This window comes from Novosphingobium sp. B 225 (assembly GCF_002198665.1).
GTDB lineage: Bacteria > Pseudomonadota > Alphaproteobacteria > Sphingomonadales > Sphingomonadaceae > Novosphingobium.
In genome coordinates, this window is sequence record NZ_MWLM01000058.1 from 1 (window position 1) to 47,303 (window position 47,303).

The 47,303-nt window shown below is 63.8% G+C and carries 40 protein-coding genes, 1 tRNA gene and 1 other RNA gene; 29 read left to right on the forward strand and 13 right to left on the reverse strand.

Annotated elements, in window-relative coordinates; translation table 11 throughout:
* The first annotated feature begins 104 nt into the window (after nucleotides 1-104).
* The 3 genes from sppA to tig all read left to right on the forward strand — a co-directional run bounded on the left by sppA (nucleotide 105) and on the right by tig (nucleotide 3,782).
* Nucleotides 105-1,985 carry a signal peptide peptidase SppA gene (sppA, locus tag MNBBLIKP_RS10440; RefSeq protein WP_088310200.1) on the forward strand — a complete coding sequence of 627 codons (1,881 nt, stop codon included), beginning with the start codon at nucleotides 105-107 and terminating at the stop codon, nucleotides 1,983-1,985.
* A 131-nt stretch (nucleotides 1,986-2,116) separates the two neighbouring features.
* Nucleotides 2,117-2,201 (forward strand) — tRNA-Leu (locus MNBBLIKP_RS10445).
* A 57-nt stretch (nucleotides 2,202-2,258) separates the two neighbouring features.
* Complete coding sequence (tig, locus tag MNBBLIKP_RS10450) at nucleotides 2,259-3,782, forward strand: trigger factor (protein ID WP_088310201.1); 1,524 nt, start codon at nucleotides 2,259-2,261, stop codon at nucleotides 3,780-3,782.
* A 166-nt stretch (nucleotides 3,783-3,948) separates the two neighbouring features.
* Here tig and MNBBLIKP_RS10455 read toward each other — a convergent pair whose 3' ends face one another.
* The 3 genes from MNBBLIKP_RS10455 to MNBBLIKP_RS10465 form a co-directional block, all read right to left on the reverse strand.
* On the reverse strand, nucleotides 3,949-4,137 hold the full coding sequence (locus tag MNBBLIKP_RS10455; protein ID WP_088310202.1) for a YgaP family membrane protein: 189 nt from the start codon (nucleotides 4,135-4,137) through the stop codon (nucleotides 3,949-3,951).
* Nucleotides 4,138-4,222: 85 nt separating this feature from the next.
* Nucleotides 4,223-4,810: a Crp/Fnr family transcriptional regulator gene (locus MNBBLIKP_RS10460; RefSeq protein WP_088310203.1), complete on the reverse strand. Its 588-nt coding sequence runs from the start codon at nucleotides 4,808-4,810 to the stop codon at nucleotides 4,223-4,225.
* 9 nt (nucleotides 4,811-4,819) lie between these two features.
* A complete protein-coding gene (locus MNBBLIKP_RS10465; protein ID WP_088310204.1) occupies nucleotides 4,820-6,382 on the reverse strand; it encodes a hypothetical protein in 1,563 nt (520 codons plus the stop codon).
* A 177-nt stretch (nucleotides 6,383-6,559) separates the two neighbouring features.
* Here MNBBLIKP_RS10465 and clpP point away from each other — a divergent pair, with 177 nt between their 5' ends.
* Both clpP and clpX read left to right on the forward strand, forming a co-directional pair.
* A complete protein-coding gene (clpP, locus tag MNBBLIKP_RS10470) occupies nucleotides 6,560-7,234 on the forward strand; it encodes an ATP-dependent Clp endopeptidase proteolytic subunit ClpP (protein ID WP_088310205.1) in 675 nt (224 codons plus the stop codon).
* 136 nt (nucleotides 7,235-7,370) lie between these two features.
* Nucleotides 7,371-8,627, forward strand: coding sequence for an ATP-dependent Clp protease ATP-binding subunit ClpX (gene clpX, locus MNBBLIKP_RS10475; protein ID WP_088310206.1), 1,257 nt, complete (start codon nucleotides 7,371-7,373; stop codon nucleotides 8,625-8,627).
* A gap of 153 nt (nucleotides 8,628-8,780) precedes the next feature.
* Here the strand turns inward: clpX and MNBBLIKP_RS10480 are convergent, their stop codons facing one another.
* Together MNBBLIKP_RS10480 and MNBBLIKP_RS10485 are read right to left on the reverse strand one after the other, a co-directional pair.
* The gene (locus MNBBLIKP_RS10480; RefSeq protein WP_176399736.1) at nucleotides 8,781-9,281 is read right to left on the reverse strand and encodes a DUF4440 domain-containing protein; all 501 of its coding nucleotides are present in this window, start codon (nucleotides 9,279-9,281) and stop codon (nucleotides 8,781-8,783) included.
* A 73-nt stretch (nucleotides 9,282-9,354) separates the two neighbouring features.
* Entirely contained in the window at nucleotides 9,355-10,329 is a 975-nt protein-coding gene (locus tag MNBBLIKP_RS10485) for a cation diffusion facilitator family transporter (protein WP_088310208.1), read from the reverse strand.
* A gap of 376 nt (nucleotides 10,330-10,705) precedes the next feature.
* Between MNBBLIKP_RS10485 and MNBBLIKP_RS10490 the strand changes: the two genes are divergently transcribed.
* Together MNBBLIKP_RS10490 and MNBBLIKP_RS10495 are read left to right on the forward strand one after the other, a co-directional pair.
* Nucleotides 10,706-13,465 (forward strand): TonB-dependent receptor, encoded by a 2,760-nt coding sequence (locus tag MNBBLIKP_RS10490; protein WP_088310235.1) that lies wholly within the window; start codon nucleotides 10,706-10,708, stop codon nucleotides 13,463-13,465.
* 91 nt (nucleotides 13,466-13,556) lie between these two features.
* Nucleotides 13,557-13,940 carry a hypothetical protein gene (locus tag MNBBLIKP_RS10495; protein WP_140420583.1) on the forward strand — a complete coding sequence of 128 codons (384 nt, stop codon included), beginning with the start codon at nucleotides 13,557-13,559 and terminating at the stop codon, nucleotides 13,938-13,940.
* Here the strand turns inward: MNBBLIKP_RS10495 and mtgA are convergent.
* Both mtgA and MNBBLIKP_RS10505 read right to left on the reverse strand, forming a co-directional pair.
* Nucleotides 13,931-14,656 (reverse strand): monofunctional biosynthetic peptidoglycan transglycosylase, encoded by a 726-nt coding sequence (gene mtgA / locus MNBBLIKP_RS10500; protein ID WP_088310210.1) that lies wholly within the window; start codon nucleotides 14,654-14,656, stop codon nucleotides 13,931-13,933. The two genes, MNBBLIKP_RS10495 and mtgA, sit on opposite strands and share 10 nt — an antisense overlap.
* 57 nt (nucleotides 14,657-14,713) lie before the next feature.
* Nucleotides 14,714-15,235, reverse strand: a complete 522-nt coding sequence (locus MNBBLIKP_RS10505; protein ID WP_176399738.1) for a MarR family winged helix-turn-helix transcriptional regulator — start codon at nucleotides 15,233-15,235, stop codon at nucleotides 14,714-14,716.
* Between the two features lie 339 nt (nucleotides 15,236-15,574).
* Between MNBBLIKP_RS10505 and MNBBLIKP_RS10510 the strand changes: the two genes are divergently transcribed.
* Complete coding sequence (locus tag MNBBLIKP_RS10510) at nucleotides 15,575-16,786, forward strand: hypothetical protein (protein WP_088310212.1); 1,212 nt, start codon at nucleotides 15,575-15,577, stop codon at nucleotides 16,784-16,786.
* An 18-nt stretch (nucleotides 16,787-16,804) separates the two neighbouring features.
* Here MNBBLIKP_RS10510 and rpoH read toward each other — a convergent pair whose 3' ends face one another.
* Nucleotides 16,805-17,725 (reverse strand): RNA polymerase sigma factor RpoH, encoded by a 921-nt coding sequence (gene rpoH, locus MNBBLIKP_RS10515; protein WP_088310213.1) that lies wholly within the window; start codon nucleotides 17,723-17,725, stop codon nucleotides 16,805-16,807.
* Nucleotides 17,726-17,824: 99 nt separating this feature from the next.
* Entirely contained in the window at nucleotides 17,825-18,781 is a 957-nt protein-coding gene (locus MNBBLIKP_RS10520) for an RluA family pseudouridine synthase (protein WP_088310214.1), read from the reverse strand.
* On the opposite strand from MNBBLIKP_RS10520, the gene MNBBLIKP_RS10525 reads away from it, so the two are divergent.
* From MNBBLIKP_RS10525 to rnpB, 4 genes are all read left to right on the forward strand, one after another.
* Complete coding sequence (locus MNBBLIKP_RS10525; protein WP_441339274.1) at nucleotides 18,759-19,193, forward strand: M67 family metallopeptidase; 435 nt, start codon at nucleotides 18,759-18,761, stop codon at nucleotides 19,191-19,193. The two genes, MNBBLIKP_RS10520 and MNBBLIKP_RS10525, sit on opposite strands and share 23 nt — an antisense overlap.
* A gap of 28 nt (nucleotides 19,194-19,221) precedes the next feature.
* Nucleotides 19,222-19,863 carry a histidine phosphotransferase family protein gene (locus MNBBLIKP_RS10530; RefSeq protein WP_088310215.1) on the forward strand — a complete coding sequence of 214 codons (642 nt, stop codon included), beginning with the start codon at nucleotides 19,222-19,224 and terminating at the stop codon, nucleotides 19,861-19,863.
* 79 nt (nucleotides 19,864-19,942) lie between these two features.
* Entirely contained in the window at nucleotides 19,943-20,578 is a 636-nt protein-coding gene (locus tag MNBBLIKP_RS10535) for an N-acetylmuramoyl-L-alanine amidase (protein WP_088310237.1), read from the forward strand.
* Between the two features lie 112 nt (nucleotides 20,579-20,690).
* An RNA gene (gene rnpB, locus MNBBLIKP_RS10540) (RNase P RNA component class A) lies at nucleotides 20,691-21,126 on the forward strand.
* A gap of 58 nt (nucleotides 21,127-21,184) precedes the next feature.
* Here the strand turns inward: rnpB and accC are convergent.
* From accC to MNBBLIKP_RS10560, 4 genes are all read right to left on the reverse strand, one after another.
* Nucleotides 21,185-22,534, reverse strand: coding sequence for an acetyl-CoA carboxylase biotin carboxylase subunit (gene accC, locus MNBBLIKP_RS10545; protein WP_088310216.1), 1,350 nt, complete (start codon nucleotides 22,532-22,534; stop codon nucleotides 21,185-21,187).
* A gap of 13 nt (nucleotides 22,535-22,547) precedes the next feature.
* Complete coding sequence (gene accB / locus MNBBLIKP_RS10550) at nucleotides 22,548-23,030, reverse strand: acetyl-CoA carboxylase biotin carboxyl carrier protein (RefSeq protein WP_088310217.1); 483 nt, start codon at nucleotides 23,028-23,030, stop codon at nucleotides 22,548-22,550.
* 123 nt (nucleotides 23,031-23,153) lie between these two features.
* A complete protein-coding gene (locus MNBBLIKP_RS10555; RefSeq protein WP_140420584.1) occupies nucleotides 23,154-23,393 on the reverse strand; it encodes a hypothetical protein in 240 nt (79 codons plus the stop codon).
* A 165-nt stretch (nucleotides 23,394-23,558) separates the two neighbouring features.
* The gene (locus MNBBLIKP_RS10560) at nucleotides 23,559-23,972 is read right to left on the reverse strand and encodes a holin family protein (RefSeq protein WP_088310219.1); all 414 of its coding nucleotides are present in this window, start codon (nucleotides 23,970-23,972) and stop codon (nucleotides 23,559-23,561) included.
* A gap of 115 nt (nucleotides 23,973-24,087) precedes the next feature.
* Here MNBBLIKP_RS10560 and MNBBLIKP_RS10565 point away from each other — a divergent pair, with 115 nt between their 5' ends.
* The 17 genes from MNBBLIKP_RS10565 to MNBBLIKP_RS10645 all read left to right on the forward strand — a co-directional run.
* Nucleotides 24,088-24,864: an enoyl-CoA hydratase-related protein gene (locus MNBBLIKP_RS10565; protein ID WP_088310220.1), complete on the forward strand. Its 777-nt coding sequence runs from the start codon at nucleotides 24,088-24,090 to the stop codon at nucleotides 24,862-24,864.
* 440 nt (nucleotides 24,865-25,304) lie between these two features.
* A complete protein-coding gene (locus MNBBLIKP_RS10570; protein ID WP_088310221.1) occupies nucleotides 25,305-27,716 on the forward strand; it encodes a phage tail sheath family protein in 2,412 nt (803 codons plus the stop codon).
* A gap of 26 nt (nucleotides 27,717-27,742) precedes the next feature.
* On the forward strand, nucleotides 27,743-28,249 hold the full coding sequence (locus tag MNBBLIKP_RS10575; protein WP_088310222.1) for a phage tail protein: 507 nt from the start codon (nucleotides 27,743-27,745) through the stop codon (nucleotides 28,247-28,249).
* Between the two features lie 30 nt (nucleotides 28,250-28,279).
* Nucleotides 28,280-29,041, forward strand: a complete 762-nt coding sequence (locus MNBBLIKP_RS10580; RefSeq protein WP_088310223.1) for a hypothetical protein — start codon at nucleotides 28,280-28,282, stop codon at nucleotides 29,039-29,041.
* Nucleotides 29,038-30,036 carry a hypothetical protein gene (locus MNBBLIKP_RS10585; protein ID WP_140420585.1) on the forward strand — a complete coding sequence of 333 codons (999 nt, stop codon included), beginning with the start codon at nucleotides 29,038-29,040 and terminating at the stop codon, nucleotides 30,034-30,036. Before MNBBLIKP_RS10580 ends, MNBBLIKP_RS10585 begins: the two co-directional genes overlap by 4 nt.
* Nucleotides 30,037-30,039: 3 nt before the next feature.
* Entirely contained in the window at nucleotides 30,040-31,416 is a 1,377-nt protein-coding gene (locus tag MNBBLIKP_RS10590; RefSeq protein WP_088310225.1) for a Pvc16 family protein, read from the forward strand.
* Complete coding sequence (locus MNBBLIKP_RS10595) at nucleotides 31,398-33,347, forward strand: ATP-binding protein (protein ID WP_140420586.1); 1,950 nt, start codon at nucleotides 31,398-31,400, stop codon at nucleotides 33,345-33,347. Before MNBBLIKP_RS10590 ends, MNBBLIKP_RS10595 begins: the two co-directional genes overlap by 19 nt.
* Nucleotides 33,340-34,038, forward strand: coding sequence for a hypothetical protein (locus MNBBLIKP_RS10600; RefSeq protein ID WP_140420587.1), 699 nt, complete (start codon nucleotides 33,340-33,342; stop codon nucleotides 34,036-34,038). Before MNBBLIKP_RS10595 ends, MNBBLIKP_RS10600 begins: the two co-directional genes overlap by 8 nt.
* A 10-nt stretch (nucleotides 34,039-34,048) precedes the next feature.
* Nucleotides 34,049-34,333, forward strand: coding sequence for a hypothetical protein (locus MNBBLIKP_RS10605; protein ID WP_088310228.1), 285 nt, complete (start codon nucleotides 34,049-34,051; stop codon nucleotides 34,331-34,333).
* A complete protein-coding gene (locus MNBBLIKP_RS10610) occupies nucleotides 34,333-35,499 on the forward strand; it encodes a hypothetical protein (protein ID WP_088310229.1) in 1,167 nt (388 codons plus the stop codon). The genes MNBBLIKP_RS10605 and MNBBLIKP_RS10610 overlap by 1 nt, the downstream gene beginning before the upstream one ends.
* Complete coding sequence (locus tag MNBBLIKP_RS10615; protein WP_217896678.1) at nucleotides 35,496-36,026, forward strand: phage baseplate assembly protein V; 531 nt, start codon at nucleotides 35,496-35,498, stop codon at nucleotides 36,024-36,026. Before MNBBLIKP_RS10610 ends, MNBBLIKP_RS10615 begins: the two co-directional genes overlap by 4 nt.
* A 17-nt stretch (nucleotides 36,027-36,043) precedes the next feature.
* Nucleotides 36,044-36,343, forward strand: coding sequence for a hypothetical protein (locus MNBBLIKP_RS10620; RefSeq protein WP_088310230.1), 300 nt, complete (start codon nucleotides 36,044-36,046; stop codon nucleotides 36,341-36,343).
* Nucleotide 36,344: 1 nt separating this feature from the next.
* Nucleotides 36,345-36,725 carry a GPW/gp25 family protein gene (locus MNBBLIKP_RS10625; protein ID WP_088310231.1) on the forward strand — a complete coding sequence of 127 codons (381 nt, stop codon included), beginning with the start codon at nucleotides 36,345-36,347 and terminating at the stop codon, nucleotides 36,723-36,725.
* On the forward strand, nucleotides 36,722-39,274 hold the full coding sequence (locus MNBBLIKP_RS10630; RefSeq protein ID WP_088310232.1) for a hypothetical protein: 2,553 nt from the start codon (nucleotides 36,722-36,724) through the stop codon (nucleotides 39,272-39,274). The genes MNBBLIKP_RS10625 and MNBBLIKP_RS10630 overlap by 4 nt, the downstream gene beginning before the upstream one ends.
* Nucleotides 39,271-41,607 (forward strand): hypothetical protein, encoded by a 2,337-nt coding sequence (locus MNBBLIKP_RS10635; protein ID WP_088310233.1) that lies wholly within the window; start codon nucleotides 39,271-39,273, stop codon nucleotides 41,605-41,607. The genes MNBBLIKP_RS10630 and MNBBLIKP_RS10635 overlap by 4 nt, the downstream gene beginning before the upstream one ends.
* Nucleotide 41,608: 1 nt before the next feature.
* Nucleotides 41,609-43,879, forward strand: coding sequence for a hypothetical protein (locus MNBBLIKP_RS10640; protein WP_088310234.1), 2,271 nt, complete (start codon nucleotides 41,609-41,611; stop codon nucleotides 43,877-43,879).
* Between the two features lie 12 nt (nucleotides 43,880-43,891).
* A partial coding sequence (locus MNBBLIKP_RS10645) for a DUF6519 domain-containing protein (protein WP_140420588.1) occupies nucleotides 43,892-47,303 on the forward strand: 3,412 nt, incomplete at its 3' end.

Consider the following 47,303-nt stretch of genomic DNA (forward strand, 5'->3'; position numbering starts at 1 on the left):
GGCAAGAGGGGCGGGAAATTCCTCCCCCGTGTCGGGGCGGAAGGTCTGGCAATCCGGTACTTGCGTGCCTATGTCCCGGTCAAACGCTAACCCAAGGAACACGCATGGCATTCGCACGCAAGGTTTGGCACCTGCTGGTCGCGATCAAGGACGGGCTGGTGCTGCTGCTGATGCTGCTGTTCTTCGCCGCGCTCTATGGCGCTCTCACCAGCCGGCCCAGCGCGGGGCTGGTGCGCGAAGGGGCCTTGCTGATCAAGCTGGACGGCAGTGTGGTGGAAGAACCCGCGGCGCAGGATCCGCTTGCCGCGCTGACATCCTCGGTCGCCCCCACCAGGGAATACCGCGCGCGGGATATGGTCCGGGCGATTTCCGCCGCGGCCAGTGATGACCGGATCAAGGCCGTGGTGCTCGATCTGTCGCGCTTTACCGGCGCGGGCAGTGTCACGCTGGGGGAACTGGGCGAGGCACTCGATCTGGTCCGCGCCGCGAAAAAACCGGTGCTGACCTGGGCGCTGGCCTATACCGATGACGGGGTGCAGCTGGCCGCCCACGCCACCGAGGTCTGGGTCGATCCGCTGGGCGGGGCCTTTGTCACCGGGCCGGGGGGCGAAAACCTCTATTACGGGCCGCTGCTCGAACGGCTAAAGATCAAGGCCCACGTTTACAAGGTCGGCACCTACAAGGATTTCGTCGAACCCTATCTGCTTGATGGCCAGTCCGAACCGGCCCGGCAGGCGCGCATCGCGCTCTATGCTTCGCTGTGGGACAACTGGAAGGCCGATGTCGCCAAGGCCCGGCCCAAGGCGCAACTGGCGCAGGTTACCGGCGATCCGGTCGGCTGGCTCAAGGCCAGCGGGGGCGATGCGGCCAAGGCTGCGCTGGCCGCCGGGCTGGTCGACAAGCTGGGTGACAGCGTGGCCTTTGGCGAACGGGTCAAGGCCGTGGCGGGAGCCGATCCGGGGGACGATTCCCCCGGTGCCTATGCTCACACGCCACCCGCCGCCCTGCTGGCCGCGCATCCCGAAAATTCCAGCGGGGATGCCGTGGCGGTGGTGACCGTGGCGGGCGATATTATTGATGGAAAGGCCGGACCGGGCATTGCCGGGGGCGAACGGATCGCGCGGCTGATCGATCAGGCCAATGCCGATGATGCCAAGGCGCTGGTGCTGCGGGTCGATTCACCCGGCGGTTCGGTGATCGCTTCGGAACAGATCCGGCTGGCAGTGGAACGGTTCAAGGCCAAGGGGCGGCCGGTCGCCGTTTCGATGGCCAACCTGGCGGCCAGCGGCGGGTACTGGGTTTCCACCCCGGCGCAGCGGATCTTTGCCCAGCCCAGCACGATCACCGGATCGATCGGGATTTTCAGCGTTATTCCCAGCTTTGAAGGGGCGCTGGCGCAGTACGGGGTCCATTCGGACGGCGTGCGCACCACGCCGCTGTCGGGCCAGCCCGATCCGTTCTCGGGCTTCACCCCAGAAGTCGATGCGATGCTGCAGGCCAATGTCGAAGCCGGGTATAACCGCTTCATCGGTCTCGTCGCCGGCGCGCGCAAGAAAAGCCCGCAGCAGATCGATGCGATTGCCCAGGGCCGGGTCTGGGATGGCGGCACTGCGCGCCAGAACGGGCTGGTCGATCAGTTCGGCGGGCTGGACGATGCGATCGGCTGGGCAGCGCAGCAGGCCAAGCTGGATAGCTGGCATCCCGCGTTCTACCGCACCGATGCCAATCCCTATGCCTCGCTGATGGAACGGCTGGGCGGGGGCGAGGATGACGGCGAGGGAGCCCCGGCGGCAGACCTTGCCGCGATCATCGCCCAGCGCCAGCAAAGCGGGCTGGCACGGATCATGGGTGATCTGCAACGCCTGCTGACCGTGCGCGGGGCGCAGGCCTATTGCCTCGATTGCCCGGTGCAGGACGGCGGCGCGGCGGCACGCGGCGACAAGGCCGGGCTGGTGCAGCTGGCACGCGAGTGGCTGGGGGTTTGAGCGGCACCCGACGCGCGCTCAAAACATTCCTTCCCTCTGCGCTTGCCCTTTCCCGCGCCTGCCACTAAGGGCCAGCGCTTGAATCCGGACTCTGCCCTCGCAAGGGGTGGGGTAGCGGGCTTCGTCGGGCCGCGGGCGTGGCGGAACTGGTAGACGCGCTGGTTTTAGGTACCAGTATCGCAAGATGTGGGGGTTCGAGTCCCTTCGCCCGCACCAGTCCCGACAAGCCTTCGTCGCCGGAGCCATTACGAACATAGAAGGCTTTTGATTGTCATGCAGATTGTCGAGACCAGCAACGAAGGTTTGAAGCGCGCCTTTTCGGTGACGATTCCGGCAAAGGATATCGCCGCGCGGATCGACGGCGAAGTCGCCCGGCTCGCGCCGCAAGTGCGCATGCCCGGCTTCCGCCCTGGCAAAGTGCCCGCCAATCTGGTCAAGAAAATGCACGGTCCCGCCGTTCACCAGGACGTGCTGAACGCTGCGATCCGCGAAGCGATGGACAAGCTGGTCCAGGATCACAAGCTGCGTCCCGCGATGCAGCCCGCCGTGACTCTGGGCGAAGGCTATGACCAGGGCCAGGACGCCGCGCTGACGGTGGAACTGGAAGTGCTGCCGGAAGTAACCGTGCCTGCGCTCGACGGGCTCAAGCTGGAAAAGCTGGTGGTTCCCGTGGCCGATGCCGAAGTTGACGAACAGGTCGCCAAGATCGCTTCGGGTTCGAAGAACTTCGTCGATGCCAAGAAGGGCAAGAAGGCCGAAAACGGCGATCAGCTGATCATCGATTTCACCGGCAAGCTGGACGGCGTGGAATTTGAAGGCGGCAGCGCGCAGGATACTGCGCTGGAACTGGGCGCCGAACGCTTCATCCCCGGCTTTGAAGAACAGCTGGTCGGCGTGAAGGCTGGTGATGAAAAGACCATCACCGTGACTTTCCCGGAAGACTATCCGGCCGAAAACCTCAAGGGTCAGGCCGCGACTTTCGACATCGTGGTCAAGGCGGTGAAGATCGCTGGTGAAACCGCGATCGACGATGATTTCGCCAAGAACCTGGGCCTCGAAAGCCTTGATCAGCTCAAGGGCCTGCTGCGCGGCCAGCTGGAACAGGAAACTGCCGGGCTGACCCGCACCCAGATGAAGCGCCAGCTGCTCGACGTGTTGGCCGCCGGTCACGATTTTGACGTGCCGCCGAGCATGGTCGAAGCCGAATTCTCGCAGATCTGGCAGCAGCTGACCCAGGAAGCCACGCGCGAGGAAGATCCCGCCGCTGCGCTCAAGGAAATCGAGGACGAGAAGGAAGACTATCGCGGTATCGCGGTGCGCCGTGTTCGCCTTGGCCTGCTGCTCTCGGAAATCGGCCAGGCCAACGGCGTGGAAGTCAGCCAGCAGGAAATGCAGATGCTGCTCCAGCAGGCTGCCCAGCAGTATCGCCCGGAAGACCGTCAGCGCTTTGTCGAATACATCCAGAGCGAACCGCTCGCCGCTGCCCAGCTGCGCGCGCCGCTCTATGAGGACAAGGTGGTCGACTTCCTGTTCGACAAGGCCGAAGTGACCGAACGCGAAGTGACCCGCGACGAGTTGCAGGCCGCGATCGAAGCGGAAGAAGGCGCCGCTCCCGCTGCTGCAAAGCCCGCCAAGAAGGCTGCGCCCAAGAAGGCGGCCAAGAAGGACGAAGCTCCGGCTGAAGCCGCCGCTGAAGCCAAGCCTGCCAAAAAGGCGGCTGCTCCCAAGGCTGAAAAGGCCGAGAAGGAAGCTGCTCCCAAGAAGGCCCCGGCCAAGAAGGCCGCCAAGAAGGACTGATCCGGTCTCAACCCCCGGAACAACCGCGCCCCCGCAGCGATGCGGGGGCGTTGTTGTTTGTGGCGTGAGCATCGAGCTCCCCCTCCTCTTCAAAGGAGGGGGCCGGGGGGGTGGTGCGGTTCTCAAGCGGCGGTGTATGCCGCCACCACCCCCAACACCGGTGCGCCTACCTGACCTTGCAGGTATTCACCCCCAGCAGCGAATAGAGCGGGCACATGCCGACCACGCCGGTCAGCAGCGGTACAACGCCGATCCAGGTCCACGGCGTGTACATGCCGCGCAGGGCCATCACGATCAGCACTATTCCCACGATCACGCGCAGTGCGCGGTCGATTGTTCCTTCATTGCGAGCCATTGTATTTCCCTCCTTGGGTGCGACATGAACCATTTCGCACGGCGAAAGGTCCGCTGTCGGTGACTTAGTCACCAAGCCGGGAAAATTATCCGGGGCTGTGCGCCAGCGCTGCCAGCCGGACGGGGTCGATCAGTTCGATATGGCCGCGCGTGATGGCAATCACCCCGTCGCGCTGAAAAGCACCCAGCTGGCGGCTGATCACCGCGCGGGCCGAGCCGATTTCGGTGGCCAGAGCTTCGTGCGTGGCATCGACCATCGTGCCGCTTCCCGCCAGCCGCAACAGCGCGCGGGCCAGACGCTCCTCGATGCTGGACAGCGCTACGTCTTCAACCAACCGCTCCAGATCGGCAAAGCGCGCGGCGACGGCGGTGAACAGCTGCTGGCGAAACGCCGCATCGCCCACCACTTTTGCCTGAAACTCGCTCGCCGGGATAACTTCCAGCTGCAGCGGGGTTTCTGCCACAGCCTCTGCACCATAAGCGCCGCCGCCCACCAGACAGCCAAAGGTTTGCAGGCACACTTCCCCCGGCCGCACCCGGTAGAGCACAATTTCACGCCCGTTTTCCGCGGTCAGCGAAACCTTGATCGTCCCGGTATGAACTACCACGAAACCCTGACATTCATCGTCAGGGCGGTAGAGCACGTGGCCTTGGGGTACCTGCATCACTGCCATGGCGGCAGGCTACCGTGCGGGGAGGGGCCCGTCCAGCGGGCGGTTGCTGGCAATCCAGCCATCGCCGATGCGGTATTGCCAGACCCGCTCCACCGCGAATCCCTGATCGCGCAGATGGGCGGCGATCTTGCTTGTGTCCCATTCCGCGCTGGTATCGTGTTCGTCCCAGAACAACGTGGGACAAGTAGCTGAAATCTTGCGCGATTGCGGCGGCTCGATCTTGATCCCATGACGCGCGGCCATCAGCGCATAGGCCTTGGCGAAGACCATGCGATTGTCCGCCGGGGGGAGCGACATGGTATAGGCGTTCCAGAACGGCGGATCGATATGCACCGGGCTGTCCGGGCAGATTCGCACGAGTTCGCCCAGCCGCTGTGCGCTGCCCTCCCACGAATTGCGCGCGGCGGTATGGGCGGCGCTCCCGGCCAGCGACCAGAGTGTCAGTGCGCTCGCCGCGAGCAGGATCATCTGGCCAAGCCAGCCCGGTATGCGCCGCAGCGCGGCGTTTGCGCCCAGTGCCGTGCCCATCGCCACCGCCGGGATCATCGCCGCCAGATAGCGTTCCATCACTACCGGGCGCAGCATGTGCAGGCCGATCAGCAGGACGGTGGCCAGCGCGATCCCCGCGCCCAGCAACAGCATGGCTTCCAGCGCCGGCGGCAGGCGGCGTTCGCGCCAGACCTGCCAGCCGAGCAAGCCGGTGCCGACAAGGGCAGCAAGGGTGATCAGCAGGTTCGCCTCGCCCGCGCGCTGCACGCCATACTCGATCGCCCAGCGCGCGGCATTGAAGCCCGCCGGGATCCAGAACCGCGCCGTGTTAGCCTCCCACAGCCGGAACTGCAGTGTGCTGACCGCCAGAAACAGAGTGCCCGCCACCAGCGCCGGGATCAGGATCTGGCCAAGCAGCGCGCGCCGCCCGCGCAGCCAGGCTGCGGCCAGAAACGGCACCAGCAGTGCCCCCAGGATCACGCTGGTCAAGATGTGCAGGTTGAAACCGATCAACAGCGTGACCCACAGCACCAGCCGCTGCCCGCGCCTGCGCAGCTCGCCTTCCAGCCAGCCGATGACGATCGCCAGCACGGTGACCGCGCCGACCAGGCTGGACAGGAAATAGGACCGCAGCTCTGCCCCGCTGCGCAGCGCGGTTTCATTCGCCGCCAGGCTTAGTGCGAAAAATGCGGCCAGTGCCCACAGCTGCGGCGACCGGCGCAGCAGGATCGCGCCGCCCGATACGGCCAGCGCCAGTCCGACCAGGTTGATCAGCCGCAAGGTCTCGATGCTTGGCGCAAGGTGTGCGCCAAGCCAGGACAGCAGGTTGAACAGTGGCGGATGGTTGTCCACCAGCCAGCTTTCGCGCAGTGATTCTCCCAGCGACCGTTCGGGCCGGCTGACGAACCAGGTGTAAAATTCATCGTACCAGGGGCCCCGGTGCAGCGCGGTCCAGACCAGCGCCGCGCCCAGACCCAGCAGCCCCAGCGCCAGTCCCAACAGGGCCGCGGGGCGCAGATCCGCGCCCCCCTCCGCAGGTCTGCGGCGCAGGCCGTCAAGCCAGGAATCGGAGTGATTCGTCATTCCCGCAAGCCTTTAACGAAATAAATGAATTGCATAGGGAATTCTGGCGAGTGTGCCATTTGGCACCGGTTGCGGGCAGGGAGGCTATAGGCCGGTTGGCATCAATCAATCGGTTAACGCCCTTGAACATCGCGCCGCCAGCGCCGACATAGGCAAACCAGCCACAAGAGGATTCCCATGCTCGACCTGTTCGGTTCATCCAATTCCCAGGGCAAGTTCACCCGCGATCCCGTTACCGGGGCGCTGATTCCGGTCGTCGTCGAACAGTCGAGCCGGGGCGAACGCAGCTTTGACATCTATTCGCGGTTGCTGCGTGAACGGATCATCTTCGTGACCGGCGAGGTTGAGGATCACATGGCTTCGGTGATCGTGGCCCAGTTGCTGTTCCTTGAAAGCGAGAATCCTAGCAAGGATATCTCGATGTACATCAACTCGCCCGGCGGCGTGGTGACGGCCGGCATGGCGATCTATGACACCATGCAATATATCCGGCCCAAGGTTTCGACCGTGTGCATCGGCCAGGCCTGCTCGATGGGCAGCTTCTTGCTTGCCGCGGGTGAGCCGGGGATGCGCGTGGCGCTGCCGCAGGCACGGATCATGATCCACCAGCCCAGCGGCGGAGCGCGCGGCATGGCCAGCGATATCGAAATTCAGGCCCGTGAAATTCTGCGGCTCAAGCAGACCATGCACGAACTTTACGCCAAGTTCACCGGCAAATCGGAAAAGGAAGTTGCCGAGGCGATGGACCGCGATACCTGGATGAGCTCGGAAGAAGCCAAGGCCTTTGGCCTGGTCGATCAGGTATTCGAAAGCCGCCCGACGGTTGACGGCGAAGAAGCCCCCAAGGCCTGACGGCTTTGGCAAATAAGTAACCCTGCGCCTTCAGCAGCGGTCAATCTGACCCTGCTATGACACGGGATTGAAGTTTGCTCTCGCCGGGGTAGAGTCCCCGGTGAGTCCCCCCAGGCGGGGGGTAACAGGAACAGGCATGACGAAACTGAGCGGATCCGACGCGAAAAGCACCCTCTACTGCAGCTTCTGCGGGAAGTCGCAGCATGAGGTGCGCAAGCTGATTGCCGGGCCAACCGTGTTCATCTGCGATGAATGCGTGGAACTGTGCAACGACATCATCCGCGAAGAAACCAAGGCGGGAATCGCCGGCAAAAAGGACGGCGGCGTCCCCAGTCCGCGCGATATCTTTGAAACGCTGAACGATTACGTGATCGGGCAAGACCGCGCCAAGCGCGTCCTCTCGGTCGCGGTTCACAACCATTACAAGCGCCTGAAGCACAGCGGCAAGGGCGGCGAGGTTGAGCTTTCAAAGAGCAACATCCTGCTTGTCGGGCCGACCGGCTGCGGCAAGACGCTGCTGGCTCAAACCCTGGCCAAGACTTTCGACGTGCCGTTCACCATGGCCGACGCCACCACTCTGACCGAAGCCGGTTACGTGGGCGAAGACGTGGAAAACATCATCCTCAAGCTGCTGCAGGCGAGCGACTACAACGTCGACAAGGCGCAGCACGGGATCGTCTATATCGACGAAATCGACAAGATCAGCCGCAAGGCCGAAAACCCCAGCATCACCCGTGACGTGTCGGGCGAAGGCGTGCAGCAGGCACTGCTCAAGCTGATGGAAGGAACCACCGCAAGCGTTCCGCCACAGGGCGGGCGCAAGCATCCGCAGCAGGAATTCCTGCAGGTTGACACCACCAACATCCTGTTCATCTGCGGCGGGGCCTTTGCGGGCCTGGAAAAGATCATTTCCGACCGCCTGCAAAAGCGTTCGATCGGGTTCGGCGCGCATGTGGCCGATCCGGACAAGCGCAAGGTGGGTGAACTGCTGCAAAAGGCTGAGCCGGAAGATCTCCTGAAGTTTGGCCTGATCCCCGAATTCGTCGGCCGCTTGCCGGTGATCGCGACGCTGGAAGACCTTGATATCGAGGCGCTGGTCAAGATCCTCAAGGAACCCAAGAACGCGCTGATCAAACAGTACGCCAAGCTGTTCGATCTGGAAGACGTGACGCTGACCTTTACCGACGACGCGCTGGAAGCGATTGCCAAGAAGGCGATCGAGCGCAAAACCGGTGCGCGCGGGCTGCGCTCGATCGTCGAAGGGCTGCTGCTTGACACCATGTTCGATATCCCGACCGAACAGGGCATCGCCGAAGTGGTGGTGGACAAGGACGTGGTCGAAGGTCGCAAGGAACCGGTGCGCGTGCTCGGCGCGAAGGAAGAAGCCGCTTAGGACGGGTAATTTCGCTCCTGTTTTCGGGCGATTGCTGGGCTCTAATGCAAAAGCAGCAAAGATCAGCGGGAAGGCACCGGGCCGTCTTCTGCTCGCCTTGAGCAGCGCTTCCCGCAAGCTCTTGGGCAGAAAAGCAGCGCCAACTGCGTCAGTTCAGTTTGCCTGGTGCAGGAATTCCTCGCCATCACGCATGATGGTCAGGTCTTTCTGGACACTGGACTTCATCCGCCAGGTGCCATCGATCAGCGTCCAGCTGTCATCCGACACAACGATCAGCGCCATTTGATGGGGCGCACCATCAGGCCCGACCCGGGTTGAATGCGTTTCGACCTTGTTTTGAACCGCTGCACTGGCGCCGGTGAACGTGGTGGACAGCACCTCGCTCTTGCGTTGGGTTCCGCCAGCACTGCCGCCGCTGAGCCGCTCAAACAGCGTGACCAGTCCGGCGGCGTCATGAGTGTCACCACGAATATCGGTCATCAGATAATCCGCCGTTACCACTTTGGCCACGGCGGCGACGTCTTTGGCCTGCATGGCTTGCGTTAGTTCGGCATAGCGAGCGTTGAACAGGGCCTTGGGATCATCCTGGGCGGGGGCAAGGGCGGGCAGGCTTGCCAAAGCCAGGGCGGCGGCAAACCAACGAATGCGTTTCATGGGAGCGCTCCTTTTATGCGCATATGAAGCATAGAGCGCCCGCCGCGTTAAGCACCAATCGATGAAGCGAGTGTCAGCGGCCGTGTGTGTGCGCGTGTTCGGTACTGTGCCCATGGGCATGCTTGCCGTGCAGCGCGCAGTCTTCTGGGCGCTGTTCGATCTGGATAGTCGCATGGTGGATGCCAAAGCGTTCTTCCAGTTCGTGCATCACGCCATGGAGAAAGGCATCGCCGGGATGCCCATCCGGCATGACAAGATGGACGGTAAAGGCGGTTTCGGTGGTGCTCATCGGCCAGATATGCAGATCGTGGACCGCGCCCACTCCGGGTTGGGCAGACAGATAGGCGCGCACCGCTGCATCGTCGATGTGGCCCGGCACCGCCAAAAGCCCCATCCGGATTGCATCGCGCAGCAGGTCCCAGCTGCCCCAGGCAAGGCCAACTGTGATCAAAAGACTGGCAACCGGATCGATCCAGTCTTCACCCGTCAGCTTGATCGCCAGCCCGGCAAAGACCACGCTGGCGCTGACCACGGCATCGGCCATCAGGTGCTGGAATGCGGCGCGCAGATTAAGATCGTTTTTGCTGCCACGCGCAAACAGCAGGGCGGACAGCAGGTTGACGGCAATGCCCGCGGCGGCAACCGCCATCATCATGCCGCTGGCCACTTCGCGTGGTTCAAACAGATGCCGCACGGTTTCGACCAGTACCGCGCCCAGCGCCACCCACAGCAGTGCGGCATTGGCAATCGCGGCCAGGATCGAAGTGCTCTTCAAGCCATAGGTATAGCGCGACGAAGCCGGGCGGGTCGCCAGGACACTCGCTCCCCAGGCCAGCAGCAGCGATAGCACATCGCCCAGGTTGTGGCCCGCATCGGCCAGCAGCGCGGTCGATCCCGAGATAAATCCGGCGGCCACTTCTGCCACGACGAACAGCGAATTGAGCACCACCGCGATGCCGAATGCCAGCCCGTGGCTGCCCGGCGCGGCATGGTGGTGGTGGCCATGCCCCGGTGTGTGTGCATGATCATGATGGTGGTGCCCGCCCATGCTGGCTCCATAGCACGGTAAGGGACGGGGTAAGCAAGCGTTGCACAAATGCCGCAGTGCAGCACAAATCGTTACCGGTGGATTTTGAGTGTTTCGGCCAAAATCGGCTAATTCGGGCGATTTGCGCACAAAAATTACGTGAATGGCCTCAATCTGGAAATCTCCTTACAGAAATGTCAGTGAGCGCGCGAAGCAGGGAAATTCCAGTCACAACTTTGCAACACTGGGCTGTTTAGCGGGCCGCGCGGCGCTTGTATGAGCGTCGCCAGTCGGCGCAAATCAGCGATTCGCTGTGCGCTTGTGCTGTATGTTTCTGGTCCTGCATTCATTGGGTCTGACCGTTTTTTGGGCCACCACAACAGGGATACATCTCGCCATGCGTTTCACTTCCGCCCTGACCACCGCCGCCAGCACTTTTGCCGTCGGCGTCGCCATGCTTCCCGCCGCTGCTTATGCGCAGTCGGCCGGTTCGGTTGACTTCGAAAAGGAAATCGTCGTCACCGGCGCCAGCAACCGGACCGTGGCCGTGGGCGGCGTTGCCGCTCCCGATGCAGCCAAGGCCAAGGCCGTGCTGACCAATGAGAACATCATGCGCGGCAATTCGGGCCAGACGGTCCTGAACGCGATCAACCAGGTTCCGGGCGTCAGCTTTCAGAACAACGACGCCTACGGTTCGTCGGGCGGCACGCTGAACATCCGCGGTTTCGATTCGACCCGCATCAGCCTGACCGTTGACGGTATCCCGCTGAACGATTCGGGCAACTACGCCGTATATTCGAACCAGCAGATCGATCCGGAAGTGATCGATGAAGTGAACGTCAATCTGGGCACCACCGATGTTGACAGCCCGACCGCCTCGGCCGTCGGCGGCACCGTGAACATCCGTTCGAAGACCCCGGATCACGATTTCGGGGTGATGCTGTCGGGTTCGGCAGGCCAGTTCAACATGATGCGCATCGCCGCCAAGATCGAAACCGGCGATCTTTCCAGCACTGGTCTGCGCGCCTGGTTCCAGGCGAGCCGCGCCACCAACGATCTGCCCTACAACCAGTACGGCAAGGTTGATAAGCAGCAGTACAACGCCAAGGTGTACCAGCCGCTGGGCGCTGGCGGCGATTTCGTTGCTCTGCGCGTTCACTACAACCAGAACCGCAACAACTTCTTTGGTTCGCTGCCGCTGCGCACCGACCTGACGCAGAGCCTGACCAATTCGGCCGTGCGCCCGGTTGGCCCGAACAGTTCCAACCGTTTCCCGCGCAATGCGGATGAACGCTACTACCTGATCAACTATCCCTGCCAGCTCGATGCTCCGCAGGCAGGCGTGGTTGACACCCCGGCTCCGGCACCGACCAACAGCGCCAGCTGCGGCACCGAATTTGACCGTCGCTACAACCCGTCGAACACCGGCAGCGTCGGGCTGCAGCTCAAGCTGCACCTCAAGGACGACCTCGTCCTGAACTTCGAGCCGAGCTATCAGTACGTCAAGGCCAATGGCGGCGGCACGGTGACCGGCAACGAAGGTCGGCGTGACATCGATCCGCGCGGCGTGAACCCGCTGCTGGCCGTTGGCACCACCAACCCGGCGCTGTCGAACTGCGGTTCGCTGAGCCCGACGGCTTCGATTGCTCCGGGCACTTATTGCACCGTCGGCTACATCGGCGGCACCCCGTTCTTCGGGCGTGACGTGAACGGCGATGGCGATGCGCTGGACACCGTCACCGTGCTGGCCCCCAGCCAGACCCAGACCCACCGCATCGGCTTCACCGCAGGTCTGCGCTGGGAAGTGAACGACGAAAACACCGTGCGCCTGGGCTACACCTATGACCGTGCCCGTCACCGCCAAACCGGTGAAGTCGGCCTGCTGCAGATGAACGGCGAACCGATTGACGTGTTCCCGGTCAACCAGGGTCAACTGGATGCAGGCGGCGCCGTGCTCGAAAAGCGCGACCGTTTGTCCTATGCGATCCTGCACAAGCTGTTCGCGGAATATCGCGGTGAATTCATGGACGGCAAGCTGGTGGTCAGCACCGGCGTGACCGCTCCGTTCTATCGCCGCAACCTCAAGCAGAACTGCTTCACCACTTCGGCTGGCGGTTTCCTTGACTGCTTCACCGAAGGCGCGGCGACCAACAACATCTACTCGGTCCTGAACCCCGCCGCAGCCCTGCCGCAGCGCCGGATCTTCAACTACAACAAGGTCCTGCCCAGCCTGGGCTTTGTCTACCACGTGACCGACCTGATCAGCACCTTCGCGAACTTCTCGCAAGGGATCTCGGTCCCGGGTACCGACAACCTCTACAACTCGTTCTTCTTCCCCGCCGCGACTGCCGGGATCAAGCCGAAGGCGGAAACCACCGAGAACTTCGATCTCGGCATGCGCTTCCGTTCGGGCAAGATGCAGGGTTCGGTCTCGGGCTTCTACAACCAGTTCCACAACCGCACGCTCAGCGCCTATGATCCGGTGCTGGACCAGAACGTCTACCGCAACCTGGGCAATGTGAAGAAGTACGGCTTTGACGGCTTCCTCTATTACCAGCCGAACGACATGTTCACCTTTGGCGTCAACGGCAGCTGGCTGAAGTCCAAGATCCGCGACAACGTGCAGGTTGGTGAAAACACCGATGGCACTCCGATCTATGCGTTGACTGCCGGCAAGCGTGAATCGGGTTCGCCGAAGTGGACCTATGGCTTCCTGGCCCGCGCCAACATGGGCCCGGTTGAACTGGGCGTGACCGGCAAGCGCACCGGCCCGCGTTATCTGTTCGATGACAACTCGGGCATGATGCAGGGCACGTTGATCCCGAACGGTGCGAAGACCAGCACGGGCGGCGCTCCGGTGCTCACCGCTGCGCAGATCGCCGGTACCGGCGCGATCTATGGCGACACGGCAGCGGCCTATTGGCAGCTCGACCTCGACGTTCGCGTCAAGCTGGACTTCATCAAGCTGGGTCAGAGCTATCTGCAGCTCAACGTCTTCAACCTGACCAACAGCTACTACGTTGGCGGTTTCGGCGGCGGGCTGAGCCAGATCGGCACCTACAACAAGACCACCGGTACGGCAGCCTATGCCAACCCCGGCTTCGTCCAGATCGGCGCCCCGCGCACGATCTCGGGTTCGGTCGTGATGAAGTTCTGATCCGGCCAGATCAGAACTCCGATAAAAGAAGGGGGCGCTCCGGCGCCCCCTTTTTATTGACCTAATATTTTCGGAGCCATGCCCAAGTCTCTTGGGAGACCTCACCGTTCAATGCTGCATGCCGATGCACAATGACGACTGGCTGGTAGCAATCAATGCGCGCCCCCGCAGGCTGGCTGGCGAAACCCTGCATCGGACAGTCCGTGCGAGCTTTGCCAACGCCAATGCGGGATCAAAGCGCAAGATCAGCAGCGCCTCCCATCGTGAACAACTGAGGCGCAAGGTGATCCAGCTGATGCGCGGTTCGACTAACGATCAGGATCGGATTCAGGCCTTGCACGTGACGTCAGGAAACGTTCTTCCGATTGTCGGGCAGGACTTTGAAAAGGTTGAACTGCGCCAACTTCCGATTGCGCCAAAGCATGATCGGCATTCGGTGCGAAAGTACAAATCGTTGCGGATAGTTCACTCATAAACGCATGCATCCAGCGCTTCGCTGCGTACCACGCCGCTGCGGGCGGCGATGGCGTTGCCGTGGCGGCGGGTGAAGCCGCTGGGCGTGTTGACCTCGCGGCGCTTGGGTGCGGGGAGGGCGGCGGCGATGCGGGCGGCCTCGATCGCGGACAGGCGCGCGGCAGAATGGTTGTAATAACGCTGTGCCCCAGCTTCGACCCCATAAGTGCCTAAGCCAGTTTCCGCGACGTTGAGGTAAACCTCCATGATCCGGCGCTTACCCCAGATATTTTCGATCAGAAAGGTGAACCACACCTCAAGCCCCTTGCGGGCATAGCGGGTCCAGCCGGTGCCCTGCCACAGGAACACGTTCTTGGCGGTCTGCTGGCTGATCGTCGATCCACCGCGCAGGCGGCTGGAACTGGCGTTGCGCTGCATCGCCTTTTCGATCGCTTCCTTGTCAAACCCGGTGTGGCTGCAGAACTTCGCATCTTCGCCCGCGATCACGGCTGAGACCATTGTGCGGTCAATCCGGCTGAGCGGGGTCCAGCTTTTGTCAAAACCGTTCGGGTCGGTCACCATGGTCAGCGTGATAGGCACCGGTACCCATTTGTAGAGCAGGGTCAGTCCGACGCTGACCATCAGGAACCAGACGATTGCACGGCCGATCCACCAGCCGAACCGATAGGCCAGACCGCTGTTGGCGCGTGGGCTGGACGGCGTGAGTAAACTTCGCATCGCGCGCAGTCTAGCGGAGGTGCATGGTGCAGGTAAAGCACCCTTGGCGACAAGGCGTCAGTCGGGCCTTGCTGCCCCGTGCAGTTTCATCAGCAGTTCCAGCAGCAGACGCCGCTCGATCGGGCTGAGTGCGGAAGTCGCCTCGGTCTCGTGCCGGGCGATGATTGCACGGGCTTCGGCCAGCTTGGCAGTGCCCAGTGGGGTCGGCCGCAGGGTGGTGGCGCGGCGGTCGGTCGGGTGGGGAACAATATCGATCATGCCGTTGCCCACCAGGCTGCGGGTGAACTGGTGGATTGTAGCGCGTTCGATTTCCAGAAAGCGGGAAAGTTCGATCTGGGTCAGGTCCGGATTAGCTTCGGCCAGCCACAGGATCGTGACTTGCTTGGCAGTTAGTCCCAGTGGCTTGAGCTGGGGTTCCAATTTGCCCACCAGCAGCGAATGACCGATCCCAAGGTGCAGCCCGACAATCCCTTCAAGGCCCGCCAGCCGCAGCGCGATCTGCTTTTGCCCCGCCGCCGCGCGGGCTGGCCGTGCCGCTGCGGCAGGCTGGATAGCTTCGGGTGTAATGGCTTGCGACACTGAGAGTTTCCTGCGGGGAAGGGAAGTTACCGCCTGATGGCGGAAATCCCGCAAAACCGCAAGCAAGGCGGCCATTTGGAAAATTGTGCAGTGAAGGCGGACAAGATTGCTGCGCCCCGCGTTGTGGCAGCGGTAGTCCTGATGGACGGGGCACCGCACCTGCAAGGAAAAGGACGTGCGAATCTGTTACAAGGGCGTGTTTGCTCGGCTTGAGCCCAAACTTGCAGGCACTGTCGGCCCCGTCGGTACTTTCGTGCTGGCGGGGCCAAGTCACGACTGGGCAAGGGAAAATTCATTGCTCTCTGCTATTTGAACCCTGCATAAAACGGGGACAGTGCAATGAATCTGGACGATCTGCGCATTCGGGCGATGGATGGGTCTGCGCTGGTGGACGGGCAGTTCGCCTTGCACGGTGATCCCGCCGTGCTGTCGCATTTCGCTATGCCGAAACTGGCGGCGGTTGGGGTAATGCTGGCCCCGCGCCAGCTGAGCAACTGGAAGTTCCTCGGATTTGATCGGGTTGTGCAAGGCGGCGATGGGCTGTGGGCGGCGACTGCGCCCGTGCTCACGCTTGATCTGGGGCAAAGCGTGCCTTCGCTCACATCATTCGGCAACTTCACCTACCTGCCGAAAGAACGGTTCGCGTTCACCCTTTCCCGCCATGGAGGGCATCGGCTGGGGTCAGTCAATGTGCCGCTCGCCAAGCCGGAACCAGACAAGCCACGCGCTGCCTATCTTCAATTCAGCCAGATCGACATGGATTTCGAACCCACTCCCGCAGGGCTGCGGATCGCTCTGACGGCGCAAGTGGCGGAGATGATCAGTCCGATCGAAGGGTTGGACGTGGCCGGACTGACCTTTGTGGGCGAAGTCCTGATTCCCGCCCTGGCGCTGCGTTTGCAGGGCCAGCCGCAGTTGCCTGGACAAGCGGAAGATCCGTCGCTGGGCGAAGTGGCGGGTGGGCGGCTGGCAACCAGCAACCTGGGCCTCGCACGATTTGGTGGCCTGGTGCTGGAAGGGCAAGTCGATTGGGGTCAGGATGGCACTGCCCGGGATCCCTATGGCCCGTTTGTGTCAGCCGGCTTCCAAGACCGTTTCATGGGCATGAGACCTGCCAACCGGGCGACGCGCTATGCCAGCGGCCTGCTTGAAGCGCACTGGCCCACCAGCGACGGGCCGTACCTGCGGATCAACCTGGGGGTTGAAGATTTCGCCCGCTTGCTGGAATTCGAAGACTGCGTTCAGCTGTCACTGCAAGGCGCAGGGGTCGGCTATATCGAAGGGCGCACCGGGCGGGATGCCTATCTGGAGGGGGACCTGCGCCAGGATATTGACTGGCTGACCCTGAAGCTGGAACGCAGCCCTCAGGGCCTGCTGATCGGTGGCAACGGCGAACTGCACGGAGGGCAGCGGGGGCAATCGGCCCGAGTTGGCAAAACGCTCGATTTCGCCATGTTTCTGCCGCGCAAGCTGATCCTGGCCACAGGGTTGAAAGTGCCGCGCTGCTGGGACGATTGGAAGCGGGATTATGCTGGCGGGGGCGTTTGGTAGAACGCCCCCGTTTCAGCGTCAGGCCGCGGTCAGCAGGCGGCGATCGTTGGCGACGCGCAGCATCGCCTTCTGCAGCTTTTCAAACGCGCGCACTTCGATCTGGCGGACGCGTTCGCGGCTGACGTTGTATTCCTGGCTTAGTTCTTCCAGCGTCTTGGGATCGTCGATCAGGCGGCGCTGGGTCAGGATGTGGCGCTCACGCTCGTTCAGGCTTTCCATGGCTTCGGCCAGCAGGGCATGGCGCAGCCCGGCCTCTTCGGCTTCGGCGACCATTTCGTCCTGGAGCGGGCCCTGGTCTTCCAGCAGGTCCTGCCACTGGCCTTCGCCCTCGTCATTGAACGAGACGTTGAGGCTGGCATCGCCGCCCATCATCATCCGGCGGTTCATGTTGACCACTTCGGTCTCTGACACGCCCAGCTTGGTGGCAATTGCCTTGACCTGATCGGGGTGCAGATCCGAATCCTCGTAAGCGTCGAGGTTCTTCTTCATCCGCCGCAGGTTGAAGAACAGCTTCTTCTGCGCCGCGGTGGTGCCCATCTTGACCAGCGACCAGCTGCGCAGGATGAATTCCTGCATCGACGCCTTGATCCACCACATCGCATAGGTGGCGAGGCGGAAGCCGCGTTCCGGTTCGAACTTCTTGACGCCCTGCATCAGGCCGATGTTGCCTTCGCTGATCAGTTCGCTGACCGGCAGGCCATAGCCGCGGTAACCCATCGCGATCTTGGCAACGAGCCGCAGGTGGCTGGTGACCAGCTGTTTGGCCGCTTCGGGATCCTGATGTTCGGCATAGCGCTTGGCGAGCATGTATTCCTGCTCAGCCGTCAGCACCGGGAACTTCTTGATCTCCGCCAGATAGCGGTTGAGGCTTTGTTCGCCGCTCAGCGTCGGCAGAGTGCCGGTGCTGCGTGCGGGGAGCTGGGATTCATTGTCCGACATACGACGTCAAAGTCCTTTCATCGTCGGCCCACCCTGATGAGACCCTATAGAGGCATCCCGGCGCGGTGGCCACATAGTTAGGTGTTGTAACAAGATAGATCAGCTTTGGTTCCTCAATTCGACCAACAGCCCCGCCATGTCGGCAGGCGGCTTGCTTTCAAAGCGCAAGACCGCCCCCGTGACGGGGTGGATGAAGCCCAGGACTGCGGCGTGCAGCGCCTGCCGGGCGAAGTGAAGCTGGGTGAGGATCGGCCGGAGCCGTGGGGGTGTGCGTCCATAGACAGGATCGCCCAGTAGCCCATGGCCGATTGACGACATATGAACGCGGACCTGGTGGGTTCGCCCGGTTTCCAGCCGGCATTCGATCAGCGCGGCGCCCGTGAAGGCTTCAACCAGCCGGTAATGCGTTACCGCGTGTTTGCCGCGCTTGTTGAGCTCGTGCAGTACCGCCATTTTCTTGCGGTCGTGATCCGATCGTCCGATTTGCCCGCGCACCGTTCCCGCAGGCGGGACAGGCACCCCGGCAACAATCGCGAAATAGGCGCGCTCGATCGTATGATCGGCAAATTGCCGGGCCAGGCCTTCGTGGGCCTTGTCGGTCTTGGCTACCACCAGCAATCCGGACGTTTCCTTGTCGATCCGGTGCACGATCCCCGGCCGAACTACCCCGCCAATCCCCGATAGCTGACCCTTGCAATGATGGAGCAAGGCGTTGACCAGCGTACCGTCCAGGTTCCCGGCCGCCGGGTGGACCACCAAACCCGCGGGCTTGTCGATCACGATCAGGTGCTCGTCCTCGAACACGATGGTCAGGGGAATGTCCTGGGCCTGCGCTTCGGCCGGAGAGGCGGCGGGCACATCGATTTCAAACGGGGTTTCGGCGGCGAGTTTGAGGCTGGCCTGCGCGGCTGGCTTTCCATTCAGCCGCACCCGGCCTTCGCCCAGCAAGGCCTTGATCCGTTCGCGCGACAGCCCGCTCGCATCGGCCAGAGCCTTGTCCAGCCGCTGGCCATCTGCGCCGGTCACGCCGGAAATGATGGAATTCCCCCCGTTCATTGCTAGCAAGATGGGCATGGACCCTGTGCTGACAAGTGGCATCTTGGCCACACTGCTGGAAGAAGCGGCAAAGGCGCATCCGCTGGAATGCTGCGGGCTGTTGCTGGGGCAGGGCGCGCGGGTGGAGGAGGCACGCCCGGCGGCCAATGTGCACCCCGATCCGGCCCGCCATTTCGAAATCGATCCCGCCGCGCTGATCGTCGCCCACCGCGCGGCGCGGGGCGGCGGGCCGCAGGTGCTGGGCTATTACCACTCCCACCCCACCGGGCTGGCAGAACCATCCGCTACCGACCGGGCCATGGCCAGCGGCGATGGCCGGATCTGGGCGATTGTCGCGGGATCCGGGGTGCAATTGTGGCGCGATGGAGCGGATGGATTTCAACCGCTTCCCCTGCGACTCGCGGCAGGGTAAGGGAAGGCAAATCGAACAGGGACCCTTGATGACCGACACTTCGCTTGATCTCGCCGCACTGCTCTGTTCGCGGCTGTGCCATGACCTGCTCAGCCCGGTGGGCGCGCTCAGCAACGGGCTGGAACTCCTCGCCGAGGAGAAAGACCCCGAAATGCGCAAGCGCTGCATGGAGCTACTGGAACAGTCGGCCCGGATCAGTGCGGACAAGCTGAAGTTCTTCCGGCTGGCCTTTGGCGCGGCGGGGGGCTTTGGCGAGCAAGTGGCGGTCGAGGAACCGCGCGCGCTGGTCGATGCGCTGGTAGCCAACAACGAACGGATCACGGTGCAGTGGGCGTTGGGGGTGGCGACTATGCCCAAGCCGGCGGTCAAGGTGCTGCTCAACCTTGCGGCGATCGGGATCGATGCGCTGATCCGGGGCGGGACGCTGGATGTCGGCGCGGAAAGCCGCGACGGGGCGAGCGAAATCGTGATCCGCGCCTCTGGCCCGCGCATCGCTTTCGATCCGGAAGTGGGCAAGGCCCTGTCGGGCGAAATGCCCACCGACGGCCTGTCCAGCCGTACCGCTCCTGCCTGGATGATAGCCCAGATCGCGGCGGGGCAGGGCGGCGGCCTGCAATATGCGCTCAGCGAGGACGCGCTGGTGATGGGCGCGGTGCTGCCGGAAGGGTGATGGGGAGGCTTTATTGACCGAACTGATCCACTTCGAAGCGCCATCGCCCAACTGGAATGAGCGCAAGCTGCCCATTTCAATGGTGGTGCTGCACTACACGGGTATGCAGAGCGCAGAGGCGGCGTTGGCGCAATTGTGCGATCCGGGCAAGGAAGTGTCCGCGCACTATCTGATCGAGGAGGACGGATCCGTCCACCGCCTGGTTCGCGAGGACCGCCGCGCCTGGCACGCCGGGCGCAGTTCCTGGCGCGGGATCACCGATATCAATTCGGCCTCGATCGGGATCGAACTGGTCAATCCCGGCCACGAATTCGGCTATCGTCCGTTCCCTGACGCCCAGATGGAGGCACTGCTGCCGCTGCTGGCCGACATGGTTCAGCGCCACGACATTCCCCGCGCCAACGTGGTCGGCCATTCCGACGTGGCGCCTGCGCGCAAGGAAGATCCGGGTGAATTGTTCGACTGGGACCTGCTCGCCGCCCACCGCCTCGCCCTCAAGACCCCGCGGGTGACCATGCCCAGCCCGTTCGAAAACGACGGTGCGTTCTTTCTGGCGCTGGAACGGTTCGGCTATGACATCTCCGATCAACCCGCCGCCATGCGCGCCTTCCAGCGCCGCTGGCGGCCGCATATCATCGACGGGCTGGTCGACGGGGAATGCTCGGCAATCCTGTTCGCGCTGCTGCTGGATAGGGACGAAGGGCGGACGCGCTAAAGACGACCCTTTCCATTTGTGCTTCGCAAAAATGGAGAGGGATTAATGGCAAGGGCGTAGCGCCCTCCGCCATCCTTGCCTCGCACCGTTCAATCCCCTACAGCCCGCCCCGCCAGGGGGCCGGGCAGCCGCGGGGTTCGCAAGAACCGCGAGGAAAGTCCGGGCTCCACGAAACATGGGTGGCGGGTAACGCCCGCCGGGCGACTTGCTTGCAGGGAAGCCCAGGGAAAGTGCCACAGAGAGCAGACCGCTCCTTCGACAAGCTCAGGATGAGCGGGTTGGTGGAGTAAGGGTGAAAGGGTGCGGTAAGAGCGCACCGGGGTCCTGGTAACAGGGCTCGCACGGCAAACCCCACCTGGAGCAAGACCGAATAGGGGCGGCGCGCCTGATCGCAAGATCAGGCTGGTGTGTTTCGCATCGACCGCCCGGGTTGGTTGCTTGAGCCGTGCAGCAATGTCCGGCCTAGAGGAATGGCTGCCAGCGAGGATACGGTCTCTTTTGGGATACCGTCCGCGCTACAGAACCCGGCTTACAGGCCCCCTGGCGTTTGACCTTCTCCATTTCGGCCAATCAGAAATGTAGAAGTGTCAGCGGAGCAGCCGAATTTTAACCGGCGCGCGTCGCCAGCCACTCTTCCAACCATTTGATCGTGTAGTCGCCGTGGATGAAATCAGGCTCGTTCATCAGCGCCTGGTGCAGCGGGATGCTGGTCTTAACGCCGCCGATTACCATTTCTTCCAGCGCGCGCTTCAGGCGCATGATGCAGCCTTCGCGGCTGCGGCCCGAAACGATCAGCTTCGCGATCATCGAATCGTAGTAAGGCGGAATCTTGTACCCGGCATAGAGCCCGCTATCGACGCGCACGTGCATGCCGCCCGCCGCGTGATAGTTCTGCACCAGACCCGGTGAGGGGGCAAAAGTCCACGGATCTTCAGCATTGATCCGGCATTCGATCGCATGGCCTTTGAATTCGATGTCTTCCTGAGCGACTGACAGAGGCTTGCCATCGGCAATCCGGATCTGCTCGCGCACCAGATCGACCCCGGTGATCGCTTCGGTAACGGGATGCTCCACCTGCAGCCGGGTGTTCATTTCGATGAAATAGAACTCGCCATTTTCCCACAGGAACTCGATCGTGCCCGCGCCGCGATAGCCCATATCGGCCATGGCTTTGGAAACGATCCCGCCCATGCGGTCCCGCTCTGCCGGGCTGATGACGGGCGAGGGAGCTTCTTCCAGCACTTTCTGGTGGCGGCGCTGCAGGCTGCAATCGCGCTCACCCAGATGGATCGCGTTGCCTTCGCCATCGCCAAACACCTGGAATTCGATGTGGCGCGGATTACCGAGGTACTTTTCGATATAGACTGTGGCGTCGCCAAACGCGGCCTTGGCCTCAGTCCCGGCCTGCGCGATCAGCGTTTCCAGCTCGTCCGGGCCGTTGCAAACTTTCATGCCCCGGCCGCCGCCACCGCTGGCAGCTTTGATAATCACCGGATAGCCGGCCGCTTCGGCAATTTGCTTGGCTTCAGCAATTTCGCTGACTGCGCCGTCCGACCCTGGGACCAGTGGCAGGCCCAGCGCACCGGCGGTGCGCTTGGCCTCAATCTTGTCACCCATGGTCCGGATGTGTTCGGGCTTGGGACCGATAAAAGTGATCCCGTGTGCTTCGACAATGTCCGCGAACTGAGCGTTTTCGGACAGGAAGCCATAACCGGGATGGATTGCATCGGCGTGGGTGATCTCCGCCGCGGAAATGATCGCAGCAACATTTAGGTAGCTGTCTTTGGCCGCCGGAGGGCCAATGCAGACAGCGTGATCGGCCAGCCGCACATGCATGGCATCGGCATCGGCGGTTGAATGAACCGCGACCGTTTCAATGCCCATTTCGTGCGCTGCGCGGTGAATGCGCAGCGCAATCTCGCCGCGGTTGGCGATCAGGATCCGGGAGATGCCCACTGGCGTGCTGTCCTTACGCGATGACGACCAGCGGCTGGTCGAATTCGACCGGCTGGGCATTGTCGACCAGGATGGCCTTTACTGTTCCGGCGCCGGGCGCTGTGATCGGGTTCATCACTTTCATCGCTTCCACGATCACCAGCGTGTCGCCGGCTTTGACCTGTTGACCCACCGAAACAAACGGAGCTGCGCCAGGTTCGGATGAGAGATAGACTGTACCGACCATGGGGGATTTGACGGCGTTGGGATCTTCCGCCGGGGCAGCTGCTTGCGCTGCAGGCGCCACGGAGGCTGGAGCGGCGAGAGGGGCGGGAGCGGCTACGGCGTGAACCGGCGCGGCGGCTGTCAGCTGGCGCGCCACTTTGATCTTGCGATCGCCGTCCTCGACCTCGATTTCGGAAAGGCCGGTTTCGGCCAGCAGCTCGGCCAGTTCGCGAACCAGCTTGCTATCGATGTTCATGCCGCCGTTCCGGCTGGCGCCCTTAACGTCGCTCATGCGCGTCCTCGTTGTTATGCATCACGCCGCCTATGCGCGGGGGCGCGATGAGAGGCAAGGGGCGAATCGGCACTTTTGCCCCGCGCAGGCCCCGGCGACCTGCGCCAGAGCGTCAGCATGCAGTCAGGATTCGGTAGGCGGCGGGGCGTTTTCGCCGGGATGTTCAGGGTTCTGGACCTGCGGATAGTCTTCACCGTCCTCGGGTGCCTCGGTGGTCACGGTCGGCGTGGGGGTAGCGACCTTGGCAGCGGCTTTTTCTGCCCGCTGCGCTGCTGCTTCGGCGCGCGAAGCGGCGGCATTGATCGCCGCGATTTTTTCCGATCCTTCGGTATCGCGGCCGGAGCAGCCAGCCAACATAGGCACGACAAGTCCGGCCGCGAACAGTGCAGCTGTGGTTCTTGCCTTCAAACCCTGTTTCAACGCCACGTTTCGGCTCCCCGGGCACGCGGATAGGTACAAGTGCGCGCCGTTCCGAAACCGAGCTATAAAGACAAAAGATTACTCGAAAATAACCAAACGTTTTACAGCCTACTTGTCGCTGCCAGCCACTTTGCCCCACTGCCGCGCGGCGGTGTAGCCAAGGTAGCCAGTGCCGAATAGCGCATAGAGCGGCTCGGGCAGGCCGGACAGGTATGCATTCATGCCCTGAGCGATGGCAATGGCCGTATCGGGCCGGAATGCGCCAATCAGGCCCATCGGCAGGGCCCACAGCAGCAAGACGTACATCACATAGAGGAAACTGGGTCTGGCGCGACTGGTCCATGGATCATGTGAATTGGCTTCGGCGACAATCGCGGAAAGTTGGGTCTGGATTTCGGCCAGAGCTTGCGAGCCCTGCAATTGCAGCAGTTCCAGTTTGGCCTTTTCGCGTGCGGCCTTGTCCGGGATCACTTTGTCGATGATCGATACGATTGGTCCGATCAGGGCATCAAGAATGGGCATTGCTAGATCCTTTGGTGTCATAGGGGCGGTCTATATAACCAAAATGGTTCGTGTAGGAAAACGCTTGCGCCTCGCCACCGACTTGGCAACGCTCGCCGCAACAGGGGAGGCAGTGATGGACAATATTCGAATCGAAATCAGCGGCGGGGTTCGTCGAATCACGCTCAATCGCCCGCAGTCGCTCAATGCGATCACACCGGACATGCATGACGAACTGGAAGCGGCCTTTAATCAGTTCGCCGCCAATGCCGATGAGTTCGTCTGTGTGGTTACGGGGGAGGGCCGCGCGTTCTGCGCCGGGACCGACTTGAAGGCTGTGGTCGCGTCAGGCGGACATCGCAGCTATCCTGATCATGGTTATGCCGGGATCGTCGAACGGTTCGATTGTCCCAAACCGATCATTGCCGCAGTCAACGGGCTGGCGCTGGGCGGCGGGTTTGAGCTGGCTCTGGCCTGCGATTTGATTCTGGCGAGTGACGAGGCAAGCTTTGGCTTGCCCGAGCCGCTGGTTGGCGCGGTGGCGCTGGGCGGCGGAGTTCACCGGCTGGCGCGGGAGATTGGGCAAAAGCAGGCGCTGGGCATGATCCTCACGTCGCGCCGGGTCCCCGCTACAGAAGGGCTGCGGCTTGGCTTCGTCAATGAAGTGGTACCTGCAAGCGAGCTAGACACAGCTGTCACGCGTTGGTGTGCGGAGATACTGGCCGCATCCCCGATGTCGATCCGCGCGTCGAAGGAAATGGTCTATCGCGGGTTGAACGAGCCGAGCCTTGCCGCAGCGCTCAGCAGTCAGGAGGCCTATCCCGCCTATCAGGCCTGGCGCGCCAGCGACGATGCCCGCGAAGGACCGCGCGCCTTTGCCGAAAAGCGCAAGCCAGTGTGGCAAGGTAAGTAGCACATTCGAAGGCCAGGCGGATGCTCGACCGATGATCAAATTCACAGGACAAGCTGATTGGTCCACCCTGCCAACTGTGTGAAAATTCGCACAACTCGTCCTGAGCAAGGATCGGTGAGTCGGGCTTGCAGTGTGCCTGAGCAATCCCATTTGCTCTGCCTTAGCGACTGAATCTATGGTTAATTTCAAGTTGCGAGTGCCCGGGCGGAGCGCTTTGCGCTCAAACAGATAGCTCGCTAACGCGCGGCCAAACCTCGGATTATAGGGATTTTTCCGTTTGCCAGCGCTCCGTAGACCTGCGTAGCATTACCCCTGTCGAACGAGTCGCGCTGGCAAGATTGCCAGGCGTGACGCTCTGATCGGAGACCTACTCCGACAGACCTCTGGGTCGCTCTTCCCGAACTCCGGCCGTGATGCCGGACTGACTGGAGTTGCGAACAATGGCGACCAATTTTACCTACCCGGGTGTCTATATTGCCGAACGGCCATCAGGCCTCCGAGCGATCCCCTCAGCGGCAACCTCTATCGCGCTGTTCATCGGTATGGCTGACCAGGGCCCGATGCGCAGTCCGGTGCGGGTACAGGGCCTGTCGGAGTTTCAGCGAGCCTTTGGGGCAACCTCGTCCGGCGAGATGGCGGACCAGGTTTCGCAGTTCTTCATCAATGGCGGCGGGGATGCCTATGTCCTGCGGATCGCCAGCGGCGATGCCCAGGCTTCGGTCCGGCTGCGCAATGAAGGCGGGTCGACAGCGGTAATGAAAGTGATCGCCCGCGATTCCGGCAAGGCGGGTAACAACCTGCGGGTCGCGGTCGACTATGCCACGTCCAGCCCCGAACGCAGTTTCAACCTGACCGCGTTTCGCAGCACGCAAAAGACCGACGGCAGCTTTGAACGCAGCGACACCGAACGGTTTGTCGACCTGTCGATGGATCCGGCCAGTTCGCGCTATTTCGTCAATCTGGTCAACGGCATCAGCAAGCTGGTCACGGTTGAGGATATGTCGGCTTCGGCCGGTACGACCCGCGGGGCTTCGATTGGCGGCGCGGTGCTGCACACCAAGGCGACGACCGGCGAAGCCGATCTGGTCGCCGCGATCAGCGGTACGGCCAATGCCTTCATGGTCAGCGTGGACAACCTGCCGCCGGTTACTGCGGTGGTCGATGTGGCGGGGATTGCCTCCACCAATGTCCTGGCCCGGATCGGGGCGGCGATCAGCACGGCGGTCGCCAGCGCCCATTCGGTGGCGGTGACGGTTTCGGCGGATATCGTCAATTTCGGCGGTGGCGGCGTGCTGTGGATCGAATCGACCAAGGGCCCGGTTGTGATCACACCTGCCGCAGCCAATGATCTGGCGGCAGCGTTGCAGCTGGGTGTGGCATCGGGCGGGCTTGAGATCGACAATTTCGCCAAGCTGCGACCGGCCCCGTCCGGGATATTCTCGATCCTGGGTTCGCAGTCCGGCACGCTCGGGGTTACCTGGCTCAGCCGACTGGACGATTTCGCCAAGGCCCTGCGCAATACGCTGACCGGGTTCCGCATTGCCGATCCGGGCTCAACCGCGCTGGCTTATGAAGGCACCTTTGCGCTCAGTGGAACGGCGGGCAATGCCCTGGTCACGGGCACGGTGACGGGCGTGCCGGGGGCGATCGGCTCGCTGGCCTATGTCCGGCAGGCGCTGGCCGAGCTGGCGGCGGCGGCCGGCGCGGCGGCAAGCGAGCGCTGGAATGTGGAAGTGCAGGGGTTGCGCCTGGCGCTGCGGCTGCGCGATGCCTTCAACCCGGCCTTCGGGACCGGCGTGACCATGACCACCGGGATCGGGCTGCCAGTTGCCGGCGGCTATAACCTTGGTGCAGCGGGCAACATGATGGCCCCCGCCGACGTTACTAACAGTGCGGCCTATCAGCTCGGTTCGGCCGGGCTGGGGTTCCAGACCAGTCATGTGGCGGGCCTGGATGGCAGCAAGCCCGGGCTGACAGAATACCAGGCCGCTTTTTCGATCGCGGAAACCGCGATTGAAATCGTCAATATGGTCGTCCTGCCGCGCGCCGATCTGCAGACCGATGTCGATCGCAAGGCGATCTGGGGCGCGGCCAGTGCCTTTGCCGCCAGTCAGCGGGCGATCCTGTTCGTCGATCCGGAATCGACCTGGACCGATATTGCGTCGGCCTCTGCCGGGGCAAGCACGATCAAGGCCGGGGTCGATACCCGCAATTCCGTGGTGTTCTGGCCGCAATTGCTGGTGCCCACAGCCACTGCCCCGGCCGGCAAGAGGATTGATCCATCCGGGTCGATGGCGGGGCTCTATGCCCGTACCGATTCCCGGTTCGGCACCTGGACGGCCCCGGCCGGCCTGGAAGCGACTCTGACCGGAGTGATCGGCGTGTCCGTGCCGATGAACGATCCGCAGAACGGGCAGATCAACCCCAAGGCGCTCAACGCGATCCGTAATTATCCATCCGGCATCACCAGCTGGGGCGCGCGGATGATGGTCGGAGCGGATGATACCGGCAACATGGACGATCGCTATGTCAACGTCCGGCGGATGATGCTGTTCATCGAGAACAGTCTTTACCGCGGGCTGCGCTTTGCCACGTTCAAGAACAATGCCGAGCCGCTGTGGGCCAGCATCCGGCTGGCGGCGGATTCGTTCATGAACGGGCTGATGCTGCAGGATGCCTTTGCATCGCGGACCAAGTCTTCGGCCTATTACGTGGTCTGCGACGAGACGAACAATCCGCCCGCCGATGTGGCGCTGGGCATCGTCAAGGTGCTGGTCGGCTTCGCGCCGAACCGTCCGGCCGAGTTCGTCGAAGTGACCGTCACCCAGATCGTTATGCAGGCCGCAGCCTGACGCGACCCTTGCGAGAGTAAGCAGCCATGACCGACAAGCTTTTCCAGGCGAATTCGACCCGGATCGATCCCTACAAGAACTTCAACTTCCGCGTCCTGTTCGGCACCGAAGTGGTGGCCGGCGTCAGCAAGGTCAGCGGTCTCAAGCAGACCATCGAAGTGGTCGAGCACCGCGATGGCGGTGACCTTTCGACCAAACGAAAATCGCCGGGTCTGGCCACGTTCGAACCGATCACGATCGAGCGGGGGCTGAGCCACAGCACCATGTTCGAGGACTGGGCGACGCTGGTCTATGCACCTACCGGGCCGGGGGACATCTCGCTCAAGGACTTTCGCCGGGACATCACGATCGAGCTCTACAACCGGCAAGGGGTGAAGGTGAAGGCCTGGCACGCCTATCGCTGCTGGGTCAGCGAATATACCGCCGCACCGGAATTCGACGCCAATGGGAACGCGATCGCGTTTGAAACGATCATCCTGCAGAACGAAGGATTTTCGCGAGATCTGGCCGTTACCGAAAAGCGCGAATTTTAAACCGAAAGGCCGGGAAACCGGGCGAATCCGATGTATCTGGTCACTCTATCACTGCCCAGCATGGCGCCGCGACAGGTCCGCATCGCCGCGCTTGACGGGATGGCAGAACTGGGCGCCGATCCGGCTGATCCGGGGGCTGCGGTGCAGTTGGTCGCCCGGCTGGGGCAAGACAATCCGGCGGGCTGGCTGGACGATCTGCCAGTGGCCCTGTTCGACCGGCTCTGCGCCCGGATCTTCGCCGCAGAGTTCGCTCAGACGATCGAATGCAAATCGACGTGTGAAAGCTGCGCAGAGCCGTTCGAATTCGGATTTGCCCTGGCCGAACTGATCGCCGCGCAGGATGCGGCGGTGGCGCAAAGCGGGTTCAGCGCGGACCGTGACGGGTTCTGGACCACGCCGCAGGGCCTGCAACTGCGCCCACCGACCCTGGCGGATCTGGCTGCCGCCCAAGACGGCGCAGACATGGCGGTGCGGCTGGTCACGGCGGGGGAGGCGGAACTTGCCGCCGTTGAAACGGTGCTGGAAGCCGCCGCTCCGCTGCTCACCCTGCCGATCGCAACTGCCTGTCCGCATTGCGCGGCAGAGCAGCAGGCCCAGTTCGACATGGCCCGCTTTCTGATCGATTCCATCGCTGCCGAACGGCCGTTCCTGATCCGCGAAACTCACCTGATCGCCAGCCGCTATGGCTGGGACCACGCCAGCATCAGCGCGCTGCCCCGGCGCGACCGGCAGGCCTATGCCGCGCTGATTGAAAGCGAGCGCAGTGCGGCGCTGAAATGGAGGGCGGGATGACCGGCTATCTCCAGCGGCTGTTTGATCGCACCGCGGCCTTGACTGGCGGCGCGCCGCAGGCGGGACAGGGGCAACCCGCGATGCGCCCCGGATCGCCACTGGCCCGGTTCGATCAACGGCTGGCCGCGCCCGAGCTGGCCGGGGATTTCACCTTCGGGATCGGCTATGAAACGGGTATCGAGGATGATGGCGCGCAGGACCGGATAGGGGATCCGTCCCCGGCGGCGCTGCGCCCCGCAATGCAGGCATTGCCGCCACTGCCCGCTGCCCCGCAATCCCGGCGCAGCCCGGCGGGTGACGCTCTGCCTGCGTTGAGACCGGTCGCACAGCCCGCCGCGCCGCCTGCGCCATTGCCGGTGAGTGAAGGTTTGCGGCCCATGCGTGCAGAACCGTCGCACCGCGCGAGTGTTCCGGATCCGGGCAACGCAGCAGAACGCGCGCCGCAACCGCTCACCCCGGCCCCGCGCACTGCCCCTGTGCAGCCGCCGGTCACGGCGCAGCCATGGGGCAGGGCCGGGCAAGCAGATCCGTCCCCCGGGCCTGAGCGCCATCGCGCCGAGCCTGCTGAGCGCCAGCATGCCCGGGTGGCCGAGGCCCGCGCCCGCCCGCAACCCGATCCGGCCAGCCCGGTCCCGCAGTCTGAAACGCTGCGCGCGCACGCCGCACCCGCCGTGCAGCCCGGCGAACCGGTAGTGGTTCCGCTCCCCTCCGTTCAGCCGGCCCGCGCTGGGATGGAGCCACCGGCCTTGCCACAAGGCGAGCCGATTGACTGGCGCGAAGTGGACCGGCGGATCGCTGCTGCGATCGAACGGCAGCAGACCGTGGGCGAGGCGCAGGCGCGCAGGCGTGAGACACCGGTCCAGGCCGATCAGGCCCTCGCCAACGAGCCGGCCCAGCGCGCTCCGGTGCTCAAGACCGCGGCCGAAGCATCAATGATCGGTCCGATCGAGCCGCCGGCGCGACCGCGTATGCTGTTCGGCGAAAGGTTGCGTTAGGCCATGGCCAGTCCCGCCAACCTCAACGACATATCGCAGGCGCTGGCCAACCTGCTGGAATTCAACGTCAAACGACTGGCGGGTAGCGCTTTGAGCGGCCTGGTAGTGTCGCGGCTTCCGCCCGAAAAGGCCGATGAATCGCAGGACACTCGGCTCAACGTCCATCTCTATCACGTCTCGCAGGACAACGATGGCGGGTCCGATCTGCCAGAAGGTCAGACCGGACTCAATCCGATTGCGACCCGGCCCATGGCGCTCAAGCTGTTCTTCGTGCTGACGGCCCATGCTACGATTACCGCGACTTTTGATGACGTCGCCAGCCAGCACGCGCTGATGGGCTGGGCGCTGAAAACGCTGCACGATTTTGGCGAGATCTTTGAAGATACCAACATCGGCGGCCAGACCCTGTTCAGTGGTGTGACGTTGGGCGGCCGACCGATCGAGATTATCATCCGCCCGATTGAACCAGAGGAATCGGTATCTTTCTGGTCCGTCGATAAGGAGCGCTCGGCGCGGCTTTCGGCCTTTCTTGAACTGCGCACATTGCTGCTGAATCCCGAGCCTCCGCAAACCACCGGGATCCCTGTGTTGCAGGTGGGGCTGGGGGTGCAGCCGGGCGGCGCGCCGGTGCTGTCGGGTTCGCAGTCCACCCTTTCGATCACCCGTCCTGCGGCGCTGGGTGGCGGCACCCTGACACTCCCGGCCAGCCCGGCTGTGGGGGTGCTACGCGCGTCCCCTGGCAGCGGCGATGCCCTGGTCAGCTTCAGCGGCGGCGGGCTGGGCGATGGCACCGATGCAGTGCTGGTGCTACGTGGTCAGGGTCTGACTGTCCCCGCTCTGATCGAACCGGCTTCCAATCCGGAATGGCGGATCGTGTTCAGCGACAGCCAACTGCAATTCGAAGTGCGGCCCACTGTCTGGGCGATCGATGCCAGCGGCGCGGGACGATGGATCGCGCTGGCACCGGGGCTGTACAGCATCGCCTTGCAGCGCCGCCGCACGGCCATGGCCGAAGATGGCACAGCCTATCCGGCGGCAGTCGAAAGCAACCGGCAGCCGCTTACCCTGGCTCCGGCGCTGGTCTCTGCCAGCCTCAAGGCCGGGCCAGATCCGCGTAACGTGGTGATCATTGTCGATGCCGGCAGCGTGCTCAATCTGGCGGGAACCGAAGCGATGCTGGGGCTGGGCGGGGATGCCTATGAACAGGCCACTGCCTTCACCGGCTCGCTCGCCAAGGATGCAGGCAAATTCGTGGCCACCGGAGCGCAGCAGGTCGAGGCCGTGCCCAAGGCGGGGCTGACCTTGCCCAGCGGCACCTATCCCTTGCGCCTGACGGTCAACGGCGCGGATTCGCCTCCGGCTTGGCTGGGGGTGCCGTGATGGCGGCGCGGCGGACTAACGGGCCGAGCGCGGCCGAAGTGGTGGTCGACATGGCCCGGCTGCGGCTGGCCCTGGCCAGCGGCGCTGCGCCAAAGGCCGATCATGCGGCGATGCGGGCCGAGCTGGACGGGCTGGAACAGATCCTGGCTGGTCCGGCTGGCAAGCTTCGCGCGCGGCTGGCGCAGATGTTCGCGCTGGAACCGGCGGAACTCGCTGCGCTGGACCTGGCCGTGGCGATCGCGGTGGAGCCCGCGCTCGGGCCGCAAGTGGGCGCTTTGCAGGGCCGGGCAGAGCGGCCGCTGGCGGGCGAGATCGCCCTGCGCCTGCTCTATGCCGCAGGGCCGGAGCCGGTTATCCGGCCGACCCGGCCGCTGGTGCGCTGGGGGCTGGTCAGGCGGGTGGACTATTCCCCCGGTGAGCCGATCTGCTGGTATGCCGATCCGGCGCTGGTTGACTACTATTTCGGGCGGATCACTTCGGGCGATATCGCCGTCTCGAAGGTGGCTGCGGTTGAACCGCTGCCCGAATGGCAAGCGCCAGAGCTGGCGCGGTCGATCGGCGCGCTGCGCAAGAGCGGTCGGCAGGTGCGGGTGGCGCTGCGTGCGGGATTGGGCAGTGGCCGCGCCAGTCTGGCCCGCTGGCTCGCGGACAAGCTGGAATTTGGACATGCACTGGCCGATGCGGATCTGATCGCGGGCGGCGATGGCCAGGCGGTCTGGCTGTCTTTGCAGCGCATGGCATTGCTGGGCGGACTGGCGCTGATCTGGCGGGGCATGCCGCCCGTTCCCGGCGGCAGTCCGGCGATGTGCGAATTGCAGTTCTTCCTGCTCGAACCTGGTGAAGTGCTGACCCCGCGCGCCGATACGGCGGATCTGCATTTCGATCTGCCGCCATTGGCCGAACAGAGCCGGGCCGGGCTGGTGCGCCGCTATCTTCCACAGCTTGAAGGCCAGCTGGACGATCTGCTGATCCGGCCCAGTCCGGCCGACCTGGCCGCAGCCGCACCGCACGGCTTTGCTCAGGTTCCTCCGTTCGCCACCTGGCTGCGCCACCGCTATGCCATGCAGGGCCGCAATGTCGGGCGGATCGAGAGCCCGCTATTCGGCTGGGATGATCTGGTTCTGGCTGAACCCGTGGTGGTCCAGCTGGAAAACTTCGCGGCCGAGGCAAAGCTGCGCGCGCGGCTGCTGGGCGATCCTGAACGGCAGCGCATGTTCCAGGGCGCGGCCCCGCTTTCGGCGCTGTTTTCGGGCCCGCCGGGGCTGGGCAAATCGATGTCGGCACAAGTGATCGCGCGGGATCTGGGGTTGGACCTGCTGGTGGTCGATGCGTCGGCGATGATCAGCAAATATATCGGTGATACGGCAAAGAATTATACCGAAGCTTTCGAACTGGCCCGCCGCCTGAATGCGCTGCTGCACTTCGAAGAGGCTGACGGGATATGCCAGACCAGGATCAAGGCCGAACAATCGAGCGAAAGCTTTCGCAACATCGATCTGGGGCACCTGTTGCAGTTGATGGAACGGTTCGAAGGGCCGGTGATCCTGTCCACAAACATGCGCGGCAATATCGATCCGGCCTTCATGCGGCGGATGCGCTATATCGTCGAATTCCGCCGCCCCGCCTGTGATGAAGCGCAGCGGCTGTGGCACGCCATGCTGGCTGCCGCCGGGGCGGACGAAGACCTGCGCGATATCTGCGCCGGCCTGCTGGCCCGCACGCATGATCTGACTCCGGCACAGATCAAGGGAGCCGTGGTCAGCGCCGCCTATCGCGCGCTAGCGGCAGGCAAGCCCATCTCCATGGCCGATGTCGAGGCCGGGGTGCGGCAGGAATTCCTGAAGGAAGGCAAGCTGGTCAGCGCGGTCAACACCGCTGGGGACGAGCCGCTTGCCCGGATATCAGCGGCGCGGAGCGGCAGTCATGGCTAAAACGGGCTTCCCAAGATCGCCGGTGGTGATGCGCGGCGCACTGGTTCAGTTGATCGAGGACCTTGGGATCATCATCCCCAATATCGTGCCTTTCCAGTACAATCCGGCCAAAGTGACGCGCGGGTTCGAAACATGGAACCCGTTTACCACCGCACCGCAGAACCAGGCGGCGCAGACCCCTCTGGTCCAGCCGTTTGATCCGCACCAGACCTATCGCTTCGATCTGGAATTCGATGCGGCGGACGATCTGGAAATGGGCAATCCCATAGCCGAACTGACCGGGGTGGCATCGCGGCTGGCAGCACTGAAAAAGCTGATCGAGCCGACCGAGGGGCTGTTTGGCGATCTGATCGCCAGCGCCGGGGCCCTGGCGGGCGATGCGATGCGCCAGGCCGAGCCGCGCAAGGTGCCGATCACCCTGCTGGTGCTGGGGCCGGGCACGATCCTGCCGGTGCGGGTGACCGAACTGTCGATCGACATTACCGAATTCACCCCGGGGCTTTACCCCCTGATGGCCAAGGCCACGGTCGCGCTGCAGGTGCTGACCCCGGACGTGTTCAAATGCACCGATACCACCGCCAGCAAGATCGCGGTGGCCGCCTTCAAACTCACCAAGCTTCAGGACGATGCGCTGGCGATTGCCAATGTGGCCAATGTCGGCACCGCCATCGCCTCGATGCTGCCGCTTTAGGGGAAATGCCATGGCCCAGTTCGATCCGAAAAGCCGCTATGTGCTTTACGCCCAGACCCGGTTTGGGACCGACCGGCGCGGACGCAGCGTGGTCTGGGTCACACCCGCGCGGGTGCCGGATCAGGTTGAGCTGGGGCTGCACCGCCGGAAGGCCGGGCACCGGCTTGACCGGTTGGCGGCCTATTATCTGGGAGATCCGATGGGCGGCTGGCGGATCAGCGCGATCAACGATGCGGTCAACCCCGATGCGATCGCCGATCTGCCGCTGGTACGGATTCCGGTGAAGGCACGCTGATGGGCCTGGGCGCTATCATCACCTGCGGCGATGGCAACGCCAAGCTTGATGACCAGCTGACCGGCTGGGTGATGGAAGTGCGTGTAGAACAGAAGCTGAGCGAGCCGACCAAAGTGGCGATCCGGTTTGAGGACGATCTGTGCGATGGCGGGCTTGAGCTTGAAAACCGCAACGAGCTGAAGGCCGGGCAGACCCTGGGCCTGTTCGTGCCGCTGGGCAGCATGCTGTCGTGCCTGTGCCGGGGGCCCATAACCCGCGTGCGCACGGCCGCGATGACCGGCGGCACCGGCAGCTGGCGCGAAGTGGTGTTCAATGACCGCCGGGTGGAGCTCGACCGGGCGGGGATTCAGGCCAACTATACCGGCAAGGAATCTGATGCCGCAACCACGATCCTGCAGGGCTATGGCTTTACCCCCGATGTCCAGGCAACGCCCAAAGACTATCCTGAAACCCAAAAGCTGCAGCAGCGCGAAAGCGATCTGGCATTCCTGAAAGGGATCGCGCGCCGCAACAACATGGAATTCTGGCTGACCTATGACGTGGTCGGCACGATTCCACCCTTTGCCGTGACCACCAATGCCAAGATCCGCAGCTCGCCGCCGCGGTCCGATACGTCGGCCACCGCGATCAGCCTGCCACCGTTGCCACCGGTCCTGGCGCCTGATCCGGGCCGTATCATCCGGATCAATCCGCCGCCAGCGGATGTGGTGTCGGTCTATCGCTTTGAAGTGCGGGTCGATTCCGAACGGCCCAACGCCGCGCGCGGCTTTGCATCGGATGCCCGATCGGGGACACAGAGCGAGCAGAGCGCGACCCCGGCTGATCCCCCGCTGGACCAGCGTGCGACCACGATCGTCGATCTGGGGGTAGGGGACCGCACCTTACTGACCAGCGCTGCGGCGACCGATCCGATGGACCAGTACCTTGCCCAGCAGGCCGAACTGACCGAGGCGGCATGGTTCGTTCAGGTCGATGCATCGGCCACGCTCGCGCAATTGGGCTTTGTGGTCGAACCGCATCAGGTGGTCGATATCCAGTATGCAGGCGACCAGCTGTCCGGACCCTATCAGGTGACCGAGACGATCCACGTCATCAACCCCGCCAACCACCTGGTCGATTTCAAACTCCGCGCCAACGGCCTGCGCAACCTGGGAGCGGCGGCATGATCGATCAGCTCGACCGGGTCGTCGAAATGCTCAACCAGCGATACTACGGCAAGTACCGCGGCGAAGTGACCGGCAATACCGACGATACGCATCGCGGCATGGTCCAGGTGAAATGCCCGTCGGTGATGGGCGAACAGGTGATGTGGGCGCTGCCGTGCACCCCCTTTGCAGGGGATCAGGTCGGTTTTTTCGCCTTGCCGCCGATCGGGGCTTCGGTCTGGATCGAATTCGAGGCGGGGAACATCAGTACCCCGATCTGGTCCGGCTGTTTCTGGAAAGACGGCGAAATCGAAGCTGCAGACGCGGTTCCGGCGATCATGTTCCTCAAGACCGCCGGAGTGACCCTGCGGATAGATGACGATGCGGGCACGATCGAGATCGAGACCAGCGGCGGCAGCAAGATCACGATCGAGGGCAGCGCGGTGAAGATCGAGGCACCCGAAGTCAGCATCGAGGCGAATGGTGGCTCGGCCAAGCTCTCGGCCAGCGGGTTCGACGCGATGAACGGCGCCTTCACGGTCGTCTAGGAAAGGGAGAAAGCATCATGGCCGCACCCGTTCTGACCACCCCCGCAGGCGCCAATGCCGGCAGCCCCGCAACGTCATCGGTTACCACCAATTCGCGGGTGCGCAGCCAGACGGGCTTTCTGGCCTTGCAGACCGATGTGCCGCAGTTCGCCGGGCCGCCGGTGACCGGGGTCTGGACGGTCGCGGCGGCGCGTACCTTTGTGCAATCGGTGCCGGTGGTGACGCAGAGCGCGGTTGGCGTAGCGGCAGTTCCGGCCCCGCCATCTTCGGTGCCGATGTCCGTAACCATGGGCGATGCCCGCGTGAAGGCGACCTGAGATGGCCAATCTTGAACGCCGCATCACCTATCCGTTCCGCATCAATCCGCTTTCCGGGCGGGTGAGCGAAGAGGCGGACTATGACAGCTACATCCGCCAGCTGATCCGCCAGGTCCTGCTGACCGCACGGGGTGAGCGGGTGTGCCGTCCGGATTTCGGGGTTGGCATTCGCCGCCAGGTGTTTGCTCCTCTGACTAACGAAACCGCGGCCATGACCCGGACCCTGATCCTCGAAGGGCTGGAACGCTGGCTGGGCCGCCTGATCAAGGTTTCCGCGATCAACGTCAGCGCCGATCTGGCGACGCTGCGGATTTCAATCGAATACCTGGTGATCTCCCGCGGGGTTCAGCGCGTGCTGAATGAGGAGTTCGCGCTGACATGACCCAGGGCACAACCCGCCGGGCGCAATTGTGCGCGCAAAGTCCCGCCGTACTGACCGGGATCGATTTCGTGCAGGTGGCCGATCCGGCAACGCAGCTGGTGCTGCGGGTGTTCTTCGTGATCGATCCCGATGCGACCGTACCTGCGCTGGTCACCAGTCCGGTTGCTCCCAATACTGCCGCCAATATGGGGGCAGGATTGGCTTCGCTTTCGGGTGAAGCAGCGCCGCAGATCGTGGCCAAACGCTGGGTTGCCGTCAGCGCAGGCGGGATCACCCGGGTCTGCGTGGAACTGACCGTCGACCGCCCCGGCGGCTTTGAACCCTACAGCCTGACCTTGACCCATCTGCCCACCGGAACGAATCCGGTGCAGCTCGATCCGTTCCATTCCTCGATCGTCTTCGATTTCAAACAGGCCTGCGAAACCGGCTTCGATTGCCGTGAAGAGCAGGACTGCGATTGCGCAGAGGAGGTCGATTTTCCGGTCGACTATCTGGCCCGCGATTTTGAAAGCCTGCGCCGGGCGCTGATGGATTTCACGGCTCAGCGCTATCCCGATTGGCGCGAGCCGATCGAGGCCGATTTTGCGACGATGCTGATCGAGGTCATGGCGGCGCTGGGCGATGACTTTTCGTGGCAGCAGGACCGCCATGATGCTGAAGCCCGGTTCGGCTCGGCCAGCCAGCGCGCCAGCCTGTTTCATCATGCGGCCCTGGCAGACTATCGCCCTGATTGCGGCGCTGCGGCCAGCGGCCCGGTGCAACTGGCAGCAAAAACGGGCGGAACGGTGCCCAAGGACGCGACCTTCTGGGCCAGCAGCGAATCCCGTCCTCCGGTTCCTTTCACGCTCGATGCCGCGCTGTGGGTCCATCCATCGTGGAACCGGCTGGCGTTCCACAATGCAGAAGGGGAAACCACCTGTCTGGTCCGCGGCGTGACCGCTTTGCTGCTTGCTGCGCCGCCGGTCATCTCGGGTGACATCAACAAGTCTGACAGGATAGCTTTCCTGACCGGGCGGCAGGCACTGATCCTGTCCGATCCGGCCGACGCGGCCGAGGGACGCAGGGCCTGGCCGGTCACGATCACCGGAGTTGATGAGTTGGTCGATCCGCTCGTCACAACCGCTGGCAACCCCACAGCGGTGCTGCGCCTGTCCTGGGCGGCGGAACAGGCGGTGCCGTTTGACCTGCCGGTCGATGGGCTGGTCATGGCACTGAACGTCGGCACCGTAACGGCAGGTGAAAAGGTGGTTGAATATGCCCGCGCCGGGGACGATGCGGATTTGCTGGCGGCTCTGGCGGGTGCCCCGGCAGAGGTCTTGTACCGGCTGAGGGAGGTGCCCCGCCTGATCGAGCGCGAAGGCCCGGTTCAGCTGGACAGTGGTGCGCGCAGCCGGATCGAACGCATCGGGCTGCATGCCAGTGAAGCCGGGGCCTTGCGCTTTCCAGGGGCGGGGCTGGCTGATCCGGTTTCGATCCGGCAGCTTACCCCCCCGGCGAGCTATCCGGTTACCCTGCCGGTCGGTCAGGATGCCCTGCTGGCTCTGTTCGGCAATGGTCCGGCGATCCCCTATGTGCCGGATCTGTTGGATGTGGACGGCGATTCCGCAGCATTTTCGCTCGAACCGGGAACCTGGCGCACGATCCGCACCCATCAACGCATGGGCGGCGATTTCCAGTTCCGCGACTATGCCGCAAATGCAGGCTGGTCGATCAAGTTCGCATTTGGCGATTTCGGGATCGGCCCGGCGGACGGATCGTTGCTGAAGATCGAATATTACACCGATCCCGGCCTCGCCGCCAATATTGCCAGCTTTGCTCTGGGCCTGACCGCCCCTGCGGCTCCGCCGCCGCCGGTATCCCTGACCACGATCATCGCCGGGGCGACCAATCCGATCGCGTTCGGCAATGCGCGGCTGGAAGAAGACGCCAACTCTATTCGCCGCAATGCCCCGCAGGCCTGGCGGCAGGATCTGCATCGCGCGGTGCGGCCAGAGGATTATTCGGCGATTGTCGAAAAGCTGGACTGGGCGCAGCGCGCCTATTCGGTCACCGCCTGGACGGGCAGTTGGTCAAGCGATTTCGTTTCGGTCGATCCGCTCCGTTCGATCGGGATCAGCCCGCAGCAAAGTGCCGAACTGGCCGGATTGATCGATTGTGTCCGCTTGGCGACCCGCGATGCCCGGATCCAGACGCCTGACTATGTCGACGTCGATCTGGACATTTCGGTCTGTGTTGCGGCGGGCTTTGACAGTTCGGCGGTGCTCAAGGCGGTCCGCCGGGCTTTGGTGCCACCCGGGTTCTTTGCGCCGGACAATTTCACTTTCGGGCAACCGCTCTATCGCTCTGCACTCGAAGCGGCGGTTCAGGCTGTGCCGGGCGTCGCGCATGTCGAAGCGATCCGGATCCGGGTGCTGGGCAAGGGTGATTGGCGCGCCTTTGCCGAACCCGTGCTGGAGGCCGGACCCAGCGAGATCATCCGCCTGCAGAACGATCCGGCGCGTTCCACGCTGGGGCTGCTGCTGGTCCGTTCGCATGGGGTGCTGGCATGACACATTATCATCCTCCCGCCTGTTGCCCCGATCCGGCCCATCCGCCGCTGCCGGATATCGCCACCGGACTGTCCAGCCTGCCGCGCGAAACCGCGCTGTTCGGGGGCTGGCGCGCGGCGATGCTGCGCGAACTGGGGAATTATCCCGCGCTCGCCGGATGGACCGCCGACAGCCAAGGCGATCTGGGCGTCATGCTGGTTGAAGCCTGGGCCTATGTGCTTGATGTCCTGAGCTTCTACGATGCACGCATTGCTGAGCGGGCCTATATCGGCACGGCCGCCGAGGCAGAGATCGCGGCAGAGATTGTCGGGCTTCTAGGCTATGTTCCGCGTCCGGCGATGGCGGCAATGGTCGATCTGGTGCTGCGCGCGGGCGGGGCAAGCGATCCCGTGGCCGTGCCGGACCGCACCCGGTTCCGCAGCGAAGCCTTTGGCAGCGAGCCGCCGCAGATGTTCGAATTGCTTGGCGCGGCGCAGATCTGGCCGCAGCGCAACCAGTGGACCTTTGCACCCTGGCGGCGGCCGGAGTTTGCGGCACCGCTGCGTTTCCATGCGGGCGGGGCCCCGTCGGTCGGGACCGTGCTGGCCCTGACCCTTGACGACGAGCCCAGCACCGCCGGGCGCGTGGCGGCGGTCGCCACCGAAGCGGCCAGCGATCAGGACCGCTATCAGCTGGTGACTTTCGAGGATGAGCATTGTCTCGATGCCCTGGAAGGCGAAGAACGCAGCGCGATCCGGACTTTCGCCATGGCCATGCGGATCGGGGTTACCCCGCTCGCACCAGCGGCGACGCCGGCAGTCAGCCAGTCTGGATCAACGCTGACCTTGCTGCTGGACTCGCTCTATTCCCAGCTCGGTTCCGGGCAACTCGCCGTGATCGAGCTGGGCAGCGCGCGCGGGGCCAGCACCTATCACGCGGTGACCATTTCCGAGCATGCGCCGCAAACGCTGACCTTGCCCACAGCGGTCAGCACTGTGAACTATAACCTAACCGTATCGAAGCTGGTGGTTACCCTGCCCGAGACGGTGGGTTCGCGTTCGGTCCATGTCCATGCGATTGCCAGGCCCCTGGGGCGCGCGACCCGCACGGCAGAGCCGGTGCGCACCCTGGCCGATATCCGCACCGATGGCGATCTGCGCCGGCCAGCTCCTCCGCTGGGCGATGCGCCAACCGGCGGGCGGTTCGTGGCGCTTGGCGCTGCTGCGCAGGGCGGGGCGCTGGACGGGCTGTTGATCGAGGATGGCGAGCATCGCAGCTTTGTGCCCGATGGCGCGGCAGCGGAATTTGCCGCGCCGCTGGTCACCCCGGTCAAGCTGTTGGGCAATGTGGTGACCGCAGTGCGCGGCGAAACGATTGCCAATGAAGTACTGGGTTCGGGCGATGCATCGCAGCCCTGGCAGCGGTTCAAACTGTCACGGCGGCCGCTGACCTGGGTCGCCGATGCCCGCGCCGCTTCGCGCCGTTCGCCGCAGATCGACTTTTATGTGGATGGGATGCGCTGGGAATGGGTGGAGAGTTTTTACGGCCAGAAGCCGGGCGCGCGGGTTTTCCTGATCGAGATGGAGGCTGATGGCACAGCCTGGGTCTGCGGCGGGGACGGCATTACCGGATCGCGCTTTCCCAGCGGGAACGGCAATCTGATTGCCACCTACCGGGCCGGTGCCGGGCTGGCCAAACCGCCTGCCGGATCGATCAAGCAGATCGTCCAGGCTGCGCCGGGCTTGCTCGGCGTGGAATCTCCGCTTGCGCCCTATGGCGGTGCCGACGCCGAAAGCGCGAGCGAGATCGCCACCTCCGCCCCCAGCGGCGCCCAGATGCTGGGGCGGGCGGTTTCCCCGGCGGATTTCCTGGCGCTGGCACGCAATTTCAACGGGATCGTCAACGCCGCGGTCACTGTGGAATGGAACGCAGAGGCGCTGCAGCCGATGGTGGTTGTGCGCTATATCGCCGACAGCGGCGATCCAGGCCCGGCGCTGGGCGCCGATCTGGAATTGCGGGTTTTGCCGGGCACGCTGATCGTGGTCGAAGCCGCGACCCGTGCGGTGGTGACTGGCTTTGACATCAGTTTGGACATCGATCCGCTGTGGGATGCGGCCTTGGTGCGCGATGTGGCCAGCAAGGCCTTGTTCGATCCCGCCACCGGCTTGCTTTCGGCGCGGCGCATGCCGATCGGCCAGCCGCTGTTCCATTCCAGCCTGAGCGCTGCGCTGCACGCCGTAGCCGGGGTGCGTTCGGTCACCTCGATCCAGTTCAACGGCAGCGAGATGCCCTTCGCCATAGATCCGGGCCGCGGGGCCTGGTTCGATCTTGCCGCAGTCGGAAGGATCGTCTGATATGGCCACCAGCATCCGCCCGATCCGCGATGAGTTCGAACGGCACTATGCCGAAAAGATCTGGGAACTGATCCCGGAAGTCTATCGCAACGAGGACGGTCTGGCCGACATGCCCGGCCAACTGCGCGCGCTGGTTGAACTGCTAGCCGGACAAGCCGCGATACAGCGGCGCAGCATCGATCGCCTGCTGGCAGACAGCCGGATCGAGGAGGCGGACGATTGGGCGGTGGCCTATATCGGCCAGCTACTGGGCACGCGGTTTGGCAATCCGCTCAACTCTGCGGGGCGGCGTGCGGATGTGCGCAACACGCTGGGCTATCGCCGCCGCGCCGGAACCGCGCGGTTGATCGAGGCTCTGGCGCGCGACATTGCCCGCTGGGATGCCCGGCTGAGCGAGGGATTCCGCAGGCTGGTTCGCTTCTCCCATGGCCTCGATCGCGATTTTGCACCGGGCCCGGTTACGGCGACTCCGCCCGGAGCTTTCGCCGATCTGCGCCGCACGCGGGTTGGCGATGTGGTGGACGGCGCGTTCGATGATCTTGCCCATTTTCCCGATTTTCGGCCGGGGCCGGGGCGCAACGGGATGTACAACATCCCGCGCGCCAACCTGTTCCTCTATCGAGTGGAGGCGCGGCGGCTGACCGATTTCGATCCGGTTCGGCTGGATGGGCGGCATTGGGTGCTCGATCCGTCTGGGCGGGGCAATGCGGCCCTGTTCCAGCCGGGTGATCGCAATCTGGACGATTGCACCGCGCCGCAGGAATGGCAGCTGCAAATACCGATCACCTGCCGCCGCCTTGGCGCGGTGCGCTATGAACTGCCGCAGAGCGAGGCTGGCAACGGAACCAACTGGTCGCGGCTGGTCGGGCGTTCGTTCGATGCGGTTGAAGATCTGCTGGCCGCCGCCGCCGATGTTGCTGCGGGCAATCTGGCCGCGTTGCCCGATGCTGCGCTCGATCCGGCCTCGATCAAGGCGCACTTGCTCGATACGGCGCTCAGCGATGGTCTGGCGTTCAGCCTGGCTCCGGGCGGGACGGCCGTTTCGCTGCACGAAATGGCCCCGGCGGGCCTGGAAAACTGGGCCGATGGCGTTACTCCCGGCAGCCATGTCCGGGCGATGGTCGATCCGGCACACGGGTTGGTACAACTGGTCAATCCGGCGAACCATCTGGGGGTGGGTCTGCTCCACTATGGCCAGTATCTGGGGCTGGGCGCAGGCACGCATGATCGCTCTGCCACCATCCCGGCCGCGACCGGTTCCACACCCACGCTGTCACCCAACTGGACCAGCCTGGCCGGAGACGTGCGGTTCGGCAACAGCCGCACCTATACCCCGACCACCACCACACCGGACAAGCTGACGGTCACCGCGACTACCCGGATCTGGGCGCTCGATCAGCGCCGTCCCTATGTTGTGCTGAGGCCCTCGGCCGGGACCAATGTGATCGAGCTGAAAGGGCAGGGCGCCGCTGGCGCACCGGACCTGCTGATCAACGGACTGTGGCTGGGGCAGATACTGTCAGGCGCGGCGCTCGCGGGCGGGCTCGCCATTCTGCGACTGACCGGGCACTGGAACCGGATCGACCTGCAACACGTCACGCTCGATCCCGGCGGAATCAAGGTGGGGCTGGCCGGGTCGGGCAGCACGCCAGCGGTAGCGGCGGGTGACCCGATCGCCCATGTCCGGCTGGAAATCGCCGGGGTGGTGGAGGAGCTCGCGATCGCCAACTCGATCATCGGCGGGCTGCACGATCCCAATCCCGCGACCACCCCGGGCCATGCCGCCTGCAGCGCGGCACGGATTTCGATCACGGATTCGATTGTCCATGGCCGCCCCGGCGAACTGGCGATCGATGTTCCCGGCGGCGTGTTCGAGATCGAGCGCAGCACCGTGCTGGGCGCTTGCCGGATGGGCCGCGCGGAAGTGTCCAATTCGCTGATCGATGGCGCGATCGAAGTGCAAGATTCGCAAGGCAGCTGTTTGCGGTTCTGCGCCTATGCCGGGGGCAGCCGGGTGCCCGGACCCTATCGCTGCGTCAGCTATCCGGGCGGCTTGCCCGCCGCGCTGTTTACCTCGCGCCGGTTCGGGGACTGGAACTATGCGATGCTCGCGCTCGATGCCCCGGCAGAGATTGCCGAAGGGGCCGAGCACGGGACCGAGATGGGCGCCTTCAACGCGGCGCTGTTCCCGATCCGCCGCAACGACCTCTACGCAAAAATCGCCGAATTTGCGCCGATTCAGGCGCTGATCGAACCCATTTTCGAGACCTGACAGGAGAGGTCCATGACCGCTGACATCACTCGCAACTTCGCGGACAGGGCCAAGCAATATGCCGGCCTGCAGCGCCAGCAAGGCCGCATCCCGACCGATGCCGAAGAAAACGCGGCTGACGAAATCGCACGGCGCAGCCACGAAACCGCCTTTGCCGAGGCGATCTGTCCGCTCGGCAGCCCGGACAGCGGGTTCAAGATCGGCGCGCTAAACCCGGCTGGACCCGATTTCGAAATCCTGGCTGGCAGCTATTACCTGGGCGGTACCCGGATCGAAAACCGCCAGACGATCAACTATTCGGAGCAGGCCAACGGCAATTGGCTGACCAAGTCCACGACGGACAAACCGGCGGCCGGAAGCAAGGTGTTTGTCTGGCTGGAAGCGAACGAGCAAACCGTCTCTGCGATCGACGATGGCGAACTGGCCGAACCTGCATTGCGCGGGCCGGATGGTGCGGCCCGCAGCCGGATGGCCTGGCGGGTGCGGCAACAGGCGGTCACCGCAAGCAGTTGTGCGGCAGCGATGCAGGAGGCGCTGGGCGCCACCCTTTCCGCAGCGCGCAATCCGCTGACCGGAGCGATCGAGCCTGCGGGCACTTTGCAGATCGGCTTTACCACCACCGGGATCGATACCGACCTGTGCAAGCCCGCAACCACGCCTGGCTACCTTGGCAACCGCAACAGCACCTACCGGGCCAAGATCACCGCCGCGGGCCGGTTTGTCTGGGGTGTGGACAATGCTTCGCAGCTATTTCGGGTGGTGATCGGATCGGACAACCAGACCCTCACTTTCCTCAATTTTCCGCGCGATGAGTATCAGCGTCCCAAGGCCGGGATGACGGTGGAATTATTGCGGCCCGATATCCTGCTGCCGAATCTGGAAAAGCCGGGTGAGGCCGATGGTCTGCTGGTTCGGGTGGCAACCAGCTATGCCGAAAAACGGATCACGGTTTCAACCGACCCGGGCATTGCCGCGATGGCCACCTGGTTGAACGCGCTGTCGGCTGACAAATTCGCCAGTCCTTCCGCGCCACGGTTTGTCTATGCGCGGATATGGAGCGGGGGCGGGGACTCCGGTTCGCCGGACCAGGCGTTTGTGGCAGGGACTGCAAAGGCCCTGGGGGCCACCGGCCTGACCGCGACGTTCAGCGGGACAGTGCTGCCGGGGACAAGCTGGACCTTCAGCGCACGTCCCGATGCGCCTGCACAGGTGCTGCCCTGGGCCATGCGCAGCGGCATGCCCGCCCATGCGCCGCGCCGCCATATAGCCCCGCTGGGGATCATCGATTTCACCGCAGGAACCGTCCACCACTGCCGCGATCAGTTCCGTCCGTTGTGGCGGGTGGAGGATTGCTGCACTTTTACCGTGGGGGACGGGGAAAGCAGTTTTGGTGATTTCCAGTCGATCGGCGCGGCGGTTGCGGCCATGCCGCCGCAGGGCGGATGCATCTGCCTGCTGCCAGGCCAACACCGCGCCAACGTGGCGCTGAACGGGCGCCGCAACATCAAGTTCACGGGCTGCGCCGGGCGAACGTTCTGGAGCGAGAGTGACAGCACCACCCCGCTGGTCACGCTGATCGATTGCAAGGACATCAGTTTTGCCGGGATCGCCATGTCGCACAGCAAGATGTGCTGCATCCTGGCGGACAAGAGCGGGTCTGCGGCGATCAGCGCCAATGTCGGCGCGCTGACGGTGGAGAACTGCACGCTGACCGTGCCCAACGGCTGGGCCCTGTCGGCCAGCCATCAGGCCGGGATCCGGGTCAGCGCCTGCAAGGTTGTTGCCGGGCCGCTGGTGCTGCGCGATTCAAGCGATCCGATCCAGTCCTTGGCGGCGGTGTTCCTGCAGGGTGAGGATTTGATCGTTGAAGACAGCTCAATCGCCGCACCCTTGCCCGCGACTGCGGCGGAACAGCTGCGCGCGATCGGCGGGCTGCATATCGGCGGTGCATCGCGCCGGGTTGTAGTAAGGGGTAACACGATCGAAAACGGGGCCGGCATGGGGATCATGCTGGGCACGGTGCATGATGTCGCGGTGACTACCACCACGCCGCTGGGCTGGGCCTTCAAGACCGGGGTCCATTACAAGGTGAGCAGCGCGGGCTGCATCATCATCACTTATCTGCCCCCGGCCGGGACCGGATCGACCACCACGATCACCAAGCATTCCGATGGCGAGATCGAGGATGTGCGGATCGGCAACAACGATATCGTCAACATGGGGTCGAACGGGATCGGAACCTATCCGCTGATCTTGATCGATGAAGACGGGACCCCGGCGGAAGACGCGGTGATCGTATCCCGTCTGGAAATCACCGAAAACCGGATCGCGGCCTGCCTGCGCTATGAACCGCCCGCGCTGGGGCCGGTGGCTTCGGTGTTCACCCCGCGCGGCGGGATCGCGCTCGGCATGACCAGCGATTGCCTGGTGCGGGCCAACCGGATCTTCAACAACGGGTTCGGCGGCGGATATGGCAGCTGCGGGCTTGGCATCGCCTATGGCGAGGATGTTCGGGTGATCGACAACCAGATCGAAGCCAACAACAGCTTCGATCCGCACCGCCTAGTCGATGGCCCCAACAGCGGGGTGGACATCGTGTTGGCGGTGGGCGGCCTGGCAACCTTTGCCGAAAGCAAGGGCGAGGTGGGCATCACCGGGATCGACAACCTGAACAATGCGATCGGCGCAATCCGCCCGCGTACGGTTGACCGGGCAGCCTTGCAGATGTCCGGCAACACCGTGTTCCAACCGTCCGGTCGGGCGCTGCGGGTGATGGGGCTGGGGCCGATCATGGTCAGTGACAACCACATGACCGGCGGCAACCCTTCGCGCCTGTTTCAACGCGGCTTTTCGGAACTCTCCAAGATCGAGCGGCTGTTCAACGGCTTTGCCCGGGATAATTTCGAACAGGCCATGCTGTTCGGGATCGTCACCTTGTTCGATCTGATCGGCGGGGATGCGGTGCAGATCGTCAACCTGGGTCCGCCCAAGGATCTGCCTGAGATGTTCTATGCCGCACATGCTACCGCCCATGCCAGCGCCAATCCGATGCGGAGGGCGGCAGGCCCGGTCGACATGTTGGTGGCCTATGCCGTGATTTCCTCTGGCGGAACGGACATTGTCCCGATCCTCCAGCGCGGCGGGTTGGTGATGGTGGCCAACAACCAGATCGCCTTGCAGGAACCCCGCCCGGACGGGCCGAAGGGTACGATTTGTTCGGTTCTGGTGGTGACGCTCGATGATCTGGGCTTCAGCGACAACCAGTTCGGGATCGATCTGACACGCGGCTATGCGTTTTTTGACGCACTGCTTTCCGCCATGTCGCTGCGGGTGACGGCCAATCGCGCACAGGAAGCGGCGCTGTGCTGGGCATCTTTGCAGGTCCATTCGGGAACAACCGCATTCTGCACCCACAACTATGCGA

Coding starts and splice junctions, on each gene's coding strand:
- rpoH (WP_088310213.1), bottom strand. CDS start 17,725: ATGTCGGACAATGAATCCCAGCTCCCCGCACGCAGCACCGGCACTCTG.
- mtgA (WP_088310210.1), bottom strand. CDS start 14,656: ATGCGAAGTTTACTCACGCCGTCCAGCCCACGCGCCAACAGCGGTCTG.
- MNBBLIKP_RS10560 (WP_088310219.1), bottom strand. CDS start 23,972: ATGCCCATTCTTGATGCCCTGATCGGACCAATCGTATCGATCATCGAC.
- MNBBLIKP_RS10625 (WP_088310231.1), top strand. CDS start 36,345: ATGGCCAATCTTGAACGCCGCATCACCTATCCGTTCCGCATCAATCCG.
- MNBBLIKP_RS10465 (WP_088310204.1), bottom strand. CDS start 6,382: ATGACGAATCACTCCGATTCCTGGCTTGACGGCCTGCGCCGCAGACCT.
- MNBBLIKP_RS10530 (WP_088310215.1), top strand. CDS start 19,222: ATGACCGACACTTCGCTTGATCTCGCCGCACTGCTCTGTTCGCGGCTG.
- clpX (WP_088310206.1), top strand. CDS start 7,371: ATGACGAAACTGAGCGGATCCGACGCGAAAAGCACCCTCTACTGCAGC.
- MNBBLIKP_RS10620 (WP_088310230.1), top strand. CDS start 36,044: ATGGCCGCACCCGTTCTGACCACCCCCGCAGGCGCCAATGCCGGCAGC.
- MNBBLIKP_RS10615 (WP_217896678.1), top strand. CDS start 35,496: ATGATCGATCAGCTCGACCGGGTCGTCGAAATGCTCAACCAGCGATAC.
- accB (WP_088310217.1), bottom strand. CDS start 23,030: ATGAGCGACGTTAAGGGCGCCAGCCGGAACGGCGGCATGAACATCGAT.
- MNBBLIKP_RS10520 (WP_088310214.1), bottom strand. CDS start 18,781: ATGAACGGGGGGAATTCCATCATTTCCGGCGTGACCGGCGCAGATGGC.
- MNBBLIKP_RS10525 (WP_441339274.1), top strand. CDS start 18,759: ATGATGGAATTCCCCCCGTTCATTGCTAGCAAGATGGGCATGGACCCT.
- tig (WP_088310201.1), top strand. CDS start 2,259: ATGCAGATTGTCGAGACCAGCAACGAAGGTTTGAAGCGCGCCTTTTCG.
- clpP (WP_088310205.1), top strand. CDS start 6,560: ATGCTCGACCTGTTCGGTTCATCCAATTCCCAGGGCAAGTTCACCCGC.
- MNBBLIKP_RS10490 (WP_088310235.1), top strand. CDS start 10,706: ATGCGTTTCACTTCCGCCCTGACCACCGCCGCCAGCACTTTTGCCGTC.
- MNBBLIKP_RS10535 (WP_088310237.1), top strand. CDS start 19,943: ATGGTGGTGCTGCACTACACGGGTATGCAGAGCGCAGAGGCGGCGTTG.
- MNBBLIKP_RS10610 (WP_088310229.1), top strand. CDS start 34,333: ATGGGCCTGGGCGCTATCATCACCTGCGGCGATGGCAACGCCAAGCTT.
- MNBBLIKP_RS10575 (WP_088310222.1), top strand. CDS start 27,743: ATGACCGACAAGCTTTTCCAGGCGAATTCGACCCGGATCGATCCCTAC.
- MNBBLIKP_RS10580 (WP_088310223.1), top strand. CDS start 28,280: ATGTATCTGGTCACTCTATCACTGCCCAGCATGGCGCCGCGACAGGTC.
- MNBBLIKP_RS10630 (WP_088310232.1), top strand. CDS start 36,722: ATGACCCAGGGCACAACCCGCCGGGCGCAATTGTGCGCGCAAAGTCCC.
- MNBBLIKP_RS10640 (WP_088310234.1), top strand. CDS start 41,609: ATGGCCACCAGCATCCGCCCGATCCGCGATGAGTTCGAACGGCACTAT.
- MNBBLIKP_RS10565 (WP_088310220.1), top strand. CDS start 24,088: ATGGACAATATTCGAATCGAAATCAGCGGCGGGGTTCGTCGAATCACG.
- MNBBLIKP_RS10510 (WP_088310212.1), top strand. CDS start 15,575: ATGAATCTGGACGATCTGCGCATTCGGGCGATGGATGGGTCTGCGCTG.
- MNBBLIKP_RS10600 (WP_140420587.1), top strand. CDS start 33,340: ATGGCTAAAACGGGCTTCCCAAGATCGCCGGTGGTGATGCGCGGCGCA.
- MNBBLIKP_RS10605 (WP_088310228.1), top strand. CDS start 34,049: ATGGCCCAGTTCGATCCGAAAAGCCGCTATGTGCTTTACGCCCAGACC.
- MNBBLIKP_RS10485 (WP_088310208.1), bottom strand. CDS start 10,329: ATGGGCGGGCACCACCATCATGATCATGCACACACACCGGGGCATGGC.
- MNBBLIKP_RS10570 (WP_088310221.1), top strand. CDS start 25,305: ATGGCGACCAATTTTACCTACCCGGGTGTCTATATTGCCGAACGGCCA.
- MNBBLIKP_RS10455 (WP_088310202.1), bottom strand. CDS start 4,137: ATGGCTCGCAATGAAGGAACAATCGACCGCGCACTGCGCGTGATCGTG.
- MNBBLIKP_RS10585 (WP_140420585.1), top strand. CDS start 29,038: ATGACCGGCTATCTCCAGCGGCTGTTTGATCGCACCGCGGCCTTGACT.
- MNBBLIKP_RS10480 (WP_176399736.1), bottom strand. CDS start 9,281: ATGAAACGCATTCGTTGGTTTGCCGCCGCCCTGGCTTTGGCAAGCCTG.
- MNBBLIKP_RS10460 (WP_088310203.1), bottom strand. CDS start 4,810: ATGGCAGTGATGCAGGTACCCCAAGGCCACGTGCTCTACCGCCCTGAC.
- sppA (WP_088310200.1), top strand. CDS start 105: ATGGCATTCGCACGCAAGGTTTGGCACCTGCTGGTCGCGATCAAGGAC.
- MNBBLIKP_RS10635 (WP_088310233.1), top strand. CDS start 39,271: ATGACACATTATCATCCTCCCGCCTGTTGCCCCGATCCGGCCCATCCG.
- MNBBLIKP_RS10590 (WP_088310225.1), top strand. CDS start 30,040: ATGGCCAGTCCCGCCAACCTCAACGACATATCGCAGGCGCTGGCCAAC.